Source organism: Paeniglutamicibacter gangotriensis Lz1y (assembly GCF_000348945.1).
Taxonomy (GTDB): domain Bacteria; phylum Actinomycetota; class Actinomycetes; order Actinomycetales; family Micrococcaceae; genus Paeniglutamicibacter; species Paeniglutamicibacter gangotriensis.
Genome location: NZ_AOCK01000010.1, coordinates 1 through 57,671, shown reverse-complemented (window position 1 = coordinate 57,671; position 57,671 = coordinate 1). Strand labels below are relative to the sequence as shown.

General features: G+C 61.6%; 52 protein-coding genes and 2 pseudogenes (1 of these 54 running past the window's edge). 29 read left to right on the top strand and 25 right to left on the bottom strand.

Annotated features, from left to right (window positions below; translation table 11 throughout):
- The 5 genes from ADIAG_RS15410 to ADIAG_RS15390 form a co-directional block, all read left to right on the top strand.
- On the top strand, positions 1–1,674 hold the 3' portion of the coding sequence (locus tag ADIAG_RS15410) for an FAD-binding and (Fe-S)-binding domain-containing protein (protein WP_007272346.1). Its footprint begins 1,299 nt before the window's first position; only the last 1,674 of its 2,973 coding nucleotides appear in the window; its start codon lies beyond the left edge, outside the window; it ends in the stop codon at positions 1,672–1,674.
- Entirely contained in the window at positions 1,671–3,161 is a 1,491-nt protein-coding gene (locus ADIAG_RS15405) for an NAD-dependent succinate-semialdehyde dehydrogenase (protein WP_007272345.1), read from the top strand. Before ADIAG_RS15410 ends, ADIAG_RS15405 begins: the two co-directional genes overlap by 4 nt.
- An 83-nt stretch (positions 3,162–3,244) precedes the next feature.
- A complete protein-coding gene (locus ADIAG_RS15400) occupies positions 3,245–4,729 on the top strand; it encodes a M24 family metallopeptidase (RefSeq protein WP_007272344.1) in 1,485 nt (494 codons plus the stop codon).
- A complete protein-coding gene (locus tag ADIAG_RS15395) occupies positions 4,726–5,955 on the top strand; it encodes an aminotransferase-like domain-containing protein (RefSeq protein ID WP_007272343.1) in 1,230 nt (409 codons plus the stop codon). The genes ADIAG_RS15400 and ADIAG_RS15395 overlap by 4 nt, the downstream gene beginning before the upstream one ends.
- Positions 5,956–5,986: 31 nt before the next feature.
- Positions 5,987–7,153, top strand: a complete 1,167-nt coding sequence (locus tag ADIAG_RS15390) for a M20 family metallopeptidase (RefSeq protein WP_007272342.1) — start codon at positions 5,987–5,989, stop codon at positions 7,151–7,153.
- A 59-nt stretch (positions 7,154–7,212) separates the two neighbouring features.
- On the opposite strand, the gene ADIAG_RS15385 is transcribed toward ADIAG_RS15390, so the two are convergent.
- The 12 genes from ADIAG_RS15385 to ADIAG_RS21675 all read right to left on the bottom strand — a co-directional run bounded on the left by ADIAG_RS15385 (position 7,213) and on the right by ADIAG_RS21675 (position 15,864).
- The gene (locus ADIAG_RS15385; protein ID WP_007272341.1) at positions 7,213–7,899 is read right to left on the bottom strand and encodes a GntR family transcriptional regulator; all 687 of its coding nucleotides are present in this window, start codon (positions 7,897–7,899) and stop codon (positions 7,213–7,215) included.
- 606 nt (positions 7,900–8,505) lie between these two features.
- Positions 8,506–8,748 (bottom strand): DUF6953 family protein, encoded by a 243-nt coding sequence (locus tag ADIAG_RS15380; RefSeq protein ID WP_007272340.1) that lies wholly within the window; start codon positions 8,746–8,748, stop codon positions 8,506–8,508.
- Between the two features lie 207 nt (positions 8,749–8,955).
- Positions 8,956–9,405: a molybdenum cofactor biosynthesis protein MoaE gene (locus ADIAG_RS15375; protein ID WP_007272339.1), complete on the bottom strand. Its 450-nt coding sequence runs from the start codon at positions 9,403–9,405 to the stop codon at positions 8,956–8,958.
- Entirely contained in the window at positions 9,392–9,895 is a 504-nt protein-coding gene (locus tag ADIAG_RS15370) for a MogA/MoaB family molybdenum cofactor biosynthesis protein (RefSeq protein WP_007272338.1), read from the bottom strand. Before ADIAG_RS15370 ends, ADIAG_RS15375 begins: the two co-directional genes overlap by 14 nt.
- Positions 9,892–10,434, bottom strand: coding sequence for a cyclic pyranopterin monophosphate synthase MoaC (gene moaC, locus ADIAG_RS15365; protein ID WP_007272337.1), 543 nt, complete (start codon positions 10,432–10,434; stop codon positions 9,892–9,894). Before moaC ends, ADIAG_RS15370 begins: the two co-directional genes overlap by 4 nt.
- Positions 10,431–11,687 (bottom strand): molybdopterin molybdotransferase MoeA, encoded by a 1,257-nt coding sequence (locus ADIAG_RS15360; RefSeq protein ID WP_007272336.1) that lies wholly within the window; start codon positions 11,685–11,687, stop codon positions 10,431–10,433. Before ADIAG_RS15360 ends, moaC begins: the two co-directional genes overlap by 4 nt.
- Positions 11,688–12,530: 843 nt before the next feature.
- Complete coding sequence (locus ADIAG_RS15350) at positions 12,531–12,851, bottom strand: HigA family addiction module antitoxin (RefSeq protein ID WP_007272334.1); 321 nt, start codon at positions 12,849–12,851, stop codon at positions 12,531–12,533.
- Between the two features lie 37 nt (positions 12,852–12,888).
- Positions 12,889–13,107 (bottom strand): type II toxin-antitoxin system RelE/ParE family toxin, encoded by a 219-nt coding sequence (locus ADIAG_RS15345; protein ID WP_083874189.1) that lies wholly within the window; start codon positions 13,105–13,107, stop codon positions 12,889–12,891.
- Between the two features lie 92 nt (positions 13,108–13,199).
- Positions 13,200–14,519, bottom strand: a complete 1,320-nt coding sequence (locus ADIAG_RS15340; protein WP_007272333.1) for a hypothetical protein — start codon at positions 14,517–14,519, stop codon at positions 13,200–13,202.
- A gap of 312 nt (positions 14,520–14,831) precedes the next feature.
- Positions 14,832–15,086 (bottom strand): Txe/YoeB family addiction module toxin, encoded by a 255-nt coding sequence (locus tag ADIAG_RS15335; protein ID WP_007272332.1) that lies wholly within the window; start codon positions 15,084–15,086, stop codon positions 14,832–14,834.
- Complete coding sequence (locus tag ADIAG_RS15330; RefSeq protein WP_007272331.1) at positions 15,087–15,338, bottom strand: type II toxin-antitoxin system Phd/YefM family antitoxin; 252 nt, start codon at positions 15,336–15,338, stop codon at positions 15,087–15,089.
- 352 nt (positions 15,339–15,690) lie between these two features.
- Positions 15,691–15,864 (bottom strand): hypothetical protein, encoded by a 174-nt coding sequence (locus ADIAG_RS21675; RefSeq protein ID WP_161623969.1) that lies wholly within the window; start codon positions 15,862–15,864, stop codon positions 15,691–15,693.
- 59 nt (positions 15,865–15,923) lie between these two features.
- On the opposite strand from ADIAG_RS21675, the gene ADIAG_RS15325 reads away from it, so the two are divergent.
- Complete coding sequence (locus tag ADIAG_RS15325) at positions 15,924–16,124, top strand: hypothetical protein (RefSeq protein WP_007272330.1); 201 nt, start codon at positions 15,924–15,926, stop codon at positions 16,122–16,124.
- A 108-nt stretch (positions 16,125–16,232) separates the two neighbouring features.
- Here the strand turns inward: ADIAG_RS15325 and ADIAG_RS15320 are convergent, their stop codons facing one another.
- Positions 16,233–17,444 (bottom strand): hypothetical protein, encoded by a 1,212-nt coding sequence (locus ADIAG_RS15320; RefSeq protein ID WP_007272329.1) that lies wholly within the window; start codon positions 17,442–17,444, stop codon positions 16,233–16,235.
- A 311-nt stretch (positions 17,445–17,755) separates the two neighbouring features.
- Complete coding sequence (locus ADIAG_RS15315; RefSeq protein ID WP_007272328.1) at positions 17,756–19,033, bottom strand: hypothetical protein; 1,278 nt, start codon at positions 19,031–19,033, stop codon at positions 17,756–17,758.
- 355 nt (positions 19,034–19,388) lie between these two features.
- On the opposite strand from ADIAG_RS15315, the gene ADIAG_RS15310 reads away from it, so the two are divergent.
- From ADIAG_RS15310 to ADIAG_RS15300, 3 genes are read left to right on the top strand one after another with little or no spacing between them, the layout of a single operon-like run.
- Positions 19,389–20,396 carry a thiamine pyrophosphate-dependent dehydrogenase E1 component subunit alpha gene (locus ADIAG_RS15310; RefSeq protein ID WP_007272327.1) on the top strand — a complete coding sequence of 336 codons (1,008 nt, stop codon included), beginning with the start codon at positions 19,389–19,391 and terminating at the stop codon, positions 20,394–20,396.
- Positions 20,393–21,448 carry an alpha-ketoacid dehydrogenase subunit beta gene (locus ADIAG_RS15305; protein WP_007272326.1) on the top strand — a complete coding sequence of 352 codons (1,056 nt, stop codon included), beginning with the start codon at positions 20,393–20,395 and terminating at the stop codon, positions 21,446–21,448. Before ADIAG_RS15310 ends, ADIAG_RS15305 begins: the two co-directional genes overlap by 4 nt.
- A complete protein-coding gene (locus ADIAG_RS15300; protein WP_007272325.1) occupies positions 21,445–21,675 on the top strand; it encodes a lipoyl domain-containing protein in 231 nt (76 codons plus the stop codon). The genes ADIAG_RS15305 and ADIAG_RS15300 overlap by 4 nt, the downstream gene beginning before the upstream one ends.
- A gap of 336 nt (positions 21,676–22,011) precedes the next feature.
- Here ADIAG_RS15300 and ADIAG_RS15295 read toward each other — a convergent pair whose 3' ends face one another.
- Positions 22,012–23,343 (bottom strand): hypothetical protein, encoded by a 1,332-nt coding sequence (locus ADIAG_RS15295; protein WP_007272324.1) that lies wholly within the window; start codon positions 23,341–23,343, stop codon positions 22,012–22,014.
- Positions 23,344–23,414: 71 nt separating this feature from the next.
- Between ADIAG_RS15295 and ADIAG_RS22215 the strand changes: the two genes are divergently transcribed.
- From ADIAG_RS22215 to ADIAG_RS15275, 6 genes are all read left to right on the top strand, one after another.
- Positions 23,415–23,573, top strand: a complete 159-nt coding sequence (locus ADIAG_RS22215) for a hypothetical protein (RefSeq protein ID WP_235045932.1) — start codon at positions 23,415–23,417, stop codon at positions 23,571–23,573.
- A gap of 81 nt (positions 23,574–23,654) precedes the next feature.
- Entirely contained in the window at positions 23,655–24,713 is a 1,059-nt protein-coding gene (gene moaA, locus ADIAG_RS15290; RefSeq protein ID WP_007272323.1) for a GTP 3',8-cyclase MoaA, read from the top strand.
- A gap of 4 nt (positions 24,714–24,717) precedes the next feature.
- A complete protein-coding gene (locus ADIAG_RS15285; protein ID WP_007272322.1) occupies positions 24,718–25,038 on the top strand; it encodes a MoaD/ThiS family protein in 321 nt (106 codons plus the stop codon).
- 548 nt (positions 25,039–25,586) lie between these two features.
- Positions 25,587–25,928 carry a transketolase central region gene (locus ADIAG_RS22210; RefSeq protein ID WP_007272321.1) on the top strand — a complete coding sequence of 114 codons (342 nt, stop codon included), beginning with the start codon at positions 25,587–25,589 and terminating at the stop codon, positions 25,926–25,928.
- Positions 25,904–26,128 (top strand): transketolase C-terminal domain-containing protein, encoded by a 225-nt coding sequence (locus ADIAG_RS22205; protein ID WP_007272320.1) that lies wholly within the window; start codon positions 25,904–25,906, stop codon positions 26,126–26,128. Before ADIAG_RS22210 ends, ADIAG_RS22205 begins: the two co-directional genes overlap by 25 nt.
- A 9-nt stretch (positions 26,129–26,137) precedes the next feature.
- Positions 26,138–26,416 carry a lipoyl domain-containing protein gene (locus ADIAG_RS15275; protein ID WP_235045931.1) on the top strand — a complete coding sequence of 93 codons (279 nt, stop codon included), beginning with the start codon at positions 26,138–26,140 and terminating at the stop codon, positions 26,414–26,416.
- Positions 26,417–26,634: 218 nt separating this feature from the next.
- Here the strand turns inward: ADIAG_RS15275 and ADIAG_RS15270 are convergent, their stop codons facing one another.
- Positions 26,635–27,144, bottom strand: coding sequence for a flavin reductase family protein (locus tag ADIAG_RS15270; RefSeq protein ID WP_007272318.1), 510 nt, complete (start codon positions 27,142–27,144; stop codon positions 26,635–26,637).
- A gap of 489 nt (positions 27,145–27,633) precedes the next feature.
- Between ADIAG_RS15270 and ilvA the strand changes: the two genes are divergently transcribed.
- A complete protein-coding gene (ilvA, locus tag ADIAG_RS15265; RefSeq protein WP_007272317.1) occupies positions 27,634–28,887 on the top strand; it encodes a threonine ammonia-lyase in 1,254 nt (417 codons plus the stop codon).
- A 61-nt stretch (positions 28,888–28,948) separates the two neighbouring features.
- Here ilvA and ADIAG_RS15260 read toward each other — a convergent pair whose 3' ends face one another.
- Both ADIAG_RS15260 and ADIAG_RS15255 read right to left on the bottom strand, forming a co-directional pair.
- Complete coding sequence (locus tag ADIAG_RS15260; RefSeq protein ID WP_007272316.1) at positions 28,949–30,661, bottom strand: ABC1 kinase family protein; 1,713 nt, start codon at positions 30,659–30,661, stop codon at positions 28,949–28,951.
- A gap of 5 nt (positions 30,662–30,666) precedes the next feature.
- Positions 30,667–31,212 (bottom strand): PadR family transcriptional regulator, encoded by a 546-nt coding sequence (locus tag ADIAG_RS15255; protein ID WP_007272315.1) that lies wholly within the window; start codon positions 31,210–31,212, stop codon positions 30,667–30,669.
- A gap of 338 nt (positions 31,213–31,550) precedes the next feature.
- On the opposite strand from ADIAG_RS15255, the gene ADIAG_RS15250 reads away from it, so the two are divergent.
- From ADIAG_RS15250 to ADIAG_RS15230, 5 genes are all read left to right on the top strand, one after another.
- A complete protein-coding gene (locus ADIAG_RS15250) occupies positions 31,551–32,795 on the top strand; it encodes an NAD(P)/FAD-dependent oxidoreductase (protein WP_007272314.1) in 1,245 nt (414 codons plus the stop codon).
- A 206-nt stretch (positions 32,796–33,001) separates the two neighbouring features.
- Positions 33,002–33,334, top strand: coding sequence for a cupin domain-containing protein (locus ADIAG_RS15245; protein WP_321162830.1), 333 nt, complete (start codon positions 33,002–33,004; stop codon positions 33,332–33,334).
- A 721-nt stretch (positions 33,335–34,055) separates the two neighbouring features.
- Entirely contained in the window at positions 34,056–34,292 is a 237-nt protein-coding gene (locus tag ADIAG_RS15240; protein ID WP_007272312.1) for a heavy-metal-associated domain-containing protein, read from the top strand.
- A 126-nt stretch (positions 34,293–34,418) separates the two neighbouring features.
- Positions 34,419–36,425, top strand: coding sequence for a heavy metal translocating P-type ATPase (locus tag ADIAG_RS15235; RefSeq protein ID WP_007272311.1), 2,007 nt, complete (start codon positions 34,419–34,421; stop codon positions 36,423–36,425).
- 49 nt (positions 36,426–36,474) lie between these two features.
- Complete coding sequence (locus tag ADIAG_RS15230) at positions 36,475–36,900, top strand: cupin domain-containing protein (protein WP_007272310.1); 426 nt, start codon at positions 36,475–36,477, stop codon at positions 36,898–36,900.
- A gap of 225 nt (positions 36,901–37,125) precedes the next feature.
- Here ADIAG_RS15230 and ADIAG_RS15225 read toward each other — a convergent pair whose 3' ends face one another.
- From ADIAG_RS15225 to ADIAG_RS15210, 4 genes are all read right to left on the bottom strand, one after another.
- On the bottom strand, positions 37,126–38,652 hold the full coding sequence (locus ADIAG_RS15225; protein WP_007272309.1) for an alanine/glycine:cation symporter family protein: 1,527 nt from the start codon (positions 38,650–38,652) through the stop codon (positions 37,126–37,128).
- Between the two features lie 250 nt (positions 38,653–38,902).
- Entirely contained in the window at positions 38,903–40,300 is a 1,398-nt protein-coding gene (locus tag ADIAG_RS15220) for a M16 family metallopeptidase (protein ID WP_007272308.1), read from the bottom strand.
- 348 nt (positions 40,301–40,648) lie between these two features.
- A complete protein-coding gene (locus ADIAG_RS15215; protein ID WP_007272307.1) occupies positions 40,649–41,497 on the bottom strand; it encodes a hypothetical protein in 849 nt (282 codons plus the stop codon).
- Positions 41,498–41,674: 177 nt separating this feature from the next.
- Positions 41,675–43,903, bottom strand: coding sequence for a polyribonucleotide nucleotidyltransferase (locus ADIAG_RS15210; protein ID WP_007272306.1), 2,229 nt, complete (start codon positions 43,901–43,903; stop codon positions 41,675–41,677).
- 741 nt (positions 43,904–44,644) lie between these two features.
- Here ADIAG_RS15210 and ADIAG_RS15205 point away from each other — a divergent pair.
- The 8 genes and pseudogenes from ADIAG_RS15205 (at position 44,645) to ADIAG_RS15170 (ending at position 53,754) form a co-directional block, all read left to right on the top strand.
- A complete protein-coding gene (locus ADIAG_RS15205) occupies positions 44,645–45,217 on the top strand; it encodes a recombinase family protein (protein ID WP_007272305.1) in 573 nt (190 codons plus the stop codon).
- 242 nt (positions 45,218–45,459) lie between these two features.
- Entirely contained in the window at positions 45,460–47,190 is a 1,731-nt protein-coding gene (locus ADIAG_RS15200; protein ID WP_051059969.1) for a hypothetical protein, read from the top strand.
- A 781-nt stretch (positions 47,191–47,971) separates the two neighbouring features.
- Positions 47,972–48,730, top strand: a pseudogene (istA, locus tag ADIAG_RS15195) (IS21 family transposase); the annotation flags it as partial.
- 137 nt (positions 48,731–48,867) lie between these two features.
- Positions 48,868–50,112 carry a tyrosine-type recombinase/integrase gene (locus tag ADIAG_RS15190; RefSeq protein ID WP_007272302.1) on the top strand — a complete coding sequence of 415 codons (1,245 nt, stop codon included), beginning with the start codon at positions 48,868–48,870 and terminating at the stop codon, positions 50,110–50,112.
- Positions 50,109–51,080: a tyrosine-type recombinase/integrase gene (locus ADIAG_RS15185; RefSeq protein WP_007272301.1), complete on the top strand. Its 972-nt coding sequence runs from the start codon at positions 50,109–50,111 to the stop codon at positions 51,078–51,080. The genes ADIAG_RS15190 and ADIAG_RS15185 overlap by 4 nt, the downstream gene beginning before the upstream one ends.
- On the top strand, positions 51,070–52,089 hold the full coding sequence (locus ADIAG_RS15180; RefSeq protein ID WP_007272300.1) for a tyrosine-type recombinase/integrase: 1,020 nt from the start codon (positions 51,070–51,072) through the stop codon (positions 52,087–52,089). Before ADIAG_RS15185 ends, ADIAG_RS15180 begins: the two co-directional genes overlap by 11 nt.
- A 97-nt stretch (positions 52,090–52,186) precedes the next feature.
- Positions 52,187–53,002: pseudogene (locus tag ADIAG_RS15175) on the top strand (Mu transposase domain-containing protein); the annotation flags it as partial.
- The gene (locus ADIAG_RS15170; protein ID WP_007272298.1) at positions 52,999–53,754 is read left to right on the top strand and encodes an ATP-binding protein; all 756 of its coding nucleotides are present in this window, start codon (positions 52,999–53,001) and stop codon (positions 53,752–53,754) included. The pseudogene ADIAG_RS15175 and the gene ADIAG_RS15170, both read left to right, overlap by 4 nt.
- Positions 53,755–53,891: 137 nt before the next feature.
- On the opposite strand, the gene ADIAG_RS15165 is transcribed toward ADIAG_RS15170, so the two are convergent.
- The 3 genes from ADIAG_RS15165 to ADIAG_RS15155 form a co-directional block, all read right to left on the bottom strand.
- Positions 53,892–55,775: a hypothetical protein gene (locus tag ADIAG_RS15165; protein WP_007272297.1), complete on the bottom strand. Its 1,884-nt coding sequence runs from the start codon at positions 55,773–55,775 to the stop codon at positions 53,892–53,894.
- Positions 55,776–56,008: 233 nt separating this feature from the next.
- Positions 56,009–56,575 (bottom strand): recombinase family protein, encoded by a 567-nt coding sequence (locus ADIAG_RS15160; protein ID WP_007272296.1) that lies wholly within the window; start codon positions 56,573–56,575, stop codon positions 56,009–56,011.
- Positions 56,576–56,815: 240 nt separating this feature from the next.
- A partial coding sequence (locus tag ADIAG_RS15155) for a hypothetical protein (RefSeq protein WP_043475366.1) occupies positions 56,816–57,671 on the bottom strand: 856 nt, incomplete at its 5' end.

Sequence of the window (57,671 nt, the reverse complement as noted above, 5' to 3'; positions counted from 1 at the left end):
TACGGGCACTTCGGCGCCGGCTGCATGCACGTGCGCATTACCTACGACCTGCGCAGCGCCGAGGGACGGAAGGTCTTCCGCGACTTCACCGCCGCCGCGGCGGCCCTGGTGGTGGCCCACGACGGCTCACTTTCCGGAGAACACGGGGACGGGCGGGCCCGCTCCGAATTCCTGCCCCTGATGTACTCCCCCGCCATGCTGGGCGCCTTCGAATCCTTCCGCGCCATCTGGGACCCGGCGGCGGTGCTGAACCCCGGGGTGCTGACCAAGCCAGATGCCTTCGACACCCAGCTGCTGTTGGCCGGGGTCCCGGCGCGTCAATGGCGCACCAGTTTCGACTTGCAACCCAAGGCCGACCCCGGGCACGGGATTGATCCGTTTGTTCACGCGGTCCAGGGCTGCATCGGCGTGGGCCGCTGCCGCTCGGACAGCGGCGGGGTCATGTGCCCCAGCTTCCGTGCCACCGGGGATGAGAAGGATTCCACCCGCGGGCGGGCCCGCGTGCTCCAGGAAATGGTCCGCGGTGCGCTCAGCGTCAAGGATGGCTGGAAATCAATGGACGCCAAGGAAGCCTTGGATCTCTGTCTGTCGTGCAAGGCCTGCGCCAGTGACTGCCCCACCGGGGTGGACATGGCCACCTACAAGTCAGAGTTCCTCTCCCATCACTACCGGCACCGGTTGCGCCCACGCTCGCATTATTCGTTGGGTTGGCTGCCGCGCTGGCTCAAGCTCACCGCGTACATCGCCCCATTGGTCAACGCGGTGCTCGGCTCCCCGCTGGGCAAGCTCATCTCCGCCGCCGGCGGGCTCAGCACCCAACGCTCATTACCGCGCTTCGCCTCCGGTGCCGCCTGGCGCCGCGAGGTCGATGCGGCCCTGGGCACGACCTCAGATACCAACGGCAAACCGGTGGTGCTCTTTGTTGATACCTTCACCCGCGGTTTCAGGCCCGAGGTCGCCGGGGCTGCGGCCCGGGTGCTGGCCGACACCGGTGCACCGGTAAGCTGCGCCGCCGATGCCTGCTGCGGGCTGACCTACATCTCCACCGGGCAGCTTTCCATCGCCAAGCGGCTGCTGGAAGGTGCGGTGCGGGTGCTAGATGACGGATCCGATGTCCCCATTGTGGTGGTGGAGCCCAGCTGCGCCGCGGCGCTGTCCAAGGATCTACCCGAACTGATCCACACCGAGGCCGCCCGACGGGTGTCCTCGCGGATCCGCAGCTTCGCCGGACACCTGTCGGGGCTGGCCGCCGAGAGCTGGACACCAAACCCTGCAACCCCACTGCCGGATTCCGTGGTGCTGCAGACCCACTGCCACGAATATTCGGTCTTCGGTGCCAAGATCCAATCGGCGGCCTTGGCTTCTCTGGGCGTCGGCAACGTCGTGGAGGCCACCGGCTGTTGTGGGGTCGCGGGCAACTTCGGGTTCGAAGCCCAGCACTACGAGACCAGCATGCGCGTCGCCGACCAGGCCCTGGCCCCGGCACTGCGCGCCAACCCTGGCCCGGCACCGGTGCTCAGCGATGGCTTCTCCTGCACCATGGCCATCAAACAACTGACCCCGGACAGACCCGCGCTGCACCTGGCCCAACTACTGGACCCCGGGAACCGGACAACACCTCACTCACCCCAACACCCAGACACCTCGTCCACCGACTCGAAGGAGCAACCATGAACACCCAGGGAATATCCACTCTCTCCACCGATGCATCCCGGAACGTGCTCGAGTCGCTGCACACCGGACTGCACCTCAACGGCCAGTGGAGCGAATCAGCCTCCGGCGAGCGCTTCGAGATCGTGAACCCGGCCACCGAGGAAGTCATCACCACTGTCGCCAACGGCAACGCTGCCGATGCGCGCCGCGCCATCGAGGCAGCCGGGGCCGCCCAGGCCCAGTGGGCCAAGAGCGCCCCGCGTTTCCGCTCCGAGATCCTGCGCCGGGCCTATGAGCTGATCATGGCCAGGCAGGATCAGCTGGCGCTGCTGATGACCACGGAGATGGGCAAGCCACTGGCCGAGGCCCGCGGCGAGGTCGCCTACGCGGCAGAATTCTTCCGCTGGTTCTCCGAGGAGGCGGTACGCATCGGCGGGAACCAGACCACCACCGGGGACGGCGCCAACCGAATCTTGGTCAGCAAGGAACCGGTGGGCCCGTGCGTGCTGATTACCCCATGGAACTTCCCACTGGCGATGGGTACCCGGAAGATCGGCCCGGCGATCGCCGCCGGCTGCACCATGGTGCTCAAACCGGCCAGCCTCACCCCGCTGTCCTCGCTCGCGCTGGTCGACATCCTGATCGAGGCCGGGCTACCGGACGGTGTGCTGAACGTGGTCACTACCAAGGACCCCGGGGCGGTGGTCGGTGCTTGGTTGGGTTCAGGCATTGCCCGCAAGCTCAGCTTCACCGGTTCCACCGCGGTGGGCGTGAACCTGCTCGAGCAGGCGGCACAGCATGTCATGCGCACCTCCATGGAGCTCGGTGGCAACGCCCCGTTGATCGTCTTCGGGGATGCCGACCTGGAGGTCGCCGTGGACGGCGCAGTGGCCGCGAAGATGCGCAATATGGGTGAGGCCTGTACAGCGGCCAACCGCATCTTCGTGCATTCCTCACTGGCCGAGGAATTCTCGGACAAGCTGGCGCAGCGCCTGGGCGCACTGGTCGTTGGTGATGGTGCTGCCGACGGTACCGACGTCGGACCCTTGGTGGAGCCCAAGGCCTTGGACAAGGTCGAGTCGCTGGTGGCCGACGCGGTGGCCAAGGGCGCGCGGGTGCTCTGCGGCGGCAACCGACCCGAAGGCGCCGGCTACTTCTACGCTCCGACGGTACTGGCAGGGGTCAGCCCGGATGCTCAGATGATGCATCAGGAGATCTTCGGTCCGGTGGCCGCAGTGGTGTCCTTCGAGACCGAGGATGAAGTGGTGGCCCTGGCCAATGACACCCCGTGGGGGTTGGCCGGTTACCTGTTCACTCAGGATTTGGACCGCGCCTTCCGTGTGGGTGAGGCACTGCAGGTGGGCATGGTGGGGCTGAATACCGGGATCGTGTCGAATCCCGCCGCTCCGTTTGGTGGGGTCAAGGCCTCGGGGCTGGGTCGCGAGGGCGGCACCACGGGCATCGAGGAATTCCTTGAAACCAAATACATGTCCATGCCAAGGCGCTGAGCCCAAGGGTCGCACCCTTGTCAGTGCTCTGCGTCACAACATATGATTGTCAACAATCTACGAAGGATTTTTAAGGAGTCTGAATGGAACAAGTGGGCGTTGCACCAATGCTCTTCACCACCGAGGAGTATGCCGCGCGCTTGGGAGCGGCACGGGTACGCATGACCGAGCAGGGACTGAGCGCACTGATCGTCACCGATCCGGCAAATATCTACTATCTGACCGGCTACAACGCCTGGTCCTACTACACCCCGCAGCTGGTTTTTGTCCCGCTGGAAGGTGAGATGATCCTGTTCACCCGGGAGATGGACGCCAACGGTGCCTTCCGCACCACCTGGCTGCCACCCGAGAGCATTGTCGGCTACCCCGAACGCTATGTGCACCGCCCACACTTGCACCCCTTCGACTGGGTGGCCTACGCCTTGCGCGCCCGCTACCTGATTGCCCCGGCTGCCAAGGGTTGTGTGGGCCTGGAAATGGATGCACACTTTTTCTCCCCCAAGGGCTACCGGTCTCTAGTCAACGCGCTGCCCGAGTGGACTCTGGTGGACTGCTTCGAGCTGGTCAACTGGGTCCGCGCCATCAAGTCTCCGACGGAGATCCAGCTGATGCACCAGGCCGCGGTGTTCACCAACCTGGCCATGCACGCGGCCCAGGACGCCATCGAGGTCGGTGCCCGCCAATGCGACGTTGCCGCGGCCATCAGCCAGGCGCAAATCCTGGGTACCGCGGAGGCTGGCGGAGACTACCCGGCGATCGTCCCGATGCTGCCCACCGGCGAGTCCGCTGACACCCCGCACTTGACGTGGAACGACAAGCGCCTGCAACCCAATGAGGCGATGATCGTGGAATTGGCCGGGGCCTACCACCGCTACCATGTGCCGATGGCGCGGACCTTCATGCCCGGCAAACCCACCCCGCAGCTGACCCACCTGGCCGGGGCCACCGACCACGCGCTGGCAGCGGTCCTGGAGACGGTGGCACCGGGGATTCCCGTACAAGAGCTCTCTCAGGTCTTCAACCGGACCTTATTTGAATACGGATATGAGAAGGCCTCACGGATCGGCTATTCGATCGGGGTGGGATACCCACCGGACTGGGGCGAGCGCACCATCTCCCTGCGCAGTGAGGACACCACGATCCTGCAGGAGAACATGACCTTCCACCTGATGTGCGGCATGTGGATGGAAGGCTACGGCTACGAAGTCTCGGAAGCGATCCGGGTCACCGACACCGGGGTGGAGACCTTCACCGCCTTCCCCCGCGGGCTGGTGCCCGCAGGAAAGGCCGGTGCCGCAGCATCCGAATCCATCACGCTGCTGGGCAACCCCGGGGAGCGTGCCGTGCCCGGCGGACCCGGACTGGATGCACTCCCGCAACCTGTCACCGAGCCGCGCCGCCCCGCCACCGAACGCTTCGGCTTCACCAACCCCGATGAGGACACCATGACCGGGTCCTTACGGATCGTTCCGCGCAACGCGGAGCGCGCCGATAGGGACCCCGCCGGGCCACCCGTGGCTCCCGTGATACCTACCACCACCAATCCCACCCAGGAGGAGACACCATGAGCACCCTGAACCTTCCGCTGGCCGGCCGTACCAGCAACCTGGTGGGCTCCGTGATCGACTCGAGCACCTCGTTGTTAGCGGCACAGAAACACGATGTGGTCCGCTTCGCGATGGGTGCCCCGGCGGCCGAGTTTGTCCCAGTGAACCTCTTCAACCAGATCGCCGGCAGCGTGCTGGATGCTTCCTCCTACACCTACGGGGCCTCGGAGGGTGAGCCACGACTGATCTCCGCACTGCTGGACTACCTGGCCACGACCGCAGAGCCCAGCAGCGCCGAGCGGATCAGCATCACTTCCGGCGGGATGCAGGGCCTGGATATTGCCTGCAAGCTGTTTGTGGATCCGGGTGACCTGGTGGTCGTGGAATCTCCCACCTACACCAACGGTTCGGCCACGGCCCTGAGCTACGGTGCCGAGCTGCTCGAGGTCCCGATGGATGAGGACGGCATGGACGTCGAGGCTCTCGAGGAGTTGGTGGCTGCGACCGGCCGCACCCCCAAAGCGATCTACACCATCCCCAATTTCCAGAACCCCTCCGGCACCACACTCTCGGTGCAACGCCGGATACGCATCATCGAGTTGGCCCGCCGCTGGGGAGCGGTGATCATTGATGATGACCCGTACGGGCTGCTGCGCTTCGCCGGAGAGGATCTGCCCGGCTTCCGACAGCTGAGCAACAACGACCCACTGGTGTTTAGTGTGCGCACGTTCTCCAAGATCCTTGCCCCCGGGCTGCGCGTGGGCTGGATCGACGCCGACCCGTCACTGCGCTACCTGATCATCAACGCCAAACAAGCCATGGACACCTGCACCAACGTCCCGGCCCAACACGTGGTGACCGAATTCCTGCGCCAAGGAATCCTTGACGAGCACCTGGCAAAGTTGCGCATCGAGTACCGCTCCCGCCGCGACGCGATGGCAGCCAGCCTCGAAAAGCATCTGGCCGGCAGGATTACCACCACGCACCCCGATGGCGGGTTCTTCCTGTGGGTCACGCTGATCGGAGAAGATGCCCGGGTCGATAGTCAGCGGTTGTTCGAGATCGCGTTGGCCGAGGGTGTGGCATTCATTCCGGGCCCGGCGTTGTCGGCCGGCGGCCGGTTCTCCGATGCCTTCCGCCTCTGTTTCGCTTCCACCGGGGAAGAACGCACCGATATCGGGGTCCAGCGCCTGGCCAAGGCGTTGGACATGGCCTTGGCCGAGACGAACGCCAAGGCGCGTTCCTGAGGTGGAGACCCAAAATTCAGCAGATCACCTGATGAAAATTGATGTGGACGCGTTGACGGCGTTGACCATCAAGCTGGTGGACGCTGGCGGGGAGAATCCCGGCGGCACCGAAGCCGCGACGATCCAGGTGCTGGTCAAGCAGGCCCGGAAACTGGGCTTGGAGGTCAGTACCCGGGAGGTGGCACCGGGACGACCTAACGTGTTCATCACGTTGCCCGGCGGCACCGCACCTGGGCTGCTCTTTTTGGGGCACTCCGATGTGGTCCCGGCCGGGGACGGCTGGGACCATGATCCCTTCGATGCCCGGGTGGAAGGCGACCGTTTGTACGGTCGCGGGTCCACCGATATGAAGGGCGGGCTGGCGGCGGTGCTCACCGCCATGGGTCTGCTGCGCGATTCAGGTGAATCCTTGGCAGGGCCACTCACCTTGGCCTGCACGGTGGATGAAGAGGAACACGGTGCAGGGATCCGTGATCTGGTGGCCGAGGGGTTGGAATACGAATACGCCGCCTGTGTGGTCGCCGAGCCCACCGATCTGGAAACTGTCATCGCCTGCCGCGGGGATTCGTACCTGGAAATTGAGGTCGCCGGCCGCGCGGCCCACTCCGGACGTCCCGACGACGGGCGCAATGCCATCAACGCGGCGGTGCGGATCTGTAATCTGATCACGGCCGACCAAGAGAAGCTGGCTATGCGCACCGATCCGCTGCTGGGGCATGGAACCTGGAACGTGGGCTTGATCTCCGGCGGACGTAGCACCTCCATGGTGGCGCCCGACGCCCGGCTGTCCGTAGACCGCCGACTGATGCCCGGCGAGGACACCACGGTGATCCGCGAACAGTTGTTAGAAGAGATCTCCGCGGCCGGCATCGACAGCGACGGCATCGAGGTCACCGCCCGCACCACTATGGAAATGCCCGGTTTCCGCACCGATCCCGATCATCCGCTGGTGGCCGCCATGTTGAGGTCGACCAAGGCCGCGGAAGTTTCTTCACCGGTCACCGGTTGGACTGCGTCTTGCGATGGAGGATTCATTGCCCGGGATCTGGGAATACCCACCATTGTGTTTGGACCCGGGGGTCTGAACGACCAGGCGCACCAACCCAACGAGTCGGTCTCAGTTCAAGAATTGGTGGCTGCAGTGCACATCTTTGTGCTGTTGGCCCGGGATCTATTGGGAGGTGGCGAGGACTCTTAGGGTTCCTGCGGACCAGCGACACAGCGACCCAGAAAGATGGCGTCGCTTGCGGGTTGGGATCAGCGGAGGTCGATCTTTCCTGCCGCTTCAAGGGGGTCCAGCAGTTGGGCAATTGCGCTGTCCATGTGGTCGGCAAGGGCTTTGTGCAGCTCGGGCACATCGGCGTCGATGATCGCTTGGGCGATGCGCCGGTGTTCGGCGACCCGGTCCTCCAGCGGGTATTCGGCCTGTTCCAGTGCCGCTAGGCACATCTTAGTTTCGGTCACCAATGTGGCGTGTACGCGGGTGAGCCGCGGGCTGTCGGCCAGGCGCACCATAGCCTCGTGGAAGGAGATGTCGATCCGGCTAATGGCTTCCGGCTCGCCGCCGAGCGCTTCCATCTGCGCAACGATTCCGAGCAGTTCGGCTCCGGCCGGCTTGTTGGTGTGGTCGACCTCGATGATCTTCAGCGCGGCGCCTCTCTCGACGGCGGTGCGGGTGAGATAGATGTCGGTGATGTCCGCCTGGCTGAACTGCGCGACAAACAGTCCGCGGTTGCGGATGCTGACCAGTAGGCCTTCCTGAGTGAGGCGTTGCATGGCTTCACGCAACGGCCCGCGGCTGACGCCCAGCCGTCCCGCCAGATCGGCTTCGCCCAGCTGTGCTCCGGGCCCAAATTCACCGTTGCCGATCGCCGTGCGAATTTTACGCGCGATGATGGCAGGTGTTGATTCCTGCTTGAGCGGCTCGAGGCTCGATGTGGCCATGCTGGCGTTCCTCACTGGCGATAAATTGTCTTGATGCAGACAATCCTACAACCTTGAGGGCACGAGGTCCCGAAGTCGGCGGATACGGGAGATTTCCAACTGTTTAGTGCTCTCATATAGGGCGGTCAAGCGACCACTCAGGGCACTTTGATGAGAATCCTCAAGAGCAAACGTGCCAATCATTCATCCCCGGGACGATGACGAACTGCCGAGGTGAGCGCGACAGTTTGTAGTGACGGCAGCGAGGTTCTCCCTAGGGACGGAGAAACAGATCGGGTACCGTCTGGGTGCCGCAGACGATGCAGCGCACTGTCAGCGCAGACCCTGCGTGTGCCAATCCCTGTGCAACTGCTGGGTATCATAGGACACCATCGCTCCGCACCGCTCGCATACGGGCATGCTTCCTGACCTCGTGTTGAAGCGGTAACCGCCAAGCCTGGCGGGGGTGTCGAGGCCTAAGAATTTTTGTACGCTGGAAAAAAGACTCATATCTCCATCATGACACGTCGGAACGGCTATTTCGAAAAAGAAACCGGGACAAACGGGCAGCAAAAAGGCCGCCGGTAGATCCTGCGGCCGGCAGCCTCTCACTGGTTCTGGCTCATGCTAGCTGGCGTCGACGACGCTCCAGCAACGTTCCTCACGGTTCCAGACCACCGAGGCATCGCGCAGCTTGCGCAGGGACTTCAGGACGTCGCGGTTGATGGCCGGGTGCCCGTTTTCGTTGGTGTAGACCCACTCGTCGCCAAAGGTCTCCGCGATGCGCGGCACGATGGCTTCTTGGTAGACGTTCTTTTCTTTGTGGATCGCATCAAGGATCCACTGGGCAATATCTGGTGCATTGGTCATCTACTTAGGGTACTAGTGCGCGGGACGCACCGCACAACGCCACCATCTTGGGAGATCGTTTTTACCGTCCGAGGACACCGCAATGCGCGCTGGCCCGGTTGCTGCTTCCAGACAAAACGTCCGGACGCCTAGGATTCGGGCGTCTCAGGGAACAACGCCCTCATGCAGATGGTGTGGTGTCCGAAACTGTGGACTAGGCCTCACGTCCTACGCGCTGCCGACCCATTCAACCTCGCCGTCGGCGAAGAACTGTTCCTTCCACACCGGGACGTGGGCCTTGACGGTCTCCACCAGGTCGCGGCAGGCGTCAAAGGCCGCTCCGCGGTGGGCCGATGCTGCTGCGGCTATCAGTGCGGCGTCGCCGATCTGTAGCTCCCCCACCCGGTGTGCTGCCCAGAGCCGGGTTCCCGGGTGCCTCGCAGCAACCTCGGTGACCAGCTCGGTGATGCGCGTCGGGGCGTTGGGGTGGGCGCTGTAGGTCAATTTCAGGACATCGCGGCCGCCGTCGTGGTTGCGCACGATCCCGCCGAAGCTCACCACCGCGCCGGTGTGCGCCGATTCCACGGCGTTCCATGCGGTTTCGGCGTCGATCGGAGTGTCGCTGATTCCAGCATGCACCACCTCGCCGGGTATCTGGTGGGGATCAGTGGTGGGCATGGGTGCCCTCGAGCTGGTCGCAGATGTGGTTCAGCAGGGGTTCGAGTACGGAGAGTCCGTCCATGACTCCGGAGGGGGAACCGGGCAGGTTCACGATGAAGGTCTCCCCCGAGACTCCTGCGTGTCCGCGGCTCAACGCCGCCATGGGGGTCTTTTCCCGGCCGGCGGCGCGCAGCGCCTCCATGATCCCGGGGATCATCCGGTCCAGCAGCGGCTCGGTCTGCTCGGGGGTCACGTCATCGTGGCTCAGTCCGGTGCCGCCGGAGGTGATGATGACGCTCGGCTTGGTCAGCAGCAGCGCGCTCAGCGTGGCCCCCACGGCCGGGCCGTCGGGCACGATGACCGCGGGGCTCACGTCGAAGTCCTGCTCCTGGAGCCAGTCGGTGATCACCGGGGCGCTGGCGTCCTCGTAGAGGCCCAGGGCGGCACGGGTGGACGAGATCAGGATGGCTGCCTTGCGCGGGGCAGGGCGGGGTTCACAGGCGCTCATGCGCGTATTTCTCCTTCGGGGTTTTCATGTTGTTGCGGGGCAATGTCCCAGGAACCGGACTTGCCTCCCGACTTGGCCAGCACCCGCATATCGGTGATGCTCGCGTGCTTGTCGACGGCCTTGATCATGTCATACAGGGCCAGGGCCGCGGTGGACACGGCGGTCAGCGCCTCCATTTCCACCCCGGTGACACCGCGGGTCTTCACGGTGGCTAGGATCCGCACGCGATCCGCGGCACCCAGCTCGAAGTCGACGGTGACCTTGGAGATCGGCAGCGGGTGGCAGAGCGGGATCAGCTCTGAGGTCTTTTTGGCCCCCATGATCCCGGCGATCCGGGCCACGGCGAGCGCGTCTCCCTTGGGCATCCCGGAGCTGGTGATCAGCGCCAGGACTTCGGTGGTGGTGTGGACAAAGGCCTCGGCGGTGGCTTCGCGGCTGGTCTCGGCCTTAGCCGAGACATCAACCATGTGGGCGCTGCCGTCGGCGCGCACATGTGAGAGTTTGCCCGGAACATCTCCCGGTGGTGTGTGTGGGCTCATGAGCCATCTCCAATGATCAGGACCTGCACGTCGCTTCCGGCGGGCAGGGTAGTGGTGTTCTCGTCAATGAGCAGGAAGGCGTCGCTTGCGGCCAATGCCGCGAGCAGGTGCGAGGAAGCCCCGCCCAGCGGGGTGAAGCCGCCGTTGGCAAAGGTGCCGCGGCGGATCTGCACCTTGCCTTCCAGGGAATCCAGGTATTCGGTCAGCGTTGCGGTGGTCTGGATGCGTGTCGGCAGCCCCAAGACGGCGGCAAGCACCGGGCGCAGGAACATTTCAAAGGAAACATAGGCGCTAACCGGGTTGCCCGGCAGGGCGACGAAGGGCACCGGGCTGGTGCCGGGCAAGGCCAGGGTGCCGGCACCCTGGGGTCCGCCGGGCTGCATGGCTACCGATCCGAAGTCGATCCCGTGATCGGCAAGGACCTCCTTGACCACGTCGAAGGCGCCCTGGGAGATCCCCCCGCTGCTGAGCACCAGCTGGTACTCCTGCTCCCCCGCAGCCAAGGCCGAAGCCAGTGAGCGGGAAAAGTGCTCGGGCGAGTCATCAAGGACCCCTGCGGTGTCCACTTGGCATCCGGCCGTGCGCAGGCATTCACGCAGCAGCGTGGTGTTGGCGTCGTGGATCTGCCCGGGCCCTAGCTGTGCACCGGGTGCCACGAGTTCATCCCCGGTGGAGAGCAGCAATACCCGGGGCGCGGCAAGTACTTCCACAGTCTCGACGCCGAGCCCCGCCAGAAGGCCCAAGGCTGTGGGACCCAGCCGCGTTCCTGCCTTCACTACCACCGCGCCTTCGGCGATGTCGCTGCCCAGGGTGCGTACATAAGCGCCTTCAGCACTCGACCCCGGCACCTTCACCTTGAAGCCCGCAGCGATTTGGTGCTCGGTGGGAAACGCGTCGGGTACAGCTGCTTCGATGGGCACAACGGTGTTGGAGCCGACGGGCATCGGAGCACCGGTCATGATCGGGGCGGCGGTGCCGCGTTCCAGTGCGGGGGCAGTCTGCCCGGCCGCGATGGGGGCAACGACCCGCAGCGGGCCCGTGCCCAGGTCGCCCGAGTGCACGGCGTACCCGTCCATTTGGGAGTTATCCCAGGGCGGCAGCGCACGCGGGGCCACCAGGTCCGAGGCTAGGGTGCCGCCCAACGCATCGTCCAGTGCCACCGGTTCGCTGCTCAGGGTTCGCAGGCCGGGACCGAGCAACGCCTCGATGGCATCTTGATGCTCGGCGACACTGCGGCGGAAGGGAGATGTCATGGCAACCATCCTAGGCCGCAATTGGAGCCGGTGGCTGCTTCGGTGCTCCGGAGAAGGACCGCGAGCAGGTGGGTAGCAGCTCGGTGGGGTTGTCGCGGCCCACCGGTAGGAACGAAGCCCAGTCCATTGCCCAACGCCACCGTCCTGCCCTGCAGGATGCAGCACCGTACACCGTCAAAGACATTGGGCAGTTACAACAGCGACGCGTCTTTTCAACTTCCATATGGTCAGCTGCATAGGGCAGGGAGTCCAACATGGTGATCACAAGTGTCGATCTCGACCTGAAGTGACGGTGAGCGAGCCAGGGTGCTCACTGGCGGGAAGTCGAATCGCGCCATCCTCGACCTCGCATTGCGCCGACTGATCGCCTCGAAGCAGAATGGCACGATGATTGAGGGCATCTCCGCCTCGAGTGATCTTGAGTCCGAGATCGGCTCGACGGTCGTTGCTCCGCCCCACACCGTGACGGATGATCCGGGCGGCAACTCCGTCTCGGTCCTACGCGCGTCAGGTGCTGCATGCATTCCTGCACGACTGCGGCACAGTGAGCGCGGGCCATCGGATCTCTTTGCAACCCGCCCTCCGCAGGTCCTGGAGTTCCGCCACAGTACCCGGAATGCCGATGAGGACACCGCCTGGAGCATGTTCGCTCCACCACAGTGGGGATGATGAGCACGTTTGCATACGGCCGCCTCGCTCAGCGACTCACCCGCGGCGCTCCACCCCGCGGACATCTGTACGTCGGTGACCCCAGCGGGATGTCATCGTGGTTGAAAATCGGAGCCGTTGGTCCTAGATCTCGTAGGTCGCGCCCATTCCGAACCAGACGACGGGAATGCTCGGTCAGGGAACTTTCAACGGCGTGATCGCTGCAACTTTGTCGCGCAGGGTCCGGAGCTTGAGCCGCAGCTCGTAGTTGGACTGCAAGTTCATCCAGAATTCTTCCGAGGTGCCGAAGTACCGTGCGAGACGGATCGCCGTGTCGGCGGTGATGCCCCGCTTGCCGTGTACGATCTCGTTGATTCGACGTGTGGGCACGAAGATCGACACAGCCAGCTTGTTCCGGGTGAGCCCGAGCTCCTCAATGAAGTCTTCCCTCAGGATCTCCCCCGGGTGCATCGGCTCGATCAAGTCCGTCTCAGGGGTAATCAACGCGTTCGACATCTTCCGCGCTTCCTTATTTCCAGACGACACAAAGACGCTATTGCAAGTTCACGCGGATGCTGTGCCGACCGCGACGGTCACCGGCCAACCGCTCCACGTGGATGCCAGGCGGGATGCGAAGATCCTCCACATCCTTCGCCGCATGGATCAGCTCGAGCTTCCGCGGTGCCGTTCGCTGCACCGTTCGGTCGATGCGTTTGACGTACTGCGCATGCCAGATCCGCTCGGTGTTCCTGTTTCCGAACGATCTGATCACGAGAACGGTTTATAACAAGATCCGCCAAGAACGATTGGTGCTTAACCTAACCTCCACCGCGTTAGGCAATTGAATAACCTCTGATGCACCGGCTAGTTCTCGACCGGTTGTTCAGTGTCGAGATCAGTCCCGCCGGCTGACTGTTCGCCGCGCTTCTTCCTCTTGAACAGCCCTGCGACGTTCCCGCCGACCGAGCCCGCCGTACCGGCGATGGCGCCGCCGATGCCCTTGACCTTGCTGAGTGCTTGCGGCTCATCCGGTATCCCGTCCCCGTCGATGTCCACACTCCGAAACGGGCGCGTCACCGAACCGGCGGCGCTTGCCACGCCGGTACCCACTGCGACAGCCCCCGTCGCGACACCGCCACCAACGGTGCTGGCAGTATCGGAGATCCAGTTTCCTGTCACCTTCGCTGCGTCTTCCAATGCAGCGAGAGCCCGGTTCGATTCGTCCTCTCCGTCATGGGTGTCAGGCTTCGCTTTGGCAGTGACCGCCAAATATGCGGGGAACTCGCTTGGGGCATCAGCAAACGCGGCTCTGGCTGCGACGATGACGTCTCGACCGAACACGAAGCGTGTGACCCCTCCAGCCAAGGCCCCAACTCCATATTCGATCGTTGCCTGCTGCTTTCCGCTCAAGTTCTCGCGCACGGTGTCCAGCTGACCCGTTTGCATGGTCCGAACCAAACTCTGTGCTGCTCCTCCAGGGAGCGTGTCCGCGAGCGTGCTCGCCCAATGGGACCAGTCCGTGCGGCCAGCTGCGATCCTGTTGCCGACGCCGACAACACCTTCGGAGGAGACCTTCGAGAGGTCCGTAGCCATCGTCGCGATCTGCTGCTGACTAACGCGTTCGTTCGACAACCCATAAACAAGGGCATGAGCTTGGTCTTGGTCGAGGTCCATTCCGTGAATGTCTGCTATTGCGAGTCCGAAGATGGCGGTTAGTTCGAACTGCAGTTGTTCATCGCCAGCAGGGAGGAGCGCCGCTGCTCGCAGAGCGCCGTTCTTCGCGGTGCCCAGCGCCATGTTCTTTGCAGCTTGCTTCGCGGCTTGTTTCGCGGCTTGTTTTGCAGCAATCTTCACAGCTTCTTTGCCGGTCTTCTTGGCAGCCTGTTGACCTGCACTTTTGACACCAGCTGCAGCTGCCCCGACACCCGGAATCATCGCGATGCCGACATCCGCCGCAATCACGCCCGCGGTGATGACGGCACCGGCGGTTGTGATCGACGTACCATAGTGACGCTCGAGCATCTGGATCACTTCAGCGGGGGTGGCCTCCGGATGCCGGCGGCGAATCCTCATGATGTATTTGCGAGCGATCGAATGACGAGCGCTGACGGCCTTCGCAATGTCAAGCGCTGCGTCGTCGTCGACCAGCTCCGCTTCCATCGTGATGGTCTCGATATCGGCCATCGTTTGCTCCTCGCTAGTTTCTTCTCTCCGGGAAATTGTGAACCCGGATGTTAGGTGCGAGTCCGCCAATGCCGCAGCAGACCTAACTGCGATTGTATTTGTGGATGCAGTTTTGTCAGGTCGGGACACGTTCAGCTTCCAGTAGCAAAATGGATCTATCTCAATACAACGACATTCGCCCCAGGGTCCAAGAGTAGGAGCCGGCAGCGAATGTCGCCATATCCCTCGAGGGACGGGAAATAGGCGTTAAGCCTAAACTCGACCACGTTCCGGTACAGAGCAACCTCTGCCCGCCACTGTGGGAGCGTAAATTCAGTAGTGGTAACGCGCCTGAAGAACTACCAAGTCATCGCCGTATACAAGGTACACGAGCCGGTGCTCATCGGTGATCCGCCGGGACCACGCACTTGGCACACCATACTTGAGCTGCTCGGGCTTGCCGATGCCGGCGAAGGGATTGCGGAGGCATGCGTCTAGGAGTGTATTGATCCGCTTGAGGATCCGGCGATCAGCCGTCTGCCAGTGCTTGTAGTCTTCCCAAGCCGACTCATCCCAAGCCAGGCGCACTCACTCCTTCCGATCAAGTTCATGCGACTCAGTTCTACCTGTGGTGGCCCGCTCATAGGCATCGAGCAGCCGCCGGGCGTTGGCGGGCGAACGGAACAGGTAGGCGGTCTCCTGCCAAGCCGCGTATTCGTCGGCCGGCATGAGGACGGCGTTGCCCTTGCGGGAGACAATCTCGATGGCAATGCGGTCGTCGTTGACCCGCTCGATGAGCGGGAACAACGTCTTTCGGGCTTCACTGGCACTGATGGACATGTGGCCACTCCCTTTCATTCGGTCGAGTCGTACCTCTTTATGGTACCACTCGGCATAAGAGCTGCCCAGTGTTTACTCATCAAAGGCCGGTAAAACCGCACTCGACCGACCGGTACTTTTGATCCCCGCCAACGCTCAAAGCCAAACGCTCCACGGAGTCGGGTTCCGTGGAGCGTTTGGAATGCCAATGGGGCATAGAACTAATGATCAGACGGGTGCGAATCTCTGCAGCTACACGAGCCGCGCAACGATCGAGTAGCGTTTCGATTAGAAGGGCCCAGCTAGCGGGCTCATCAATTTGGGGGTCGCGATGGATATCGAATATTCCAGGCCATCGCGTTGCCACCCTTGATCACTTCCCCGCAGGGAGCATCTGACCAACGACGACCAGCGCCATACTCACCATGCGACGCTGAGCCAATCCGTCGTCACCTTCGAGGTTGCGGATGTGCTGCTCCAACGAGCGCACGCTCGCCGGAACGCCGGCGTAGCTCACCGCCGAACGTACTTTCTCACTCGCTGCCATTCGGCGGTCGTGAGCAGTCCTTCAACTCGCGCCCGATTGGCGGCTACCAGGATTCGTTCATGCTCGATACGTCCACGGCACTCAAGCAGTGCATCGGCGACAGTCTGCGACTCGAGTCCCTCGTCGAGCGTCGTACGCACATCGTCTGCCACCTACGTCAACACGATGAACGCTGGCAATTTCGAGCGGGCGCACCTACGAACGGCCGCCTTGATCTGTCGCGGGTTCACGTCGGCGAGCCCGAGCAAAACCAACACTGACTTCCCCTGGAGGTATGCACCCTAGCCAACCCGCAGAAGAGCTTCGGCGAACTGGTCGTTAAAGGTTCCAACAATCGGATCGTGCTGCTTTCCGACGTCGTACAAGTGCTACCGGCGGGGCCGAACCGGGCGGGGCGCACCGATGCTGGCGCCAAAGGTTTCGGCCAGGGCCGTGGCCACCGAGGGCAGCAGCACCTCCGGGATCTGCACATGCTCGCCGACCTCCAGCAGGCCGTCCTCGATCCACCGTTGCACGGAGTTGTGGAGCAATCCCGACAGCGTGTTCGCCAGATCGTCGAGCACGATTTGCCCGTCATCGATTCCGTGCAGCACGTAATCCGCCGTCAACGGGTCTTCCGTGGCCCCGGACATCAGCATCACGGCCACCGCCCGGTGGCCCAGCTGTGCCTCGCCATTGCTTCGCGGCAACTCACCGCCGAGCACCTGGTAGGCGGTGGTCGCCAGGGATTGCGCGGCAATTGCCGACACCCGGGGTTCGGCTTCAAAGAACGCCATGCCGAAAGCGGTGGGCCGCACCCGCGTGCTGGTCAGTTCCATCAGGCCCGCATAGCGCAACATCTGCCAGTACAAGTCCAGCCGCGGCGCCTCGGAAGCGGATCGCACCTCAAGGGTCCCTTCCGTGTCCGGTTCCCAGAATCCCGAGGCGTACCCCGTGGCCACTCCAACGGCGTCCTCACCCAAGGTTGCCGCAGCGGCGGCGATGTCCTTGCGACGTAAAGTCGCACTTGCCGTGATTTCCTTGCTCTTGCCCATCCACCTCAGCAAGGCCCGCGCCTTGGACACAAACGGCAGCGCCTCCATTGCAGCCAGTGCCTGGGCTTGGTCCAACGACGAGGAGTAAATCACCACGGGCTGGGGTTCCTGAATCAAGACCAAAGAGTATTCTTCCGCGTCGTCATCGACCAGCAGCTCGTAAACCTGTTCATATGATTCGTCGCTGCCGGAGTACAGCTGGGATTCGTCCAGGAACTCCATAAAGCGACCCATCCCGGCTTTTGCGTCCTCAAGGATATCCGGGAAATGGTCCTCCATGAACCCCAGCACCTCGCGCACCGTGTCCACGGACGGCTCGGTGAGAATCCAGTGGACATCCCTGGCTGCACAGTTCGAGAGCACAAATGACACGGTACCCATGGTCTGCCCCGAATCCGCTTCGGGCTCCGTGACTTCCAGCCATTGCCGAAAATCCTGCTTCATCCGGGCAAAGGCATGCTGTGCCCGCCCGACATGCGGAGGTATTTGCGCCCCCTCGTCCTCGAGGTCATTCGGGCCGTAGCCTTGGCGCTGTTCAGGGATCATGAATTGTGGTCCTTCACGGTGTGTGCGAACAAGGTATGTGGATCGGCGCGAAGTCATTGCACCCAACCCACAGTGGGTCCGCTGCGGGGACGGCCAACCAGCGCAATATCTTACAGGGAAGGTCCTCCCCCGCAGCCTGCCGACCACCGGACGGGCGGAAGTTCCCAAGAACTGCAACCTTTCGGCGGGAGAAGGAAGAACCGTCAATTCACCCTCGTTCGGGGGTTGGCAATGCCTTCCGATTTCCCCGTGCCCGTGTCGGAGAATCGGCACTCGAGGGCTCGAGCAGGTATCTGCCACGCAGGGGACGCCTACGGCGAACGCGGTGCACCGATCACCAACTTGTAGGGCTTGGCCAGGGCCGTGGCCAAGGCAGGCAACAGGACCTCGGGGATCCTGATTTTTGTGCTGGTTTCCAGCAACTCGTCATCCGACCAATCCTTGATCCGCTTGCCGACCACGTTGGTGACCGCCCGAGAAAATTGGTCGATCAGTGGTTCCCCATTCTCCGTTCCTTCCACAACAGATTCGACGGACCACGGGTGGCTGGTTGCCCCGGCGACAAACACTGCGGCCATGTAGTCACCGGAGAGCTCCAGTTCGCCGTTGCTGCGCGGAACCACCCCGGTCAGCACCTGGTAGGCGACCGCAGCCATGCCCAGCACTGCCTTCGGTGTGGAGGTCGTATGCCGCGCCACGAACGTCCAGCCGAATTCGGTCAGTCCCACCCGCTTGCCACTGACCTTGATCAGCCCGGTGAGACACAGCATCTGCCAGTACAGATCCAGCCTCGGCACCTCCGGCATGGAACGGACTTCGAGTACCCCGAACGACATTCCCAGAGCGTGCCAGACAGGGGATCCGGTGGCGGACCCGACGGCTTTGACACCCAGACGCGCCGCGGCGGGTTTGATGTCGTTGCGGCGCAGCACCCCGGTGGCTGTCACGTCCTTGCGCTCCCCGATCCATTTCAGCAGGGCCCGCGCCCGTACCGTCAAGGTGAGCGCATCCAGTGCGGCCAGGGTCTCGTCCTTGTCCAAGGATGAAGAATCGACCACGGTCTTGGGTGCGACGGGTGCTGCTGCCGGTGGTGCGTCGATCGTGGGTCCCATTGTGACAGTGCTTCCGAAGTCCGGTTCTCTCGGGGAATGGAATTCTGCCCAGTCGACCTCTTCCTCGGGGTCAACGAGGTCGTAGAGGTCCTCGAACAGCTGATCGCTTCCGGTGAACTCGTCTGTTTCGTCCAGGAACTCCAGGAAACCAACCATGTCCAATTTGGTGTTTTCGAGCGTCTCGGGGAACGACTCTTCCACGAATTCCAGCACAGTGCGCAGCGTCGGGACGGAGAGTGCGGTGATCGTTGTGGTTGTTTCCCTCATAGCGCAGTTGGTGAGCACAAAGGAAACCAGACCCATGATCGATTCGGGGTCTTCCGGGCCCTGCCACATCAACCACCCGCGGTAACGGGGCTTCAGTGTCTCGAAATCTTCCCGTACGCGCAGGACATTGAACGGCAGCACGGCCGAGCCCCTGGAAGTGTCGGATGATTGTTGTGCCGCGTAGGGGTCCGCGTCATGGCTTGGGTGCACCGGGGTCTGTCCTTGGCTCTGGGTGGTCGTCAAACGAAGACCGGGCAATGAAGAAGAAAATTCCCAGACCGTGGTGGGCCTGCAACGGGTTCCGGCCTGTTGGACGCCAGTTTACCCATTCGCTCATCTCGCTCGCGACTGCCGGCGAGTTGCTGAACTCTGGCTGCTGCAACAGGCCACCAGCGACTTCGCTGAAGGCGGACCCACAAACAGCGTGGAACCGGGAGGGCTGCTCCCGCGGTGTCCGCGCAGAACCGATGCCACCAACCCTTCCCCGGCCCTCTCCCCCGTGCCTACCATGGGGCCATCACGGTTGGCGTCAACCGGGCGCACCGCTGGAACCAGGAGAAGAGCCATGACGGTTCAATCTGCCCTGTCCGCAACGGACAGACTCGAGCTATTGCGCATGATGGTGTTGATCCGCACCTTCGAGGAAGCGATCTTGCGCGAATACCACGCCGACAAGTCGCCGGGCTTCGATATCGGCGCCGGGCTGGTACCCGGCGAGATGCACCTGGCGGCCGGCCAGGAACCTGTCGCGGCGGGGATCGGCGCGCACCTGTCGCTCGGCGACGCGCTGACGGCCACGCACCGCCCGCACCATGTGGCCATCGCGCACGGCGTGGATATGCGCAAGATGGCTGCGGAGATCTTTGGACGGGAGACCGGGCTGGGACGAGGCCGCGGCGGGCACATGCACCTCTTTGATCCCGAGGTCCATTTTTCTTGCTCCGGGATCGTCGCTGAGGGGTTGCCGCCGGCGCTCGGGCAGGCCTTTGCCTTCCAGCGTGCCGGAACCGATCGGGTGGCGGTTGCCGTGGCCGGGGAAGGCGCCGCAAACGCGGGCGCGTTCCATGAGTCGCTGAACCTCGCGGCGCTGTGGAAATTGCCGGTCATCTTCGTGATCGAGGACAACGACTGGGGAATCTCGGTCCCGCGCTCGGCCTCGACGTCCGTGCCGTCCAACGCGGTCCGCGCCGCCGGCTACGGGATTCCGGGGACCCGCGTGGAGGACAACGCCGTCGAGGATATCTGGGCCGCGGTCGGCGAGGCGGTCCGCCGGGCCCGGGCCGGCGAAGGCCCCAGCCTCATCGAGGTACACACCCTGCGGTTGTGGGGCCACTTCGAGGGCGATGCCCAGGGCTACCGCGGCGACCTGGAGGGTGTACCGGGGCGCGACCCGATCCCCACCTACCAAAAACACCTAACCGACGCAGGAATCCTCGACGATGCCGCATTCGCCGAGATGGGGGCCGCAGCTTCCACCAGGGTCGAGGACGCGATCGCCTTTGCGAAGTCCTCTCCCCTGCCCGATCCCGCCGACGCACTGAAATACGTCTTCACCGAAGGAGCACAGTCATGAGCACCGCGCCCACGACACGAACCGAGCTGCCCAGCGAACCCGAGGCGGGCCGCCGCAAGCTCTCCACCGCCAAGGCCATGGTCGAGGCGATCTCCCAGCAAATGCACACCGACGAGCAGGTCTTTGTGATGGGCGAGGACGTCGGGTCCTACGGCGGCATCTTCTCCTCGACCACCGGGTTGCTCGACGAATTCGGCCCCGAGCGCGTGATCGACACCCCGATCTCGGAAACCGCCTTCATCGGCCTGGGTATCGGTGCCGCGGTCGAGGGGATGCGCCCCGTCATCGAGCTGATGTTCGTCGACTTCTTCGGGGTCTGCATGGACCAGATCTACAACCACATGGCCAAGATCCACTATGAATCCGGCGGCAACGTGAGGGTGCCGATGGTGCTGATGTCCGCGACCGGCGGCGGATATTCCGACGGCGCCCAGCACTCCCAGTGCCTCTGGGGGACCTTCGCTCATCTGCCCGGCATGAAGGTTGTTGTCCCGTCGAATCCCTATGACGCGAAGGGGCTGATGACCGCCGCGATCCGTTCGGATGACCCGGTGATCTACCTGTTCCACAAGGGAATCATGGGACTGGGCTGGATGAAGAAGAACCAGCGCTCGATCGGCGCGGTGCCCACCGACGCCTATGAGGTGCCGATCGGCAAGGCCCGCGTGGCCCGGGAGGGAAGCGACGTGAGCATCGTGACGCTTTCGCTCTCGGTCCACCACTCCCTGGACGTTGCCGAGAAGCTCGCGGCCGAAGGGATCGATGTGGAGGTCATCGACCTGCGCACCGTGGTGCCGCTGGACCGGGAGGCGATCGTGGCCTCGGTTTCCAAGACGGGACGGTTGATCGTGGTGGATGAGGACTACCAGTCATTCGGGCTCAGCGGCGAGGTCATCGCCACGGCGGCCGAAGCAATGCCCGGCGGCCTCAAGCACGTCTCACGCGTTGCCGTCCCCGATGTCCCGATCCCCTATGCCAGGGACCTGGAATACGCGGTGTTGCCGACCCCGGCACGCATCGAGGCGGCAGTGCGAAAGGCGGTGGCTCGATGAGCCAGATCCTTTTCCCTGTGATGACCGAGGATTCCGGGGCCAAGGGAGTGATTGTCACCTGGTTCTTCGAGGACGGCGAGCCGGTGGAGGTCGGGGACCTGATCGCGGAGATTGCCATGGACAAGGTGGACCGGGAGATCAAGGCCGAAGCCGCAGGGGTGCTCAGGGTGCTGGTACCCGAGGAGGAAGCAGTGATGCAGGGTACGGTGATCGGCCGGATCGAATAGCCCAAAAAGGCCATCCGCAGGGGGCTGCTTGGGGAGCAAACCCATGGTTGGGTGCACCGCAGGCGGCCCGTGTGCGACCGGGTGCCCAGGTTCTGGTGGGCAGGGCATCCGGCCGGCACCATGGACGGTTCGACCGCGTCCCCGACGTTGAACAACGCTCCCGTGGCATCCGAGGTTTCGCCACGGGCCAAGCCACCAGCGGTGTTGTGGGTAACCACCGGATGTTCGTTCAGGTGTCGTTGGGACGGGAGCTGAAGGGTGCGCCACACCGAGGGACGAAATAGGCCAGTTCGATCCTCTGCTCGAAGGCCTTTGTGGTTCAGGTGCCTTGGCCGCCTACCGCATTCCTTCCAGGTCCAGCATTGATTGTTCAGGTTTCCCGGGTTCCTCCACGTCCAGCCCGTGCTCCTCGGCCAGCGCCGAGGCCAAGCTGGGCAGTAGCACCTCGGGGATCGTGACGGCATCACCCAGATCCACCAGGCCATGCCCGCCCCACAAATAGAGCCGCTCCCCAACGCGCGGGTAAATCAGCCCACTCACCTCGTCCTGGATGAAGCCGGGGTTCTGGGTCACAGCGGCGACCAAATGCGTAGGCATCGGGGTGTCCGTTGCCGCGGCCACCAACACCTTGGCAAACGGCTCACTGCCGCGTATCGGGTGACCGCTGCTCACCGGAGCGATCCCCGCCAATAGCTTGTAACCCACGGTTGCCATGCCCCGCACCGCCTCGACGGTGGCTTTAGGTTCCCTAGCCAGGAAGCGTTTCCCAAGCTCGGTGGGGACCGCTTGTTTCTCGTATTTATGCGTGGTCATTCGTACCGTGGCACGCTCGATCAGCCCTGCCTGCAGGAGCATGTTCCAGTACGCATCAAGGCTGGGAGCCTCCCACATCTGCCGTGCCTTCCAGGTCCCTGGCACACCGGGTATCCAACTGCCCGCCGTCGCACCTTGGGAGACACCCAAGGCATCTTCACCCAGGGTTGCCGCGGCATCTTTGAAGTCCCTGCGGCGCAAGGATCCTCCTGCGGTGATTGCCCGGCCCTTCCCCAGCCATTGCAGGAAGGCACGGGCCCGCATGGTCAACGGCAGCCACTCAACCGCGGTGTGCGTCTCGCGCTCCCCCAAGGAGGAACCCTTGATCGTCTTCTTCACCGTGACATGCGGGGCCCTATACCAAGAAACCGGCGGGCTCGGTGGACCCTTGATCATCTCGGCGATGGAACGAGCCGTCGCGGGGTCCAGCCGCGGATCGACCCATTCATCAGCAGCGTCTTCTTCATCGTCTACGACCAGCTCGTAAAGGTGCTCGAAGTGCTGGTCACTTCCGGAAAATTCGTCCGACTCGTCAAGGAACTCCATGAAGCCGCCCATGGCCTGCCTCATGTCTTCAAGTGCTTCGGGGAACACCTCGGCGATGGTTTCCAACGCGGCTTTCAAGGCCTCGACGGACAATGCCGTGACCACTGTGTCTGATTCCAGCAAGGCGCATTGGACCAGTACGAAGCCGACGTTCCCCAACACAGAGGCAGGGTCCTTCAGGCTTTGCGCTTCAAGCCACGAGCTATAGGCGGGTTTGAGGTCGTCGAAATCCTCCTGTGTATACCGAACATTCGCCGGCACCGCAGCGTGCGAACCGGACACCGGTGTTTCGTCGTGGCTCGGATGCATCGAGGTTGTTCCTTTTCTCGGGGCTTGCGATCAGGATAATTCAAAGATGGCTCAAGGAACTCCGTGAATCAATGAAGAGGGAGTATCCGGGGCCAGTGGCGGCCGAGTACCAAGCCCTCGGCCACATGGTTCAAAAGTTTACCCAAGGAACGCTTCCACCGGACGGGCATGACAAGCCCTCCCCGGCCCGCACCCTTGCCACGGTGTCCGCCAAGGGCCAAGCCACATAGGGGGCAATCACCAGAGAGGTGGACTACCCTCGTTATATGGCGACGAATACAGAAACACCACGGAACACCGTCAGCCTGCCCATGCCCACCATCCTGACCCCGGCCCCGGCTAACTCCCCTGGACTCAGTGACAGGTTCGGCCGGCAGGCCACCGATCTGCGAATATCGCTGATCGACAAATGCAACCTCCGTTGCACCTACTGCATGCCCGCCGACGGACTAGCCTGGCTGCCCAAATCCAAGCTGCTCACCCTCGAGGAAATCACCAGGATCGTGCGCATCGGCGTGCGCGACCTAGGCGTGCGCGAACTGCGCCTCACCGGCGGCGAACCTATGGTCCGCGTGGACCTGCCCCAGATCATTGCCTCGGTCCGAGCCGAACACCCGGACCTCCCCATTTCCATGACCACCAATGGGGTGGGGCTGGCCAAGAAGGCAGCGGCGCTCGCCGAGGCCGGGCTGACCCGGATCAATGTCTCCCTCGATACCCTGCACGCCGAGACCTTTGCCAAGCTCACCCGACGCGACCACATCGATTCGGTGTTCGCCGGAATCGATGCTGCACTTGCCGCAAACCTGGCCCCGGTGAAAATCAACGCGGTGCTGATGCGCGGGATCAATGACGAGCAGGCCCCCGAGCTTTTGGCCTGGGCGTTGGAGCGCGGACTCGAATTGCGCTTCATCGAGCAGATGCCTCTTGATGCCGACCACGTGTGGCGCAAGGACAATATGGTCACCGCCGCCCAACTGCGCACCTACCTGGAAACCCGCTTCCGGCTCTCCGCCGACACCCGTCCGCGCGACGGGGCGCCGGCCGAACGCTTCCTGGTCTCCACCCTCGCGGACCCGGACACCATTCTGGGCGCGGTGGGCATCATCGCCTCGGTCTCCGAGCCGTTCTGCTCCGACTGCAAGCGCACCCGCATCACCGCCGAGGGCAAGGTCATGAGCTGCCTGTTCTCCAAGGAGGAAACCGACCTCTCCGCGCTGCTGCGCGACGGATCGGACGACGCCGCGGTCGCCGAACGCTGGCGGGCCGCCATGTGGGGCAAGCCTAGGGCCCACGGCATGGACCATGCCGGGCTCGGTTCGAAGGACTTTGTACAATCGGAGCGCTCGATGAGCGCCATTGGAGGATAGATCATTGCGTATTCGCTACTTTGCCGCGGCCGCCCAGGCCGCCGGGATCACCGAGGAACGCCTGGACATCCATGAATTGCCAGGTGCGCCGGGGATGACCGCCACCGCCTCGACCACGCTGGGCACCGTCCTTGAGCACTTGGCCGCCCGCACACCTGCCACGGCACCGGTGTCCGATGGCCCGTTGTTGCGCCGCACCACCTCGCTGGGCACCGTGTTGACCCGCTGCAGCTTCCTGGTCAACGGAGTCAGCGAGCAGGACCATGCCCGCGCACTGCGCCCCGGCGACGAACTGGATGTACTTCCGCCCTTCGCGGGCGGATAGCGGCAACGTGCCGCCGGCCAGCCATGCGGAGGAACCCCGCTCCACGGGGCATCGCCTTCCTTTCTCCGGCCACGCAGCTCCTTTTTGGGAACACTGTCGTTTTGGGCGCCGGCGAGTGCTCTGACTCGTTGCCCGAGGATGCAGGCCTTGGCCCCTCGCTCTGGCTTCCACGGCAACTCGGCCCTTGCCCGGGGAACCGGTCACCGGGATCCCTGCTGAGGCGATGAAGGAGCCACGATGACCGCCATCACCTGTCGACAGGCGCTTAATGACGCCTTGCGTTCCGAATTGCGCCGGGACGAAAACGTCATTTTGCTTGGTGAGGAAATCGGTCTCTTCGAAGGTTCCTACAAGATCACTGCCGGGCTGTTGACCAGTTCGCGCCTCGCCGCGTGCGTGATTCCCCGATCGCCGATGAGGGGTTCTGGGTGCCGCCATGGGTGCCGTCATGTTGGGCATGCGCCCAGTGGTGGAAATCATGACCCTGAACTTCTCCTTGATAGCAATCGACCAAATCGTGAATCGCGCCGCGGAGATCCACGGCATGTTTGGCGGGCAGGGACGGGCAGCAGCTTGCCGCCACCCACTGGCAGAACCAGGAGGTCTGGTACGCACGTATCCGCGGGCTCAAGATCGTGGCTCCATCCTCACCGGCGGATGCCAAGGCACTGCTGGTGGCGGCCATCCGTGACGACGACCCAGTGATCTTTCTGGAAAACCTGGCCCTCTACAACACCCAGGGAGAGGTACCCGACGGGGAGCATGTCGCTCAGCTTGGCAAGGCCGCAGTGCTGAAGGAAGGCCAGGACATCAGCATCATCACGTACAGACGGCACGCGCGTCGGTTCGAAAGACCGGCCGCGTCGTGGTGCTCGAGGACGACTGGCTGAGCTACGGCATCGGCGCAGAAATTTCGGCCACCCTCATGGAAGGGGCGTTCGACTACCTCGACGCCCCGGTCCGGAGGGTGGCCGCCGCAGAGGTTCCCCTGCCCTACGCAAGTCCCCTCGAAGACGCCGCACTGCCCACCGCCAAGGATCTGATCCGCGTCGTGCGCGAACAACTCGATGCAACCAGCTTCACTCGATAGAAGAAATCGATGCCCGAGGTGAACATGCCACGCCTGTCCGACACCATGACAGAAGGTGTCCTCAGCCGTTGGATCAAAAACGAAGGCGACCAGGTCCGCGAGGGTGATGTCATCGCCGAAATAGACACCGACAAAGCCACCATGGATCTGGAAGCCTTCGACGAAGGGATCCTGGAGAAGCATCTGGTCCCGGAGGGCACCACGGTACCCATCGGTGAACCGCTCGCCCTCACCGGCACCGCCACCGCCACCTCCAAGCCGATTTCATCGCCTTCCTGCAGGTGCTGAACGTTCCGATTGTGCTCGGCACCGGTGTCCGGCGTGGGGATCACCTCACTGGCGGGGATACCCGGTTCAGCGTCGAATCCATCATCAGCACGTCCAGCGCACTGACGCATCAGCGGTGGAACGGGAATCGCCGCGCGTGACGTGGTGGCGTGGCCATCGAGGGATTGCCAGGTATCGGAACCGGGCGGAGTCGCGGTTCAATCACCTCACGCGCAGTGTCAGGGCTGGATCGCGCGTTCTTCACTGGAGTGGCCGGGGACCAGGTGTTCCGCGGCGGAGAAGCGCAGAGGCACGAAAGCCCCGGTTGTTTGGGCAGAGCGCACCTGTGCGGTGACGCAAACGTGGTCACCGCCGTCGTCGAGCACGGAGATCCGCTCGAGCATCATCCTGTTCGGCAAGGTGCTGATCAGCGGCACGCCGTGCTGACCCGGTGCAACATCGATTCCAGCGAATTTGTCCGTTTCCTCGCCTGTCCGGGTGCCGAACAGGTCCGCCATGGCCAGGTCCTGGGCGGTGAGGAAGTGGACAGCGAAGTGTGTGGCGCGCAAGCTCACCCGATAGGTGTGGTTGGCCTTCGATAGCCAGAAGCAGTAGCGCCTAGGAGAGATGCTCGATTGCATGTGGAATCCAACCAAACATCCGGCCCGTTCGTCCGTGGCTGCAGTGGTGAGAACGATCAATGCCGAGTTCATCGAAGCGGTCAAGCTGTCGAAAGCTGTCTCGCTCATGGGGCACTGGGTCCTCGGCGGGCCACTTCGGACCTGTTGAGATCCGGCGACGGGTACGGCACATCGACAAGACCCGTATCGTGGTCGAGAACTTCCATCCCTTTACCTTACGGCATCATGGATCGCCGCGGGCCAGCAGCCGAACATAGCTCTCACCGACGTGCGGTGAGAGCTATTGGAACACCTCCACTGATGTGTCGCCCAGTTTTCCCAGCCTCCGGCCTTGCCGCGCCGCGGACAGGTGCATCCTCCGGGGCCGGCGCAGCCACTCCAAATAGTCCAGGCAGTGCGCATTCGTCACGAACCGGGGTCATCAGCACCCGTTCGGGGATTGCCCACTGCTCATATCCACTCCGGTTAAGTGCAGAGCCCAGAGGGCACTATCGCCGGTACCCGATCGATGGCTATGGTGAGACAAAGTGCTCCGGAGCAAAGGCGCCAAGGTCGCCTTCCCGGCAGTGAAGCGAATGCAGCTGAAGGAGTCTGAATATGAGCGATTCGAATCCGGGCAATGAGGGCAGCTCGCCAATCCGGTTGGCGGCCATCGAACAGGCCAGGAAGTTACTGGACGGCGTGAGTGCGTGCACACCGATCGAGAGCAGCGCCTCGCTCAGTGCCGTTGTCGGCGCCACGGTTTTTCTCAAGTGCGAGAACCTCCAACGGACCGGATCGTTCAAGCTTCGTGGTGCGTTCACCCGGCTCGCAGCGCTGAGCGAGGCCGAGCGCAAGCGGGGCGTGATCGCTGCCAGCGCGGGCAACCATGCCCAGGGCGTGGCCTTCGCGGCACGCGAACTGGGGATTGAGTGCATGGTCTTTATGCCCGTCGGAGCCGCGCTTCCCAAGATCACGGCCACCCGCGGTTATGGCGCCGAGGTGCGGCTGGCCGGGGAAGATTTGGCCCAGTCCATCGATCTGGCCAAGGCCGAAGCGGCAACACACGGATACATCTTCATTCCGCCCTTTGACCATCCGGATATCATCGCCGGCCAAGCCACCTTGGGCTTGGAAGTCCTGGAACAGGTCCCGGATGTCGCCACCATCATCGTTCCCACCGGTGGCGGGGGCCTGCTGGCCGGAGTGGCAAGCGCCTTGCATCTTTCCGGGTCCGGCGCCCGGGTCATTGGGGTGCAGGCCGAGGGGGCCGCTGCGTTCCCGGCATCCCTGGCCCAGGGCATGCCGGTACGCCTGGCCAAGATGGCGACTCTCGCCGACGGGATCGCGGTGCCCGAGCCCAGCGAGTTGACCCTGGGTATCGTGCGCGATCATGTAGCGGAGATTCGCACGGTCAGCGAGGAACAGATCGGTGAGGCGATGCTGTTCTTGAACGAGCGGGCCAAGCTGGTCGTGGAGCCCTCCGGAGCCGCGGGTGTTGCGGCCCTGCTCGGCGGCGCCGAGGGCCTTGAGGAACCCATCGTGGTGGTCCTCTCCGGCGGGAACGTGGACACCCTGGTGCTTAATCGGGTGCTGCAGCACGGCCTGGTCGCGGCCGGGCGCTTCATGCAGATGATCGTGCGTGTTCCCGACCGTCCAGGATCTCTGGTCACGTTCCTCACCGCGCTGGCGGAAACCGAATGCAACGTGGTCAGTGTCGAGCACGAGCGAACCAGCAGCGGGCTGGCGGCATCCGAGGTGCAGATAGGCGTCAAGGTCGAGACCAAGGGGCAGGACCACCAGGTGGAAATCATTTCCGAGCTCAAGCGACTCGGATACGAGGTCGCATTTCCTGCGCTTGAACAAGCCTGAGAATTGGAATCCGGGTCATCGTGAGCCGAACACCCTGAGAGAAACCCCCGCCGGTGCTCGATTAGGGTCCGCGGCGCCCCACCCAGAGCCCGTGCACAAACGGCAGCACGCAGGCGATCATCAGCACGTTGCCCAGGACCGAATCATCGGCCCGGATGATGGCACCGGCAAGGAGCAATACGCCCGCGACGCCCATGGACAACGCGCGCGCTCCGGTGCGCTGTAAAAGGACCATCTGGCGTTCGAGCCGGGGCGTGGAGACCCTGATCGACCCATCCTCGATCTGGGTGAGCAGGGAATCGACGCGCCCGGGCAGGCGCAGGGCAGTGGTTGCTGCGTCCAGCGCCTGTTTGCCCACGTCGGCGATGATGTTCCCGCGTTCGTCGCGCAGCAGCTGCGCGGCGTAGGGTTCGACAGAGTCCCACAGATTGAACTTTTCATCCAGTGAGCTGCACACCCCCGAAACCAGCGACATTGCGCGGATGATCAGCAGGAAGTTCTCCGGAAGCTGAAAGGGCAGCGAGCGGACCACGTCGCCGAACTCGACGGCGAAGTCACGGAACTCGCGGGGATCGACCTCTTTCAGCTCGGCAAAGCCCAGCCCGCCGAAGCGGGCAAAGAGCTGGGTCATCGCCCGCTCGAGCTCGGCGGTGTCGGCGCCGGAGATCAGCACCCCGACGTCGCTGATCGCCCGCACCAGGCCCTTGCCGTCTCGCCCCGCTGCGGCGATCAGCAGCTTGCGCAGCCCGGCGCGCGTGCTGGTGGGAACCTCTCCCATCATGCCGAAGTCAATGAAGGTCAGCTTCCACGGATGTTCCGAGGAGCCATCGGTGACCGGGGTGACGAAGATGTTCCCGGGGTGCGGATCAGCGTGGAAGAACCCGTTGATGAACATCTGGTCGAACATCACCGAGGCAAAGACCGGGGCGACCTCCGCCGGGGCGATGCCCGCTGCGGCCAGTCCTTGGGCATCGGTGATCTTGATGGCGGTGACGTCTTCCAAAGTGAGCACCCGGCGGGTGCAGCGCTCCCATGCGACCAGGGGGGCCTCGACCCGCTCGTCGTGCTCGAAGTCCGCGGCGAAGCGCTCGGAGTTCGCGGCCTCCTTGAGGTAGTCGATCTCCTCGAGGCTGGTTTGGGCGAATTCTTCGACCAAAGCGGGCATGTCCGCCCGCTTGGAGACGATGCGCACGTGGCTGAGCCAGCCGCCGACCTTGCGCAGGGCCGCCAGATCGACCTCGACGATCTTGTCGATGCCCGGGCGTTGCACCTTCACCACCACGGTGTCCAACCCGGTATCCGCAGCATCTGCCGGAAGCAGCCGTGCCCGGTGGGCCTGGCCCAGGGATGCTGCGGCGATCGGGACTTCGTCGAAGGACGCGAACAGCCTTTCCAACGGGGCACCGAGCTCGGCCTCGGCCAAGGCGCGGATGGCCGGGAACGGGACAGGCGGGACTTCGTCCTGCAGCCCTTCAAGTTCCGCGGTGATTTCCGGCGGGAGTACATCCAGGCGCGAGGACATGAACTGGCCGACCTTGATCATCAGTCCGCCCAGCTCCACGGCTAGTGCGTGGAAACGCTGGGCGAAGCGGCGCATCCGCTTGGTGCGGGTGGCCTCTGAGATCTTGACCAGTCCGATGCGTGGCAGTGCCAGTTCAAAGAACCAGATGATCGCGAGGTAATACGCAGAGAAACGCAGGATGCGCCGGTAGCGGGCCCGGGTGTTGCCGGGCCCTGCTACCGGATCAGCACGGCCCCGGCGAACCGATGCCATTCCCCCTAGCCCTGGGCGAGAATCGAGTACAGGCGGCGGCGTGCCTCCTCAAGCACGGCCACGGCCTCCTTGACCTGCTCCTGGGAGCCGCTGCGGCCGACCTGCGCGGCAGCCTGCGCCAGTTCCATTCCGGCCTTGGGCAGCGCTGCGAAACGGGAGCCGGTTTCCGGTGCGCTCGGCGCCCACGGTGTCGAGGCCCCGGAAGCCTCCACTTCCTCACGGCCTGCATCGGTGAGTGAGTAGATCTTGCGTCCCTCAGACTCCTCGGTGCTCACGAACCCCTCATCCGCGAGCAACTGAAGCGTCGGGTAGACCGACCCGGGGCTGGGCTTCCAGCTGCCGTCGGTGCGCTCTTCGATCTCACGGATGATCTGGTAGCCGTGCATGGGGCGCTCGGCCAGCAGGGAGAGCACTGCGGCGCGCACCTCACCGCGGCCGGCGCGGGTTGCCGAGGGCTTTTCGAAGCGTGAACGCAACTCGTCCAGGGCTTCCTGCAGACGGCCTTCGAAATTGGCACCGGGGAATCCGCCGGTGGGGTATGAATTGCGCATGGCTCTCCTTGGGATTTACTACGAACGATACATAGCGATACTCAACGATACATCTTCCGATATGGGTAGAACAATAGTTCCGACGTCGGATCCGAACGTCTTCAAAGACACGCCAATGCTGTTGGAACCAAGGAAACGAAGCACGGAAGTCCAGTTCCCCCCCAAGCCCTCCCCCGCAAAAGACGGGCTTCGGAGCCGCACCGTGTCCACCCTTGGCTGGGGTTGCCAAAGCCTCGACACCCTCCGTACCCACGAGTGTATGGTTCACCTATCGGCGGGTCAGGGCCACACGCCGCGTTCAGGTGTGGTGGCCCCAACCCCCACTGAAGGAGGAATACATGGCCACCGAGCAGGTGTTTGTCGTTGTTGGCGCGGGGCAAGCCGCTGGCACCGCAATCCAGAAGTTGCGTGATGAAGGGTTCGACGGGCGGATCGTGCTCGTGGGAGCCGAAAACCACCTCCCCTATGAACGCCCACCCTTGTCGAAGTCCTATCTGAAGGGCGAGGGGTGGCAGTCCCATAAATCACTCCGCGGCCAACAGTGGTACAACACCCAGAATGTCGAGCTTCGCCTGGGGACACGAGCCACATCGATGCGAAGCACAGACCACCAGCTCATACTTGATGACGGAACGATACTGGGTTACGACAAGCTCCTGATTGCCACCGGCTCCAAAACCCGCCGGTTGGACGTGCCCGGAGCCGAACTGGCCGGCGTGCACTACCTACGGACCCTGGAAGACTCCGAAGCGTTGGGAACAGCCTTGAACAAGGCACCGAACGTCGTGGTCATCGGTGCCAGCTGGATAGGACTTGAAGCTGCCGTGGCGGCCCGCCAGAAGGGATGCCATGTCACGGTGATCGGTCCGGGCGAGGTCCCGCTGCAGGCTTCCATGGGGGCACTGCTGGGAGGGTATTTCGAGGACCTCCATCGTGGTCATGGTGTCGAATTCCAGTTGGGACGGCGTGTGGTGGGTTTGCAGGGAACCGGTCGGGTCGCCTCCGTCATGGCCGATGACGGCAGCGAGTTCGAAGCAGACATCGTGATCGCAGGAGTCGGGGTAGAGCCCGAGGCCGGCTTCGTCGAGGAGCGGTTGCTCTCCGAGGACGGCGGCATCCGCGTTGACCCGCAGATGAGGACCGAGGACCTGGATGTTTTCGCTGCCGGCGACATCGCCAGCGTGGCCAACCCGCTCTACGGTCGCCGGATGCGCGTTGAGCACTGGAACAACGCCTTGATGGAAGGAAAGATTGCGGCACAGTCGATGCTGGGACTGCCCTCCGCCTTCGATCCGGCACCTTTTTTCTTCAGCGACCAGTACGACTGCGCCATGGAGTACGCCGGCTGGGTGAATGCCCGAACCGCCGGGGACCCTCTGATCCGCGGCGACCTGGCCGCGCACAAGTTCCATGCATTCTGGATCGTTGACAACGTGGTTGTCGCCGGCATGCACGTCAACGCCTGGGATGAGGGCCTCGCACCGGTCCAGGAGCTGATCCGTGCCCGAACCAAGGTGGACCCCGCAGAGCTTTCCGACACGACCGCGCCTCTTGCGCGGCTGGTGGAGACCCCAGGGGCGTAGCCAATTCTTGCTCCGTAGTCAGATCTATCCAGGCTCCGGGTTGAACCCGTGAAGACATTGTCGCGAAGCAGGTATTTGCGTCGCAGAGACCGCCGAAAGTACCGATGGGCTATGCTCAAGACAAGTGGCACTGACTTGGCTCGGAGGCAAGCATGAGGCGAAAAACGTCATTGACGGCGTTGGCACGGCACGAGTTGGAACATGCAATGTCAGCCGCCAGCGGCCGCAGTGCAGCCACGGTGCAAGGTGGCCACGACAGGATGCTGCGCCAAACCGTCATCGGGATACGCGCGGGCGAATCACTGAAGGTCGGCGAAAGCCCAAGCGAAGCCACACTGCAGGTACTGACCGGCAGGGTCATCCTGCACTCCGGCGGACGGCAGTCACCAGGCTGGATCGGTGACCTGCTGATCGTCCCCGATGCTCCGCACTCCCTTGAAGCGGTCGAGAACTCAGCGGTTCTGCTCACTGTGGCCAAAAGGATGCCTGCACTGCCCGATCTAGTCCTTGCTGCCGCATCGGATGCCGGGCTGCAGTAATTCGTTCGGACCTCGAAACGATCTTCGGCTGCACGGCCCTCACGTTGATCCCCTGGCTTTTGCCCAGGCAAATGGAGCCGGTCGTGCCATGCTGGCCCTACCGGTTGCCTTGAGCAGGAACCCTCCGCCTTCCAGCCGAATCGGACAGGCTCAGTGATCCCTCGTTACTGGGGTCTGCCGCAGGGCAAGTGCTGGCTGCATCTGGCCAGAAATGCTCGCGATAAACAAGTCCAAGCACCACGAGCGGCGCTCATTCCCTCTCAGGGTTAGCTGAGCCAAGATACCTCGATCGATTCAAAAGCCGATTCGTTGCCGCTCCCCCACTGCCTCGAGGGATCTGAGGCTCCCGCGACGCCGCGACATGCGCGATCCCCGCCCATTCCACGCCGGGTGCCCGACGTGGTCCCAAGCCAGAGGAACCCCTGATCGGCAACCGCTGCCCTGATGCGGACCTGCGGCCGAGAACCGCCTCGAGACCAAGGCTGACCCTGGGGATCACCTCGCACGCCATGCTCCTCGCAGCGAGGATCCCCCTTGCCGGATCGAGCACTTAAAGTAATGCTGACGTGCGAATAAACAAACCAAGCAGACTTGATCAAGGTCAAGGCAACGCAAATGCTTCAAGGGTAGCCTGAGGGCAATGGACATGGACACCGATGTCCGACCCGGCTTTTCTGTTGGCACCGCGCCAACGGGACCGAATACAAAGGAAGTCAACACGATGAGCACCGCAAACACCACCACACACACCCTTCTGCGCGCCGAAGGATTCTCCTGCCCCTCTTGCGTGAACAAGATCGAGAAGCAGGTCGGCCGCATGAAGGGTGTGGAGAAAGTGAAGGTCCACTTTGCTTCCGCCCGAGTCGAAGTCGACCATGACGAAGCCACGGCCTCCGTCGATGACATCATCGCCGTCATCGCCAAGGCAGGTTACAAGGCCGCTGCGTCGGCCTTCTGATTCCCTTCCCGCTTGGCCCGCAAGCCAAGAATCACGGGTCTTGCACGGCCACCTCCGAGGCGATCGGCCCATGGGGTCAGCCAGCCATCTCCAAACCTTCTTTGTTATCAGAAAGGTCGCCCCCCAGTGAACAAGTTCCAGAAGTGGGTTCACGGCAGCTGGTCCATCCCCCTGGTCTCCGGCATCCTCATCCTCGTTTCCTTCGGTTTGAAGCATCTCGCCGACAGCGCCTGGAACCGGACGCTCAGCGCACAGTGGTGGATCGATGCCGGTGAACATGCCACCAGCACCGCAAACGTCTTCACCCTCGCGGACGCCTTCATGCTCGCCGCGGCCGTCGTTGCCGGATACAAGATCGTGATTAGCGGGATCCGAGCCCTGACCGGCAAAATCATCGGGATTGACCTGCTCGTTTCGATCGCCGCGATCGGTGCCGTCATCATCGGCAACTTCTGGGAGGCCGCCGCCGTCACCTTCCTGTTCTCGATCGGCCACGCCCTGGAGGCGGCCACCATGAACAAGACACGTTCAGCCCTGGCCGAGCTGGTCGCCGTCGCCCCGGATACCGCCATCGTGCTGCGCGACGGTGAGCAGCAGGAAATTCCGGCCCGCCTGGTGAGGATGGGCGAGATCGTGCTAGTGAAGAACGGCGCGAAGGTTCCCGTGGACGGACAAATCGTCGCCGGCACCGGCGCCATCGACGAAGCCTCCATCACCGGGGAATCCATCCCGGTGGAGAAATCCAAATCGGACCATGTCTTCGCCGGCACCGTCTCGCGCGGCGGCTTCCTGCAAGTCCTGGCAACGGGCATCGGCGCGGACACCACGCTGGCTCGCATCATCCACCGCGTGGAGGAGGCCCAGGATGCCAAGGCCAAGACCCAGGCCTTCATGGACCGCTTCTCCACGTGGTACACCCCCGGTGTCATGGTCCTGGCGATACTCACCGGACTCATTACCGGTGACGTGGTGCTGGCCCTGACACTGTTGGTCATCGGTTGCCCCGGCGCCCTGGTGATCTCCATCCCCATCGCCATCGTTGCCGGGATCGGCCGCGCGGCCCGCAACGGCATCCTCATCAAGGGTGGCGAGTACCTGGAGACCTCCGCGAAGATCTCGGCGGTGGCCGTGGACAAGACCGGCACCCTCACCGAAGGCCGCCCCCAGCTTACCGACGTCGTGGTGCTTGATGCGGCACTGGACCGCACCGAGGTGCTGCGCTGGGCCGCAGCCGCCGAGGCCGGATCCGAGCACCCGCTCGCCCGGACTATCATGGATTCGGCATACGAGGCGGGCGTGGGCCCGGAGGGGATCCCCGGCGAAGTCATCCCGGTACCCGGCAAGGGCATCGTCTCCGATGTGGCCGGCCAACGGGTACTGATCGGCAACCCTGCCCTGCTGCTCCAATACGGCATCACCAAGGACGCCGGCGCCACGTCAGCCGCCCATGAGCTCGCCTCCGCGGGCAAGACCCCGATGATCGTCGCCGTGGACGGCCGTGTGATCGGAGTCGTCGCCGTCGCCGATAAGATCCGCGAGGACGCACCCGAGATGGTCGCTCGGCTGCACGCGGCCGGCGTCACCAAGGTCGTCATGCTCACCGGTGACACGCTCCTGGTGGCCGAATCCATCGGCAAGGCGACCGGTATCGATGAGATCCATGCCTCCATGCTTCCCGAGGACAAGCTCAACGCCGTGGCACAGCTGCAGCGTGAGGGCCACACGGTCGCGATGGTCGGTGACGGCGTGAACGACGCCCCTGCCCTGGCGATCGCGGATATCGGCGTAGCCATGGGCGCGGCCGGTTCGGCTGTGGCCGTGGAAACCGCGGACATCGCCTTGATGGGTGACAACCTCCTAAAGCTGCCCGAATCCATCAGCCTGGCCAAGCGCACCGTGAACGTGATGAAGCAGAACATCGTCATCTCATTGATCACCGTGGTGCTGCTGGTGGCGGGAGTCTTTGCCGGAGGGGTGACCATGTCTCTGGGCATGCTCGTTCATGAAGGTTCCGTGCTGGTGGTCATCATCAACGCCATGCGGCTGCTGCGAAACGCCCAAGGCGCCACGACCCTGTCGGAGTCCCAGCGCACCCCGGCAAGGCGCGAGACCGCCGAGGTCATGGGCGGCTAGGAAAGCAGACCAACCGCACTTTTAACCATCCTCGAAAGGGAAGAGCACCATGACTGAGAAAAATTTCACCATTTCCTCCAACATCGAGCACTTCACCATTGCGGACATCGCCAAGCAGAACCAGGATTTCCGCAAAGTCCTCTGGACCGGCCAACACTCGCAGATCGTGCTCATATCCGTCCCGGCCGGCGGGGAGATCGGGGACGAGGTGCATCCGGACACCGACCAGATCTTGAGCTTCATCTCCGGATACGGCGAAGCGGATCTGAACGGTGAAATCCACTCCGTGGACGCCGGGGACCAGTGCGCGGTTCCGGCAGGCACGCAACACAACTTCCGCAACACCGGAGAGGAGCCGTTGGTGCTTTATACGATCTACTCGCCGCCGGAACACGCAGCCGGTGCGTCTTACGCCACCAAGGAAGAAGCCGACAACGCCGAGGCCACCGGCCAGGACGAACCGCCGCACTCCTGAGTGCGGCGGCACCGTCGGCCGGCGTTGGTCGGTTTTGGGACCGCGGATTCGTTTCGTGCGTCCACCGATAAGGACAGCCCAAGAGGTTCACAGGTTCCTGTGCGCAGCCCATGGCAAACCAAAAAAGGTGGCCCTGTATCCGGGATTTCCCGGATACAGGGCCACCTTTTCAGGCATACTCTCTGGTTGGACCGAGGTCCGCGTGAGGGTTTGCGTCAGGAGTTGCTAGATGCGGTTTTGCTCTTGCTCGGCTTCCATCTTCAACCGTGTTTTGCGGGACATGTGGCTGGAGCCCTTGACGTCTCCGGACTTCCATTCGGCCCATCCCGGACGTTCCTTCATGAACTCTTCGATCTCGTCCTTGGTGGCCTCGAGCTTCGGGTCGTGCTTGAGGTACCAGCGGGTCTCGCGGGCGATCATTCCCGAGAGGATCAGCAGGCCGATGAGGTTCGGCAGTGCCATCAGGCCGTTCATCATGTCGGAGAAGTTCCACACCGCGACCAGCTCGGTGGTGCAGCCCACGTATACAACCAATGAGAAGACCACACGGAACGGCATGACCGCCTTGCGTCCGATCAGACGTTCGATGTTGCGCTCACCGTAGTAGCACCAGCCCAGGATCGTGGAGAAGGCGAACATGACCAGACCGATGGTCACGATCCAGTGGCCCCACTCCCCCGGCAGGCCGAAGGTGAACGCGTGCCCTGTCATAAGCGAGGCTTCGAGCTGCTCGCCGGTGTCCGGGTCGATGAAGTTCCAGGCGCCGGTGGTGATGATGACCAGGCCGGTGCAGGTGACCACGATAATGGTGTCGATGAAGGTCTGGGTCATGGAGACCAGGCCCTGACGCACCGGGTGGCTGGTCTGCGCTGCTGCCGCGGCGATGGCGGCCGAGCCCATGCCGGACTCGTTGGAGAAGATGCCGCGGGCCACGCCGAACTGCACCGCGATGATGATGGCCGAGCCGGCAAAGCCACCGACGGCCGAGGTGCCGGTGAAGGCCTCGGTAAAGATCTGGCCCAGGGCGGCGGGGATCTGGGTGACGTTGGCGAGCAGGATGTAGATGGCTGCACCGACGTAGAAGACGATCATGACCGGGACGAAGGCCGCGGTGACCCTGCCGATGGACTTGATGCCGCCCACGATCACCACCATGGCCAGCACTGTCAAAATGATGCCGGTGACCCAGGTCGGGACGCTGAAGGAGTTCTCGACGTTGGCCGAGATCGAGTTGCCCTGGGTCATGTTGCCGATGCCGAAGCAGGCAATGGTCGCCGCGATGGCGAAGAAGAGCGCCAGGAACTTACCGAACGGGCCCTTGATGCCGCGCTCAAGGTAGTACTGCGGTCCGCCGGACTTTTCCCCGGCGGTGTCGGTGCCGCGGAAGCGGACGCCCAGGTAAGCCTCCGAGTACTTCGCGGCCATGCCGACCAGGCCAGTGACCCACATCCAGAACAGTGCGCCGGGGCCACCGATGCCGATGGCCGTGGCGACGCCGACGATGTTACCGGTGCCGACCGTGGCCGCCAGCGCGGTGGTCAACGCCTGGAACTGGGAGATATCCCCTTCGGTTCCCGGGTCCTTGCGCTTGAGGATACCCAGACGCAACGCTGCGCCCAGCTTAATGAACTGCAATCCGCCGAGGCGGATGGTCAGATAAAGCCCGGTGCCCAACAGCAACGGGATGAGCATAAATGGCCCCCAGATGACACTGCTAATGTCACCGAAAAGTGTGGCGAGGTATTCTTCCATGGCTACGGATCCCATATCTTCTCGTGCGAGTGATGGATCATGACGGTGATCAGCGTCACAAAGCACCCATACTACTCGACAAAAACAACAATCCGGTGATCTGACGCACAAATGTCGGTGACATCTAGGATGAACGGTTTTTAATACGAGCCAAGCGGTGCCAACACTCCCCTAAACCACCAAAAAGACCGTCCCTCACCCGTTTTGCTGGGTAAGGAACGGTCTTTTGAAGACAAGATGCCTCAATCGATTACATGCCGAAGTCTGCCGGGCTGTCGAACGGGCCCACCACGGTGATGGTGCGCGGACGTGCGGCCAGCAACGCAGCCAATTCCTGCACCTGTGCCGGAGTGACGGCCTTGACGCGGTCCAGCGACTCGTCGATGTCGTGGAAGACACCGGTGACCAGCTCGGCGCGGCCCAGACGCGACATGCGCGATCCCGGATCTTCCAGGGCCAGCACCATACCGCCGGAGAGCTGACCGACTGCCTTGCGAAGCTCCTCATCGGTGATGCCATCGGCGGCCAGCTTGTCCAGCTCTTCGCCGAGCAGCTTGATGACGCGCTCGGTCTTGGCCGGGGCGCAGCCTGCATACATGCCGAAGTAGCCGGCATCGGAGTACGCGGCGGAGAACGAGTAGGTGGAGTACACCAGTCCGCGCTTCTCGCGGATCTCTTGGAACAGGCGCGAGGACATGCCGCCGCCGAGGATCGCGTTCAGCACGCTCATCACGTGCCGGCGTTCGTCGGTGGCCACGATGCCCGGGCAACCCATGATGATGTTGACCTGCTCGACGGGTCGGCGGATCACGTCGATGCGCTGGGAGCCGGTAATTTCCACCGGTACCGTGGAGCGGCGCGGCACCGGGGTGGCGCCTTCTTCCAGTTCCCAGCCTGCGGTGCGCAGTGCGGTGAGTACCTGTTCGCAGACTTCATCGTGGTCCACGGAGCCTGCCACGGTGATGACTAGTTCGTCGGGGGTGTAGTAACGCTGGTAGTGCTCCCAGACGGCCTCACGGTCGATGCCGGTGATGGCTTCGGGCGTGCCACCAATCGGGCGGCCCAGGGCGTGTTCGCCCATAACGGCCTCGACGAAGCGCTCGTGCGCAACATCCCCGGGATCATCTGCATCCATCGCGATCTCTTCGAGGATCACGTCGCGTTCTTGTTCCAGCTCATGGGGATCAATCACGGCGGAGGAAACCATGTCGGCGATGACGTCGATCGCCATGGGAAGGTCGGTGTCCAGCACGCGGGCGAAGTAGCAGGTGCTTTCCTTCGCCGTGGCGGCGTTTGACTCTCCTCCCACCTCATCAAAGGCGGAGGCGATTTCAAGGGCCGTGCGGCGCTTGGTGCCCTTGAACAGCAAGTGTTCAAGGAAGTGTGTGGAGCCGTGTTGCCCGTCATGCTCATCGCGGGAACCCACTGCCACCCAAAAACCAATGGTGGCCGAGCGTTGTCCGGGCATGGCCTCGGTCAGTACCCGAACGCCACCGGGCAGCACGGAGCGGCGCACTAGCGCCCCTCCGGCCTCCCCGTGGATGATCGTGGGGTCTCCGGTCTCGATGGGGGCCACGGTGTCGGAGACACCGCGATCCACTGCCTGAGCAGGGGTAACGCCGTCGAGCGGGAGGGGAATCATGACCACTGAGAATGTCCTTTGCTGTACACAGAAAATTTGGGATGGTCCGCGTCCTCAAAGGGCGCGAAGCACATTCCTCCATTCTTCCACAGTGCCGTCATTTAGCGGCTGGACTATGAGCCGACTCCTATTTGCGATTCCGTGCCGGCGCCGGGAAACCCATCGCTTTGCCGATAAGTGAAAATCCCTGCTCTCCGTGCAGGTGGGGCGCTTTCAAACAAAGAAGATACAGGATTTAGCGCTCCACCTAGCCCTCGACGCTCATTCACGAGCTGCCCGGGAGTAACTCCTAGTCGTTCGATAAGGTGCACTCCCCGAGGATCAGTACCGCCGCCGTGCCGCGACAGATAATGATCAGCTGATATTGCATCTCAGGACAGGAATGGCTGCGCTTTGCGAAGTAAGCAGGGGCCACCAAGGCTTATATTTTGACGTCGAGGTGGGTTCACACACTGTTCGTTCAACGATGTTCGAACTTTCCAAAATCTCAATTTGTCGGTTCCCTTCGAGCAGCACTGTTGTCCACCGCCCACTAGGATCAACATCCAAAACGTACCCAATCAATCGAGCAGGTTCGTCTGTTCCGGTTACGGTGTTGATTTCCTCCGCTGCGACGTAGGGCCTTGCCATGGAATTCGGCACTGCCGGGTTTCCGAACAGAAATAATAGCGAGATCGCAAACGTACTAAGCACCACGATTCCGGCTAGCTGTTCCACCGACTCCGAATATCCACACTTCGCACCTATCACCACGCTGATAATCGTCGTGACACCAAATATCGGGATCATAAGCGTTGGTGACAAAATCAGGTTCCTGTCAATGACAAGCCAGCCCGCTACGAACAGCAAGAAGCTAGCGAGCATTTTGAATGCACCATCGGAGTATTCGCTAGTACACATCTTCATTGCGCCAAGAACTAAAAATACTAGGCCGGCAACCGGGACGACAAGTGGCATGAGATTCACTAGGGTCCCGACCAGTACAGTCATCCATGGACTATGACGCAGAATTGTCAGTGCTACCTGTGGTTGGAAATCAGACATAACGAGGGCAGACAAGCCAAGCAAAGCGAGACCTAAGAGGAGCCCACGATTGAGAATGGCGCCTTTGGAGTTCCGTGAAATATTCCACAGTGCACGAGCACCCGAATCTGTGCTGTTTGAGATGCGCGACATCTCGTCTTTGGAATTCGAATCTTTCATTATTACTTCCAATTCGACTTGACCTGTTCTATTAGCACTAGTCAAGCAGCCCGGTCCGACAGAATAGCTTCGCGTAACGCACGCGTTCGGTAGTCGACGTCGAATTGGCAATAGAAAAATCCCGGCCCACCTTTCGGTGAACCGGGATTTTTAGCCTAGAAGACTAGGAGAGGATGACTACTCAGCAGCTTCGGCGTTCTCATCCTCAGCAACAACCGGGGCAAGCGAGAGCTTGCCGCGATCGTCGACCTTGGTGATCTCGACCTGGAGCTTCTGGCCAACGGAGACAACGTCTTCGACGTCATCGACGCGCTTGCCACCGGCGAGCTTGCGCAGCTCGGAGATGTGCAGCAGTCCGTCCTTGCCCGGGGTCAGTGAAACGAACGCACCGAAGGTGGTCAGCTTCACGATGGTGCCCAGGTAGCGTTCGCCAACCTCGGGAACCATCGGGTTGGCAATGGCGTTGATCGCGGAGCGTGCTGCGTCTGCAGCTTCCCCGTTGGTGGCGCCGATGAGGACGGTTCCGTCGTCCTCGATGGAGATATCCGCTCCGGTATCCTCCTGGATCTGGTTGATCATCTTGCCCTTCGGGCCGATGACCTCGCCGATCTTATCTACGGGGATCTTCACGGAGATGATCCGCGGAGCGTAGGTGGAGAGCTCGTCCGGGGTGTCAATGGCCTGGTTCAGGACATTGAGGATGTGCAGACGGGCTTCGCGGGCCTGGGTCAGCGCAGCTGCCAGGACCGATGCCGGGATGCCGTCAAGCTTGGTATCAAGCTGGATGGCGGTGATGAACTCGGAGGTACCTGCAACCTTGAAGTCCATGTCGCCCATGGCATCTTCGGCGCCGAGGATGTCGGTCAGGGCCGCGTAGCGGGTCTGACCGTCAACTTCGTCGGAGACCAGGCCCATGGCGATGCCGGCAACGGCAGCGCGCAGCGGGACACCGGCGTTGAGCAGCGACAGGGTCGCGGCACAGACCGAGCCCATCGAGGTCGAGCCGTTGGAGCTCAAGGCCTCGGAGACCTGGCGGATGGCGTACGGGAATTCCTCACGCGACGGCAGCACCGGCTGGATGGCGCGTTCTGCCAGGGCACCGTGGCCGATTTCGCGGCGCTTGGGGGAACCCACGCGGCCGGTTTCACCGGTGGAGTACGGCGGGAAGTTGTAGTTGTGCATGAAGCGCTTGCGCGTCACCGGCGACAACGAGTCGATCTGTTGTTCCATCTTGAGCATGTTCAAGGTGGTGACGCCCATGATCTGGGTTTCGCCACGCTCGAAGATCGCCGAACCGTGGACGCGAGGAAGAACCTCGACCTCGGCGGTGAGCTTGCGGATGTCGGACAGGCCGCGGCCGTCCATGCGGACCTGGTCGGTCAGGATGCGCTGGCGCACTACCTGCTTGGTGACTGCACCGAAGGCCTTGGAGATTTCGCCTGCGCGCTTCTCGAAGGCGGTGCCTTCTGCGGTGAGCTCTGCAACGATCTCGTCCTTGAAGGTCGCCGCTGCGGTGTCGCGCTCCTGCTTGCCGGAGATCTGGTAGATCTTGGCGAGCTTGGCGGTGGCCTTGGCTTCGACGGCTGCGTAGGCGTCGTCTTCGAAGTCGCGGAAGATCGGGAATTCGACAACGGGCTTGGCGGCGCGTGCTGCCAGGTCCGACTGTGCATCGCACAGTGCCTTGATGAACGGCTTGGCAGCCTCAAGGCCCTGGGCAACCACTTCTTCGGTCGGGGCGGTGTGGCCCTGTTCCTTGATGAGGGTCCAGGCGTTGTCGGTGGCTTCTGCCTCGACCATCATGATGGCGATGTCATCGCCTGCCACGCGGCCAGCAACAACCATGTTGAACACGGAGTTTTCCAGCTGGCTGTGCTTCGGGAAGGCTACCCACTGGGCACCGTTTCCGTCGTCGACCAGGGCAACGCGGACGCCGCCGATCGGGCCGGAGAACGGCAGGCCCGAGAGCTGAGTCGACATCGAGGAGGCGTTGATGGCCACCACGTCGTAGAGCTCGTCCGGGTTGATAGCCAAAACGGTGACCACGATCTGGACCTCGTTGCGCAGGCCCTTGACGAAGGTCGGGCGCAGCGGGCGGTCCATCAGGCGGCAAGCCAGGATGGCTTCGGTCGACGGGCGACCTTCGCGGCGGAAGAAGCTGCCCGGGATACGGCCGGCAGCGTACATGCGCTCCTCGACGTCCACGGTCAGCGGGAAGAAGTCGAAGCCTTCACGCGGGTGCTTGCCGGCAGTGGTTGCCGAGAGCAATGCGGTCTCTTCGTCGATGTAGACCATGGCTGCACCTGCAGCCTGCTGAGCCAAACGGCCGGTTTCGAAGCGGATAACGCGCTTGCCGTATCGACCATTGTCGATCACGGCCTCTGCGAACTGAATTTCTGGACCCTCCATGTGGGGGCTTTCCTTTCGATCAATATCCGCAGCACACGGCGAACAGGCCACACATTCGGTGCAACTTGGTCTTCGATCGAGACTCGCGCTCTTCGCATTGAAGAGCGAAAGCCACTACCGAGGACCGCAATTGTCTTCCGGTGGATCAGGTGCGCGAGGTGCGCGGATATTTCGTCTTGTTTCTGTGCTGGTCATGCGAAATTGCAAACCATACGTATACCACCCTACCGGGTTAACGGATTCGGCGCAGTGAGGGCACAAACTCGTGCATTGCGGGTATCTCGCAGCCGGCAAAGCCACTTCACGTGCGGCTATTTCGCGGGCGCTATGGGAATGGTGCGCTGAATCGACACGAGCAACAGAAAGACTCATTTCTCCTCACGCCGACAAAGCTAGATCCGAAGGGCTGTTACGGCGATTCTTGCTAATACGGTGCCGCCTGACAAACCATGTTGAGACGAGCCAGGTGTTCTTCGTCAGCGCTAATGAATGCGGAGCATTGCCCTGAGTTCACGATGCTGATCCAATCGCACCCGCCAGCCACGACATTTCCGAACCGGTCAGCTCTTAACGGCTGGCTCGGACCCAAAGGTAGGTGTTGCGTTAACCGATCCCCCACCGCGACACCCGAGACCCAAAAATCCGACATTAGAAAACCTTGAAAATTCAAGGACTAGGATTCGCGCATGACCCGCCCGCAATAATGCCCGGTGAAGGTGGCACAAACGCTACACTTAGGGCATGTCACCGCACCTGGTCGGGTACGCCCGCGTCTCCACCAACCAACAAGACCTCGCCTCCCAGCAAGCGGGCCTCACGGCACTCGGCGTTCCGGACGAATTGGTCTATGTTGACCATGGGTTCACCGGCCGGAACCGCGAACGCCCCGGACTGAAACAGGCCCTGGCCGCCTGCCGGGCCGGGGACACCCTGGTGGTCACCAAGCTCGACCGTCTCGCCCGTTCCCTGCCCGACGCTCGCGATATCGTCGAAGACCTCACCAAGCGCAACATCAAGCTGAGCCTCGGCGGGAACGTCCACGATCCGACCGACCCGGTCGGCCGGCTGCTGTTCAACGTCCTGGCGATGGTGGCAGAGTTCGAATCCGATCTCATCCGCGCCCGCACCCGCGAGGGCATGCAGATTGCCAAGGCCAAAGGCAGGCTCCGCGGCAAGCAACCCAAGCTCTCCCCCGCCCAGGAAAAGCACCTCGTGGCTCTGCACCACGGCGGCAAACACACCAGCGCCGAAATTGCCGAACTCTTCGGAGTGGCTCGGAGCACCGTCTACCGTGTGGTGCAACGAACGCTATGAGCCGCAGCCAGAAAATGAGTTTTCGGACCCTTCCCTGTCAGCGGTGTGGGGCATCACGCGTTTTGGGCGATGTCTGCAATGAGTGTGGCAAAAGCGGACCAGCCGGCGAGGTGAACTCCGTCGTCGTAGACAGACGGACGGCGGTTGCAAGGATTAACGCTGCTCTAACTCCTCAGGTTTCACCCGCCAAACCGACCGTGGATACCACGAACCTCCCGACAAAGGAGGAGCCTAGAGAATTTGTGGAAGGGTTCGTCGAAGCTCTCAGAGCCATCCTTAAAAGACCCAAATCGTCTGCTGCAGTATTGGGCATGGTCGAGCGACTGGAATCATTCGAAGCCCTTCGTCTCCGCTGTCAATCATTTCCCAAGCTCCGGCCTAGGGTTGCGCTTCATCGCTCGGTTTCAGTCACGCTCGACACCCTTTCCGGGCTTTGGCCAACGTACGAGCAAGTCCTTAGCGCCCCCACTATCCATGAAGCAATAATTCTCGGACAGCGTGGACAAGAGCTACTCGATTCGGCGTCTGAAACTTTGACAACGCATGAGGAGCTCGTTAATTCGGCCCTTGCCTACGAGGATCTATCTATTCAGGACCTTTCCGAACGCATCCTGACAGCCCTCTCGATATCTCATCCCGATTTTTCCGTTCTTGAAATGGGCCAGTACGGTAAACGCCTCGCCGAGGAGAAGACCGGCGTTCCCACTGACGAGGCCCACGGCATTCAATATCTGACGCTGCATACCGTCGCATCGGTCCACATGGATCCAAACCGTTTCAACGACGTAATGGCAGAGACTGCTCGTTTCTGCTTTGCCAACCATCGCCTACAGGAAATTGCGATTGAAGATGGGGCACTGGAAAGCCTCGCCAGAAGCCAGCGCTTACTCTACGAATCCTTGACGTCCTTTGAGGCTGTAGTTTCGAGAGAGAACGACGAAAAGGCCCTCCTAAGACGAATTATCAAGTTCTACGGAGAAGTTTATGAAGACGTAGTCAGTCCTCTTTTGGCCTGGTACAGCCTCATGGCCGGGATCAAGCAACAGCCCTACCCCAAATTACTCAAAGATGACGCAACCAACCTCGCCAAAGGGCTTCTCAAACATCCGGCGACGACAACGTTCTTAGAAGACTCCGGAGCACACCTGCGGAATGCTGCCCAACACGGAAACAGCTATTCGGTAGATGGCCACCTCGTACGATTCAATTTACGTTCCTACGAGGAAACCCTCTCTATCTCGAGCGTCATTGATCAAGTTTTTTCCCTCTTTGAATCCATTTCAGCCATGAGCTGGTCTCTCTCCAACGCCTTGTCAAATGCTGGCCACGCAATCCCACTCCGGGAAGAGGATGCGGCCTATATGAAACTGTCGGCTTTTTACATGGCTAAGTTCTATCTCAAGCACAAGGGGACACCTGTACTCTCATCGGAAGAATCGAGTTCAACGTGGGCCTTCCTCCTTAGCCCAGGTCAGGATCGAGTCTTTGAACTTGCCTTGGCCTTGTCTTTAGGGTCACCTGCCCAGATCCGGAAAATAGTGCTGCATACGGATGCAGGCGAGACCCCACTGATCATCCCGCAGAGCGCCTACAACCGGGTTGCATTGTTGAGCGACACCGATGCTCAGCCTATAGACCATATGATGGCAGTCTTGGAACTTCGAAATGACAGCACCATTGGCGGTCGCCGTCTACTTCGGACCTCTGATCTCAAGTTCGCAGCCGCCAGCCTCGGGATCCTACTGACGATCAAGAAAGACCCCACACTCATTCCCCACCTACGACGCGTTAAAACACTTGCCGAGGCTCATGGCAATCAACGTATCGCAGACCGGATCACGGAAGCTCTTCGGCTAAACCGGATTCCTAACTACTTGGCATCGGCCCGCCTCAGCGCAAAGTTCAAGACCTGGGTTGAAGACAATGACGCACCGTCCATGCCAGCGTCCTACGCCGTGACCGTCACCAAATGAACAACCTGCACAGCCAACGCGATGTCCAGAAGGGCGATAAGAAGCGAGATCTTTTTGGGGCAAGGTGTCGGACACAGCCCACAGCTGCGCACGAGGCATGTTCGTTCATTCTGGGCAGTCAGCGGCAAGAGCATGAGGCAGAACTCTCAGCAAACCCTCGTTGGGAGCTCCAGAGAAAGTTTTTCGCTGATTTCCGAACGTCAGGTTGTGGTATACCCGAACCTGACACCAAGTAATTCTGGTTCTCCTGACCCACACTCACGTCAGGAGAACCGGAAAACGACGGGTCAGCACGACCGGCAAACCCCAAATGCCCCTTGAGGTAATCCGTGGTGTCCTCCAGGCTCATCCCACCGATCGTGAACCGGGTCCCGATCCGCTGATCCAACGCCGCCATCACCGCCAACTTCAACCGCCGCCGCAAGGTCGGCTGCCCGATAAGCAGCTGTATAGAGGAGGCTTTCGGTAGCGGGCGTGGGTCGATCCGGACTGGCCGTACCATCACGCCGAATTTGCCACTTAGTTTCGGGAGACCGTGAACATTGAAAACCGCCGTTCAAGCGGCGTGCTCGAACGGCGGTTTTGGTTCTCGGAAACGACGGTTTGGTCTTGTGTGCTCTACATGAATATTTGACTCTTTGGGGGCCAGCAATATTGCGCTTGGGGGCCACCGCGGAAAAACGGGATTATTGTCCTTGGGGGCCACCCGTAGCGTTCTTGGGGGCCACGAAATAGGCTCCTTCCACCATGTGATGGCCACATGGTGGAAGGAACAGTTTCAATGGTACGTAGGATCAAGGCGAAGCTTATTCTCAAGCTCCGCGCAGACGGGCTCTCGGGCCGGGCGATCTCGACCTCGCTCGGGGCCTCGAGGAAAAGCATCACGACCGTTCTCGAAGCGGCGGAGCAGCAAGGCATCGGCTGGGACGAGGTTCGGGAGAAGTCCGAGAACGAGGTGTACGCCCAGCTGTTCCCGGGCCGCGGGGACCACCAAAGCGTTTTCGCCCAGTCGGACTGGGGCACCATCCACCACGAGCTGGCGAAGGTCGGGGTGACGTTGAAGCTTTTGCATGGCGAGTACCTCGACTCCCAGGCCGGGAGCGGGCAGGCGGTCATGGGCTATGACCGGTTCTGCAAGACGTATCAGCGGTTCGTCTTGGAATCGCACGCAACCTCCCGGGTGCAGCACAAGGCCGGGATGAGCATCGAAGTGGACTGGTCCGGTCCCACCATGGAGCTGGTCGATCCGCTCACCGGCACGAGGAACAGGGTCTACTTGTTCGTCGCGTGCCTGCCGTTCAGTCGGTATGCGTTCGTGGAAGCCACCCTGGACATGAAGCAGGACAGCTGGTTGCGTGCGCACGTGTCGATGTTCGAGGCCTTCGGTGGTTCTGTACCACGCATTGTGCCGGACAATCTGAAGACCGGCGTGATCAAACACCCGGCCGAGGGTGAGATCGTGCTCAACGATTCCTACCGCCACCTGGCCGCCCACTATGCGGCGGCGGTGCTGCCGGGCCGCGTCCGGGCTCCAAAAGATTATTCCGAGGATTCCGTTATCCCGAGCATTCGTCGGCATTCCTTTGATCAGCCGGAATCCGTGTGCCCTTCCTCGGGATAACAAATCGGGATTAAGCTGCCTCACCCCTATCCGTATTCACATGAGGTGAGGAAGAAATGAAGATCCCCATTAGTGAGCTGATCTCGAAAGCCGATACCGAGATCGTCAAGCTCCAGCAGGCACCATCGACGCTGATGCAGTATCGGTGGGCGTGGCACCGCTTCAACGTGTTCTGCTCCGAAAACGGTATTGCCGAATTCTCAGACGAAACTCTGGCATCCTATCTGCAGTTCCTGACCACGGAACGAGACGAAGGCCGGTTCAAGGAATGGAAATTCAAGCTCCTACGCAAGTCAGCACTGGTTTTATCCGAGGTCCAAAACACCGGCACATACCGGTGGAAACTATCGAAGCAGACGTCCCCCAACTCTGGGCTCAATTCTGTGTTTCGCCCGGTCCAGGAGCACTTCGAAGCGTGGCTAACCCACCAAAGCCTAGCCCGGGACACTCAGGACCTGTATGCAGTTGTCGCTCGTCGAACATTGGCGTCGTGGCAAAGTCGAGAAATCACGGACTTTCGGGCATTGGGCGGTGCAGAGGTGGCTTCCGCTTTGATTTCATTGGCAGAAAGTTACCGTCCCGGCAGCATGAGGACGGTGCTCTCGGCGATTCGGGTGCTATGTCGTTTTCTTGAAGAGTCCGCAGGATGCTCGGGGCTCTCTCGGTCAGTTCCGAGGGGCGCTTCACGGCGCGTGAGGCATGTTTCTGTGCTGCCGGCCGAGAAGATCGAGATGCTGACAAGCTCGCCCGACCCGGGTACCGTCACCGGAATCCGGGACCGTGCAATGTTGCTGTTGGGTGCGCGCACCGGGTTGCGTCCCGTGGACATCGTAGCCCTGCGCCTGCAGGATATCGACTGGCGACAAGGACAAATCACTTTGGTGCAACGTAAGACGGGCGTGGTGCTGAACCTGCCGCTCTTGGCAGATGTGGGAGAAGCCATCGCCGACTACCTGCTCCATGACAGGCCCGCCGAGGTCAACGATGAGCACGTGTTCCTGAGGACCCAAGCCCCGCATGTTGCCCTTGCACCTTCAAACGGATTGCATCACGTGGCTTCCTGCGCATTTGCCCGGACGGGCATCGGTTCCGATCCCGGGATGGGCCACGGCTTTCGGGTACTGCGGACGTCCTTTGCGACCCGCATGCTTGAAGGCGATACCCCGTTACCGGTCATCTCCGGGGCGTTGGGTCACCGTGGCATTTCCTCGGCCAAACACTATCTCGTTGCTGACGAGGTACACATGCGCGAATGCTGTCTTGATTTCGCGGGGATCGAACCCAGAGGAGCAGAGTCATGAGCAGCTTTGTCAGTGGTTTGGCCCCTCACGTTCAGGGGTTACTGGAGCTCAAGCATGCGATGGGGCTGCCCTATGTGACCTCTGAACGGCATTTGTTGGCCTTCGACGCCATATGTTCCCTGCACTATCCGACCCAAGCCACCTTATCGAAGGCCATGGCCATGGAATGGGTCGTGAAACGCCCCGGTGAGCACGTCAACGGCCAGATCAGGCGGATCACTCCGGTCAGGCAGCTGGCCAAATACATGGCCTCATTGGGGGTCGAGGCCTATGTCATCCCCAAAGGCATTCCAGGACGGCAGGTACATTATCATCCGCACATCTTCTCCCACCGGGAGTTGCGGACACTTTTTGATGCCGCCGACTCGATCCAGGTTTCGCCGTTTGGTGGACAGCGGCAGCTGATCATTCCGGTGATGTTCCGGATGCTCTATTGCCTGGGTCTGCGTCCGGGCGAGGCGAGGAAACTGCACCGCAACGATGTCGACCTAGCCCATGGTTCGGTGCTGATCCGAGAGTCCAAGGGGCACAAGGACCGGATGGTGTTAATGTCACCAGACCTGCAGGAGTACGCCCGCCGCTATGACGACGCGCTCACTCCCTTCCACCCGGACCGGATACCGTTCTTTCCCAACCACCAAGGAGATTTTTACAGCAAAGACACCCCGAACCGTTGGTTCCATGAGCTTCTAGATGCTGCCGGCTCCCTGATCGTGGCCAGCCCCGGTTCACCTCCGCGGCCCTACGACTTGCGCCACGCGCACGTGGTCGAACTGATCAACCGGTGGGTGCTCGCAGGTAGGCGCCCTGAAGTGCTGGTCGCATATCTGAGCCTGCATTTGGGGCATAGCAACACGGAAGATACCTGGTATTACTTCCATCTGGCCGCCGATTTCCACCCCGAGCTGCGCGGCATCGCCAACACCAATATTGAGTCCATGTTTCCGGAGGCACACCATGAAATCTGATGAATTCTTCGCCCTCGTGCGAAGCTGGTTAACCAGCTATCTTCCCCGGTCGCGCAGACTCAGCCCACATACGATTCGTTCCTACAAGACGGCCTTGACCACCCTCCTGGCGTTTCTGGGCGAAACCCGGTCTTTGAAGCTACAGCAGGTCGGTTTCGACGCGATCACCTACAGCAGCATGTCTGAGTTCATCTCGTGGCTCATGGATGTCCGGAAGCTCAGTGCCTCCTCAGCGAATCAGCGGGTGGCCGCCATCAAGTCCTTTTTGTCGTACTGCGCTGGAGAGGAACCTGCACTGGTTGCGATCTGGTTGGACGTCAAAAGGGTCCGCCCAGCACGTGCGCCGGAGCGGGTCCCGAATGCGTTGAGCATGCCCGCCGTGGAGGCGTTGATTCGCGCGCCGGGGCAACAAACCCGCCACGGGCTGCGGGACACCCTGTTGATCCTGCTGATGTTCGATGCTGCGGCGAGGATCCAGGAAATCTTGGACCTGCGCCCTACCGACATCGTCACCAACGCGGGAAGCAGTGCGGTGACACTGACCGGGAAGGGGCACAAGACACGAACGGTGCCGATCATGGACAAAACAGGACGCCACGTGGAGCAGTACTTGAAGCTGTTCCATCCGAACTCGATCGCTCCGGATGCGTCGTTGTTCTATACGGTTTGGGCTGGAGAACCGCATCAGATGAGCCAGGACAACGTCGCCTACATGCTCAATAAGTATGCGGCCATCGCTCAGGCGCAATGCCCCGAGGTTCCCGAGCACGTGAATGCTCATCAGCTGCGACACGCGCGTGCGATGCAGATGCTGCGTGCCGGGGTGCCTTTGCCGCATATCAAGGAATTCCTGGGCCATGCGAATATTTCCACGACCGAAATCTATGCTTCGGCTGATAATCAGATGGTGCGCGAGGCCATCCAGAAGGCCGCCAGCAGCACTCCCGACCCTGCCCCTATCTGGAAGGGCCCCGATGAATTGATTCTCCGACTCGCTGGCCTCAAATAGTTATCCCGAGGAAGGGCACACGGATTCCGGCTGATCAAAGGAATGCCGACGAATGCTCGGGATAACGGAATCCTCGGAATAATCTTTTTTATCCCTAATTAGGGATAAAAAAGACAAGGCCAGCGTGGAAAACACCGTGAGCCACGTGGCCACGTGGGTGATCGCCGGCCTGCGGAAGACCACCTTTGGATCGCTGGGGCAGTTGCGGGCCGCGATCCGGGAACGGGTCGAGGCCTATAACCAGGAGCCGTTCCAGAAGCGTGCCGGGTCCCGCCGGTCGGTGTTCCTGGCCGAGGAACAGCCCTTGATGAACCCGTTGCCGGCGGTCAGCTATGAGATCAGTACCTGGGTCTACGGGCGGAAGGTCGCTAGGAACAGCTACGTCTCGTGGCAGAAGAACTACTACTCGGTCCCGATCATCAATATCGGTGCCACCGTGGACCTGCGGCTGACCGAATCCGTGTTGGAGGTCTACCGGAACCACGAGCGGATCACCAGCCACCGGCTGCTGTCGGGCGAGACGCTGAACCAGTATCAGACCAACGACGCCGATATCCCGCCGGAGCGCCAGTGGCAGCACTGGGACACCCAACGGGTCACGGACTGGGCTGCGCGCACCGGGCCGTGCACGCTGAATGTAGTGGAGCGGATCTTTGAATCGGTGCAGGTCCAGGAGCAGGGCTTCAACGCCGCGCTGGCGGTGCTGCGCCTGAGCCGGCGCTATGGCCCGGCCCGGCTGGAGGCGGTCTGCCGGATCGCGCTGCAGAGCCAGGTCAGGTCGCCGCGCTACGCGCATCTGCGTCCGCTGCTGGAAACCGGCCAAGACAAGAACCTCGACACGCAGCCCGATCCTTTTCACAACGAAGGCGGCTACGTGCGCGGCAGCGACTACTACGCAGGAGGCACCCGATGAGCTCACTTGATATCGAGACCAAGCGGAAGCTGCGGGAAATGAACGCCACCGACATGCTCCAGGCTTTCGAGGCCCAAGACGAAGCCATGAGCATGGCGTTGAGCTTCGACGAACGGGTGCGGCTCATCGTTGACGAAGCGCATTCGGCGTTCACCACCTCAAAGGTAGGCGGGCTGATCAGTCGCGCCAAGCTGCGTTACCCCAACGCCGATTTGCGGCAGGTGGACTTGGTCGAGGAACGCGGGCTGAACCGCAATATGCTCGCCAGTATTGGGAGTTGCGCCTTCATTGACCAGAACCAGAACCAGAACGTGGTCTTCCAGGGATTCACCGGTTCCGGAAAATCCTATCTGGGGTGCGCCCTGGCGAAGCAGGCCTGCCGCAACAGTATTCGCACCCAATACGTGCGTATGCCAGACCTCGAGGAGGAGTGGGTCCAGGCCCAGGACAAGCCGTTGGGTGCCGCGAAGTTCCTGAAAAAGTATGGGGCCTTCACGTTGTTGGTCGTAGATGAGTGGTTGCTGGACCGCCCCAGCGGCGACTTCCTGCGCATGCTCCTGGAACTCATGGAGCGGCGCTACGGATCGGCGTCAACGGTGTTCTGCACGCAGTATCAGCAGAAGGACTGGCACCAGCGGCTCGGGTCCGGCGTCCACGCCGACGCGATCATGGACCGGATCATCCACAACACCATTTGGATCGAGACCGGAAGCTACAACATGAGAGAGAAGATCGGCGCCGTTCAGGAATAGATAGACCCGTTGGAGGCCGGTGGCTCCCACCCGGGGAGGTACTGGTCCCCAACGGCAATATCACTGGCCCCCAACGGCAATAATGGGTGGTCCCCAAACCGTCGAATACTCACTACATGCACACCGGACCAAAACACCTATTTTGCGGTCAGTATGGTGAGTTTGTCGGTGTAGGCGGTCTTTTTCGCGGTGACCTTCACCGTTAGCTTTTTGCCCTTGTCGGTTTTCACAACCTTGTAGGAACTCTTGGTTGCACCCTTGATGTTCTTTCCTGCGCGCTGCCACTGGTAGGTCACCTTGGTGGCCTTGGGGGTGTATGTGCCGCCCGAAACCTTGATCGTCTTGCCGGCAATCTTCTTGCCTGAAATGGCTGGTTTCTTGGAAACCGTCATCGTTCCGGGCGCTACAGCCTTCGTCGCTGAACTGACTGGTGCAGTCCCAACATAGGGCGGACGCTCGTACTGGGCGCGGACCGTGATCTTCTTCCCAAGGTCTGCCGAGGTCAGGGTGTATGTTTTCCCGTTCTGCTGTGGAATCGCTTTGCCGTTGCGTTCCCAAATCAACATCAGTGACGATCCGGCCTGGTCCACCCTGCCCGGGGAAGCCGTCAGTTTTGAGCCCACTTTGGGGGTGCCGATGATGGACGGCTTGGTGGCTTTAAGCGCGCCCTGAGTGATGCGTTTCTGCTCACTTTCGAACAGTGCCGGGTAGGAACCGGAAACCTGAATCTGCACATTTATCCACGCGCCATATTTAGCATCTGGCACTTTGTAGTTCGATTTGGTGGCACCCTTGATCAGTTCGCCGTTCATGAACCACTGGTAGGTGCGTTTCGCGCTGGGGAAGAACTTTGGGTCCAGGTCCGCTGTTGCCGTTTCGGCCAGATTAACGCTCCCACCGACCGTTGCCTTGGGCGCTTTAGCCGCACTGGCAGGGATGGGATAGTCGTAGGCCACCGTTCCAGTTTCACGTGGGACGATGGTGATCTTCCCATCCCAACTCATTTTCGCCTCGCGTGTGTAGGTGACTGAGATGATTTTCCCGATGTCAGCGGATGTCAGCGCATACCACTGGGTGGTTGCTCCAGAAATAGGCACGCCGTTGCGTTTCCACTGGAAATTCCCGTAACCGTACAGAGGGGATGTTGCAGCCGCCACGTGGTCTCCAGGCAGCAGTACAGGAGACCCGCCAATAGTCTTGTATGTGAGTTCCATTGGCCTGAATGCAGGCTTGTCCGAAACGTTGACACCCAAATGCATGTCGATGTAGACAGAGGACAGCGAGGGATGGGATCCGCTGAGCGCGGACTGGAAAACCAGCGACGATTGGCCCGGCCTGGCAGGTACGGCTGAAACCTCAGTAATTCCGCTGAAATCGTCCAGGGGTCTAAAGTGCGAATCAAAACCATTTTTTGGTTTGATCGACTTCCCGTCGACACCAACCACTGGATCGAAGCTAAACGGTTTTCCGGCTAAGGGTAACCCTGCATGTTGCAGGCCTCCGTCTATGTGCAGTGATTTCAGATTCGGCAGCTGATTCACCCACTGGAAGTCTCGTATTCCTGCATTAACCAGCTGAAGGCTGGTCAATGATTTTGCTGCGGTGAGCGGTGTTGCGTCGATGTCGGCGTCGGCTCCATAGGGGAATTCAAGTTCGATCTTCTCCACCTTTGGCAGCTTGGAGAGCCCCTCGATGGCTTTCTGTGAGGCACTGCGTGACCAGACTGTGACCTCCCGTAGTGATGGGTAGGAAGCCAACTTCTCCAGATTATGGATCGAAACATCGGTGGATTTGGAATCCAGGCTCAGATTCGTCACAGAGTCCGGGATCACGATGTCATCTAATGATTCAACGAAGAAGCATTTGAGGATGGTTGGATCTTCGACCCAGCCATACTCCGTATTGTCGAAAACGGTCTGTGTGCAGGAAGTTTCAAAGGCCGCATTGGCTGCTGGAACCGTGCCGGCAGCCAAGAGGGCCATGACACTTATGGCAGACAAAATGGTACGGAAAGATTTCATCTTCGTCCTTGGATGCGAGTGGGCGATGCTTCTGGAAATCATGACACAACACGTGTGATTTGAACATTCAGGTAAGGCAGCTGAAACAAGAAGAAAAATTCATTATCCGTCCCAAGTCGCGCGCGGTTCAATGCGATGTTTATGCTCCATAAACAGTCCGGCACTGTAGGTATCACGTGCACTGAAGCATCCCGGAATCTTGCCGCCAGCTTAGGTGAGGCAGCACCGCCGGGTCATTCCCCGCCCAGGCTCAGGTACCTGTAGACGGTCGCACGGCTTGCCCCGATGACCTTCCCGATGTCGGCAGGCCTGAGTCCCTGGTCCCTGAGTTCGCGGGCACGCTTGACCTGTCTATGCTCGATGGTCACTTCCCGTCGTCCGGCCTTCCGGCCGTGTTCGGCAGCCACCGCCATGCCGGCCTTGGTTCGTTCGGCCAGCTGGTCGCGTTCAAGCTGCGCGAAGGCCGACATCACGGTCAACATCGCCGTGCCCATTGGGCCGGTGGTGGCGATCCCCTCGGTCAGCGAGCGGAAATGGATCCCCCGGGATTCCAGGTCGTCGATCAGCGCTAACAGGTTGCGGGTGTTGCGTCCCAGCCGGTCCAGCTTCCACACCACTACCTCGTCCTGGCCTGGACGCAAATGGTCAAGCATCCTGTCCAGCTCGGGCCGGCTGGCCCGAGTGCCGCTGACCCCATGGTCAACAAAGACTCGTTCGCACCCCGCCTGCTTCAAGGCGTCCATCTGCAACTGGGCGTTCTGGTCCACGGTGCTGACGCGCGCATAACCAATACTGGCCAATCCCAGATCCCAAGGTCTCGTTAAAGGTTAGATTTCGTCTTTCCTAAGAAAGTACACGCGAGACACATTGTTGAGAATTTGAGGACGCTGGAAATTCAGCGATTCCCAGTAATTCGCGTTCGACGCAACGGCATGCAGGCCGAGGTCTCGTCAAAGGATCGTTTGATGAGAATTTCGATGATCAGGCGGAACCACGTGGGTTGACGTCGCTACATAGACCTTAACCAAACGACACTGGGACTAATCCATCGAGGCAAAGCTCCGAAATTTACCCATCTCTCTCGCAATTGGCAGGACCAATTCATAGAGGCCTGATGAATGTAGCTTCGTACCCAGAAGATATGCATTCTCATTAAGTAACGCAGCCACAAGAATCATTTCGGGTTGAGCGGCGAGCAAGTGCCTGTCCACGTCAAAGTAGCGTGAAGAGGGGCCAATGCGCTCAATAATCTGATTCAGAGTCGCAGCATGGCTAGCCGAGTAATTGGTAACGAGTTCCAAGAGCTCAAGAGGTTTCCGATCCAAGACAGCGCAAAGGTCTTCAATGTTCTGCTCTGTAAGGTTACTGCTACCTGTAGACATCTCGAATGTGGCTGCAGTGTCGGCTAGCTTTCTGGAGAGTTTGTGGAATCCATAGGATTCGAGTGCAGACACCGCTTCAACACCTCTATCCAACTCGATATCCATCAGTTCAACGAGGGCCAGGACTCGAGCAAACTGTCGCTTGGTCTTGTCCGATATCCCAGAAGGACCTTTGTAAATGTAAGAATGTTCGGTTTCAGCCCATGTGTGTTCCGCAATTGTGCGGATCTGGACTTCAAATCCTAACCGTTCACCCAGGGTACTGGAAGGAGTCTCGTAGGTGAGATCAATATGAAGCCCGCCATATCGGAGCTCTTTGTAATCCCTGCTTTCTTCTTTGTCTTCGACTTTGTCGACGGCAAAGGGAGACAAGGATGTGTTTTCGAAAGCAGCTCGAATCTTCGCTTTTTCGCTTGCTAGTGAGACGATAATTCGCACACCGAGGATGTCCTTGCAGTCCACCCAAGGGTCAGGGTAGTTCTTGTCGAATTGTTTCCGATAGAGACTAATTGGG

What these genes read in the sequence shown, in the direction of transcription:
- ADIAG_RS15385 (WP_007272341.1), bottom strand. Translation starts at nt 7,899, where the DNA reads ATGGCCACATCGAGCCTCGAGCCGCTCAAGCAGGAATCAACACCTGCC.
- ADIAG_RS15170 (WP_007272298.1), top strand. Translation starts at nt 52,999, where the DNA reads ATGAGCTCACTTGATATCGAGACCAAGCGGAAGCTGCGGGAAATGAAC.
- ADIAG_RS15255 (WP_007272315.1), bottom strand. Translation starts at nt 31,212, where the DNA reads ATGCGCAATTCATACCCCACCGGCGGATTCCCCGGTGCCAATTTCGAA.
- ADIAG_RS15245 (WP_321162830.1), top strand. Translation starts at nt 33,002, where the DNA reads ATGTCAGCCGCCAGCGGCCGCAGTGCAGCCACGGTGCAAGGTGGCCAC.
- ADIAG_RS15350 (WP_007272334.1), bottom strand. Translation starts at nt 12,851, where the DNA reads ATGTCGAACGCGTTGATTACCCCTGAGACGGACTTGATCGAGCCGATG.
- ADIAG_RS15310 (WP_007272327.1), top strand. Translation starts at nt 19,389, where the DNA reads ATGACGGTTCAATCTGCCCTGTCCGCAACGGACAGACTCGAGCTATTG.
- ADIAG_RS21675 (WP_161623969.1), bottom strand. Translation starts at nt 15,864, where the DNA reads ATGGCAGCGAGTGAGAAAGTACGTTCGGCGGTGAGCTACGCCGGCGTT.
- ADIAG_RS15295 (WP_007272324.1), bottom strand. Translation starts at nt 23,343, where the DNA reads ATGCATCCGAGCCACGACGAAACACCGGTGTCCGGTTCGCACGCTGCG.
- ADIAG_RS15305 (WP_007272326.1), top strand. Translation starts at nt 20,393, where the DNA reads ATGAGCACCGCGCCCACGACACGAACCGAGCTGCCCAGCGAACCCGAG.
- ADIAG_RS15360 (WP_007272336.1), bottom strand. Translation starts at nt 11,687, where the DNA reads ATGACATCTCCCTTCCGCCGCAGTGTCGCCGAGCATCAAGATGCCATC.
- moaA (WP_007272323.1), top strand. Translation starts at nt 23,655, where the DNA reads ATGCCCACCATCCTGACCCCGGCCCCGGCTAACTCCCCTGGACTCAGT.
- ADIAG_RS15190 (WP_007272302.1), top strand. Translation starts at nt 48,868, where the DNA reads ATGAAGATCCCCATTAGTGAGCTGATCTCGAAAGCCGATACCGAGATC.
- ADIAG_RS15340 (WP_007272333.1), bottom strand. Translation starts at nt 14,519, where the DNA reads ATGGCCGATATCGAGACCATCACGATGGAAGCGGAGCTGGTCGACGAC.
- ADIAG_RS15165 (WP_007272297.1), bottom strand. Translation starts at nt 55,775, where the DNA reads ATGAAATCTTTCCGTACCATTTTGTCTGCCATAAGTGTCATGGCCCTC.
- moaC (WP_007272337.1), bottom strand. Translation starts at nt 10,434, where the DNA reads ATGAGCCCACACACACCACCGGGAGATGTTCCGGGCAAACTCTCACAT.
- ADIAG_RS15320 (WP_007272329.1), bottom strand. Translation starts at nt 17,444, where the DNA reads ATGATCCCTGAACAGCGCCAAGGCTACGGCCCGAATGACCTCGAGGAC.
- ADIAG_RS15180 (WP_007272300.1), top strand. Translation starts at nt 51,070, where the DNA reads ATGAAATCTGATGAATTCTTCGCCCTCGTGCGAAGCTGGTTAACCAGC.
- ADIAG_RS15250 (WP_007272314.1), top strand. Translation starts at nt 31,551, where the DNA reads ATGGCCACCGAGCAGGTGTTTGTCGTTGTTGGCGCGGGGCAAGCCGCT.
- ADIAG_RS15225 (WP_007272309.1), bottom strand. Translation starts at nt 38,652, where the DNA reads ATGGAAGAATACCTCGCCACACTTTTCGGTGACATTAGCAGTGTCATC.
- ADIAG_RS22215 (WP_235045932.1), top strand. Translation starts at nt 23,415, where the DNA reads ATGAAGAGGGAGTATCCGGGGCCAGTGGCGGCCGAGTACCAAGCCCTC.
- ADIAG_RS15270 (WP_007272318.1), bottom strand. Translation starts at nt 27,144, where the DNA reads ATGAGCGAGACAGCTTTCGACAGCTTGACCGCTTCGATGAACTCGGCA.
- ADIAG_RS15210 (WP_007272306.1), bottom strand. Translation starts at nt 43,903, where the DNA reads ATGGAGGGTCCAGAAATTCAGTTCGCAGAGGCCGTGATCGACAATGGT.
- ADIAG_RS15380 (WP_007272340.1), bottom strand. Translation starts at nt 8,748, where the DNA reads ATGACCAATGCACCAGATATTGCCCAGTGGATCCTTGATGCGATCCAC.
- ADIAG_RS15215 (WP_007272307.1), bottom strand. Translation starts at nt 41,497, where the DNA reads ATGAAAGATTCGAATTCCAAAGACGAGATGTCGCGCATCTCAAACAGC.
- ADIAG_RS15330 (WP_007272331.1), bottom strand. Translation starts at nt 15,338, where the DNA reads ATGTCCATCAGTGCCAGTGAAGCCCGAAAGACGTTGTTCCCGCTCATC.
- ADIAG_RS15405 (WP_007272345.1), top strand. Translation starts at nt 1,671, where the DNA reads ATGAACACCCAGGGAATATCCACTCTCTCCACCGATGCATCCCGGAAC.
- ADIAG_RS15375 (WP_007272339.1), bottom strand. Translation starts at nt 9,405, where the DNA reads ATGCCCACCACTGATCCCCACCAGATACCCGGCGAGGTGGTGCATGCT.
- ADIAG_RS15370 (WP_007272338.1), bottom strand. Translation starts at nt 9,895, where the DNA reads ATGAGCGCCTGTGAACCCCGCCCTGCCCCGCGCAAGGCAGCCATCCTG.
- ADIAG_RS15205 (WP_007272305.1), top strand. Translation starts at nt 44,645, where the DNA reads ATGTCACCGCACCTGGTCGGGTACGCCCGCGTCTCCACCAACCAACAA.
- ADIAG_RS15325 (WP_007272330.1), top strand. Translation starts at nt 15,924, where the DNA reads ATGCTCGATACGTCCACGGCACTCAAGCAGTGCATCGGCGACAGTCTG.
- ADIAG_RS15260 (WP_007272316.1), bottom strand. Translation starts at nt 30,661, where the DNA reads ATGGCATCGGTTCGCCGGGGCCGTGCTGATCCGGTAGCAGGGCCCGGC.
- ilvA (WP_007272317.1), top strand. Translation starts at nt 27,634, where the DNA reads ATGAGCGATTCGAATCCGGGCAATGAGGGCAGCTCGCCAATCCGGTTG.
- ADIAG_RS15185 (WP_007272301.1), top strand. Translation starts at nt 50,109, where the DNA reads ATGAGCAGCTTTGTCAGTGGTTTGGCCCCTCACGTTCAGGGGTTACTG.
- ADIAG_RS15390 (WP_007272342.1), top strand. Translation starts at nt 5,987, where the DNA reads ATGAAAATTGATGTGGACGCGTTGACGGCGTTGACCATCAAGCTGGTG.
- ADIAG_RS15230 (WP_007272310.1), top strand. Translation starts at nt 36,475, where the DNA reads ATGACTGAGAAAAATTTCACCATTTCCTCCAACATCGAGCACTTCACC.
- ADIAG_RS15395 (WP_007272343.1), top strand. Translation starts at nt 4,726, where the DNA reads ATGAGCACCCTGAACCTTCCGCTGGCCGGCCGTACCAGCAACCTGGTG.
- ADIAG_RS15400 (WP_007272344.1), top strand. Translation starts at nt 3,245, where the DNA reads ATGGAACAAGTGGGCGTTGCACCAATGCTCTTCACCACCGAGGAGTAT.
- ADIAG_RS15275 (WP_235045931.1), top strand. Translation starts at nt 26,138, where the DNA reads ATGCCCGAGGTGAACATGCCACGCCTGTCCGACACCATGACAGAAGGT.
- ADIAG_RS15240 (WP_007272312.1), top strand. Translation starts at nt 34,056, where the DNA reads ATGAGCACCGCAAACACCACCACACACACCCTTCTGCGCGCCGAAGGA.
- ADIAG_RS15300 (WP_007272325.1), top strand. Translation starts at nt 21,445, where the DNA reads ATGAGCCAGATCCTTTTCCCTGTGATGACCGAGGATTCCGGGGCCAAG.